Origin of the sequence: Plantactinospora solaniradicis, assembly GCF_042658085.1 — a bacterium.
GTDB lineage: Bacteria > Actinomycetota > Actinomycetes > Mycobacteriales > Micromonosporaceae > Plantactinospora > Plantactinospora solaniradicis.
In genome coordinates this window covers 272,979-329,480 of sequence record NZ_JBHSPR010000010.1, presented here as the reverse complement: position 1 = coordinate 329,480, position 56,502 = coordinate 272,979, and the positions used below count along the sequence as shown (strand labels likewise).

Genomic DNA, 56,502 nt, shown 5'->3' with positions numbered 1-56,502 from the left:
CTGGTCTTCTTCGCGCTGGTGTTCCTCTATCCGTTCGTCATCCAACTCGGCAACGCCTTCAAGACCGAGCCGGACGCGGCGGCGAACCCCCTCTCCCCGGTGCCTTCCGTGCTGGACCTCAGCAGCGTGCAGCGGATCTTCGAGGGCACCGACTTCCCGCTCTGGCTGGGCAACTCGACCCTGGTCACCGTCGTCGTCACCATCGGCCGGGTGTTCTTCGCCTCGTTGGCCGGCTACGCCCTGGCCCGGCTGCGGTTCAGCGGCCGGCGTCCGGTCTTCGCGGTGGTGGTCGTGATGATGGCGGTGCCGCCCGTGGTGCTGCTGATCCCGAAGTTCCTGGTACTCAACCAACTCGGCCTCTACAACAGCTACGCCGCGCTGATCGTGCCGCTGCTGGTCGACGCGACCGGGGTGTTCGTGATGAAGCAGTTCTTCGAGTCGATTCCGGTCAGCGTCGAGGAGTCGGCCCGGATCGACGGCGCCGGCACGTTCCGGACCTTCTGGTCGGTGGTGCTGCCGATGGCCAGGCCGGCGCTGATCACCGTCACCATCATGTCGTTCCAGGGCTCGTGGAACGAACTTCCACACAGCCTGGTCGCGGTCCAGGATCCGGGCCTGTTCACCCTGCCACGCGGGCTGGCCGACCTGGTCAGTGGCTCGCTCGGCAAGGGCAACCAGTATCCGCTGAAGCTCGGCGCCGCGCTGCTGGCCACCATCCCGGTGGCGATCATCTTCGTGGTCTTCCAGCGGTACTTCGTCCGGGGCGCGAACGAGGGCGCCGAGAAGGGCTGACGCCCGGGTCAGCGGCCGGCGGGGTCCGTGTCCGGCTGCGCCGGGAGGTCCGTGGCCGGGTCGGCCGCCGGGTCGGCCACGATCGAGACGTGCAGCCGGAGCTGGGGTACCAGCAGGTCGTCGACGTCCAGCGCCCGCGCGGCGCCGTCCGGCTCCCAGCCGGCGCCGCCGAGGAACTTCCGGGTCGCCTGGTCACCGTCGAAGGCCCAGGCGACTGCCGTGTCGAAACCGTCGGAGCGCCACAGGTCGACGCTGGCGGCGAGCAGCCGGCTGCCGTGTCCGCGTCGACCCCATCGTGGCTCGACCAGCAGGTCGGTCACCGCGACCACGGTCGGGCCGAGCGAGCTGGCCGGCTCGTCCGGGGCCAGCGCCTGTTCGTCGGGCGGTCCGGATGCGGCAAATCCCACCAGATACGATTGTTCGGCCTGCTCGACGGCGACCAGGACCCGGTGCCGTTCGGAGGGTGGCGTCTCGACCGCCGCACTCCACCGGCGACCGAGCCAGTCCTCGTCCAGGTTGTCGAGCACATGCTTGGGTAGCATCCGTCGGTACGCGACCCGCCAGGTCGCGAGTTGGATGCGCGCGATCTCGCCGGCGTCCTCGGGACGCGCCGGGCGGACGTACCCGAGACTCATGGGTGGTGAGCCTACGCAACGCGAGGAGGGCGGCAATGGCGCAGGGTGCCGTCTGGCGTACGCGGTACCAGGTGCTATTCGTGATCGCGCTCGCCGTGTTGGTGACCGGCTTCCTCTCCGTGGCGGCCGTCCGGCACGGCTTCTTCGACCTGCGGGTCTACTACGGCGCCCTGCACCACTGGGTACGCGCCGACGGTGAGATCTACGACTGGCTGAAGCCGGACAGCAAGTACGGCTTCACCTATCCGCCGTTCGCGGCGCTGGTGATGGTGCCGATGGCGTACCTCTCCTGGCCGGCCGCGATGGTGATCAGCGTGACCCTCACGGTCCTGGCCAGCGCGCTGGTGATCTGGTGGCTGGTCGATCCGGTCGCCCGCCGGGCGGGTTGGACCCGGTGGTTCGCCCTGGCCGTGGCGTTCTGCCTGGCGGCGGCGTTCGAGCCGATGCGCGAGACGGTCAACTTCGGCCAGGTGAACATGCTGATGCTTTTCCTGGTCGCGGCCGATCTGCTCTGGCTGGCCGCGCCGGTGACCCCGTGGGGGCGGCGGCTGCCGCAGCGTTACCGCCGCTTCGCGGGGGTGGGGATCGGGCTGGCCACCGCGATCAAGCTGACCCCGGGGATCTTCATCGTCTACCTGCTGGTCACCCGGCGCTGGTTGGCGGCGGTGGTGGCCAGCGGCACCGCGGCGGCGGCGACCCTGCTCGCGGCGGCGGTGGCCCCGGACGCGTCCCGGGAGTTCTGGACCACCGCACTCTGGGACACCGACCGGGTCGGATCGCTGTCGTTCATCTCGAACCAGTCCTGGCAGGGCGTGGTTGCCCGGCTCGACCCCGAGCATCCGAGCCGGCTGCTCTGGCTGGTGCTGGTGGCGGCGACGGTGGCGGTCTGGGTCTGGCGGGTCCGGTCCACGGTGGCGGTCGGGGACGAGGCGACCGGGTTCGCGCTGACCGCCGTGGTGCAGGGTCTGGTCAGCCCGGTGACCTGGGTGCACCACCTGGTCTGGCTGATCCCGGCACTCATCCTGTTGGTCGACAACGCGTACGCCGCCCCGGCCGGAAGCCGGCGCCGGCGTGGCCTGCTCGGCTTCGCGATCTTCGCCTACCTGATCCTGATCAGCCGGCTGGTCTGGATCTGGCAGAGCCGGTTCGACGGGCTCCTCGGCTTCGTCGGCAGCAACTTCTACGTCTGGATCAGCCTGGCGCTGCTACTGCTGCTGCCGGTCCGGGGCCCCAGCCAGTTGGCCGAGGCGGGCGGCGTAGCGGAGTTCGGTCAGCCCAAGCGGCGGCCGTCCCCCCGGCCGTTGCAGTTCGTAGGTCGACCGCTCACCATCGGGGACTAGTCCGGCCCGCTCGTAGAACCGGCGGGCCCGCTCGTTGTCCTCGAGTACCCAGAGCCGCAACTCGGTCCGGCCCTGCCCGCACAGTTCGGCGACGGCGGCGGCCAGCAGTCCCCGGCCGACCCCGGTGCCCCAGCGCGCCGGCTCGACGTAGAGGCCGAGGATCTCGCCGTACCGGTGGTCGAGCTGGTCGGGGTCCTGGTCCAGCCGGTACGGCCCGACGGTGGCGAAGCCGATCACCGTGGCGTCGTCCGTGCCGCCGTCCGACTCGGCGACGAGGGTCCGGAACGGGTGGTCGGGTTCGGCGGTGCCGACCTCGCGGCGGCGCTGCGCCCATGCCGTGACGTTCAACCGGGACAGCACCTCGTCCGGCATGATCCCGGCGTAGCCCGCCTGCCAGGTCCGTACGTGCACCCCGGCGACCGCCAGCGCGTCGTCGGGATCTTCCGACCGGATGCTTACCACCCAGTCGTTTTATCCGGGTTCACCCGGCAGGTCCAGTACCGCCGCCGTCGAATTGCTGTCGTAGCCGTGGGTTAGGGTCGGCGTTGATGGCCGTACTTGAATCGTTGTCCCTGGCCCAGGCCCGGCGGATCGCGCTCGCCGCCCAGGGGTTCGCCGACCCGTTGCCGGCCGGGGTGCCGACCCGTCGCCATCTCCGTCGGGTGCTCGACCGGGTCGGCCTGCTCCAGATGGACTCGGTCAACGTGCTCCAGCGGGCGCACTACCTGCCGCTCTACAGCCGGCTCGGGCCGTATCCGACCGACCTGCTCGACCGGGCGGCCTACCGGCGCCCCCGGGACCTGTTCGAATACTGGGGGCACGAGGCGTCGCTGCTCCCGGTCGACCTCCACCCGGCGCTGCGCTGGCGGATGGCGGGCGCGCACAACGACGCCTGGGGCGGGATGCGTCGGATCGCCGTCGAACAGCCCGAACTGGTCGCCCGGGTGCTCGACGAGGTACGCACGAACGGCCCGCTGACCGCCGCCGAGATCGAGCACGACGCCCCGCGCGAGAAGAACAACTGGGGCTGGAACTGGTCGGTGGTCAAGCAGGCCTGCGAGTTCCTGTTCTGGGCCGGTGAGCTGATGGCGGCCTCCCGGAACACCTCCTTCGCCCGGGTCTACGACGTACCGGAACGGGTGCTGCCGCCGGCCGTGCTCGCCACCCCGACCCCGGCCGAGCCGGACGCGTACCGCCGGCTGGTCGGGATCGCGGCCAGGGCGCTGGGGGTGGCGGCCGAGCCGGAACTGCGGGACTACTTCCGGCTGCCGGTCGCCGCGGCCCGGGTCGCGATCGCCGAACTGGTGGAGGCGGGTGAGCTGGTGCCGGTCGAGGTGCGGGGCTGGCGCCTGCCGGCATACCTGCACGCGCAGGCCCGGCTGCCCCGGTGGATCCGGGCCAGCACCCTGGTCAGCCCCTTCGATCCGCTGATCTGGGAACGGGCCCGCACGGAACGGCTCTTCGGGTTCACCTATCGGATCGAGATCTACGTGCCGGCGCCGCAGCGCCTCTACGGCTACTACGTGCTGCCGTTCCTGCTGGGGGACCGGTTCGTGGCCCGGGTCGACCTGAAGGCCGACCGCAAGGCCGGCGTACTGCTGATTCCGGCCGCCTGGTCCGAGCCCGGCAACGACCCGGTCGAGACCGCGCGGGCGCTCGCCGCCGAGCTCTACCGGCTCGCGGGCTGGCTCGGGCTGGACGCGGTGGCGGCACCCGAGGGCGGCGACCTCGCCGGACCGCTCACCGCCGCACTCGCCAGCGTGCTCGCGGTACGGTGAGACGAGCCGGCCGGCGACGCCGTGGACCGGCGGACGATGCGTGGCGGAAGACGGCGACGCTGCGGCGGACGGGTGGGGCGCGATGACGAGCGTTGGCGAGAGCCGGTCGGACGAGGTCGGCGCGGTGGCGGCCGGACCGCAGATGCCGCCGGCGGGCGAGCCGGGAAGTGCCTGGCCGGCGGGTGGATATCCCGGGCCCTGGCCGCCCGCGGACGGATCGGCGCAGGGCACCTATCTGGTGCCTCCCTACCAGTTGCCCGAGCCCGACCGGCTCACCCGGTTGGTCAACCGGATCCAGGCCCGGTCACCGCGCTGGGCAGCGCCGGTGGCGGCGCTCGCCTGCATGGCCGGCGCGGTGGGCTACACCCTCTTCACCGACCCGGCCCACAGCGCCCCCGACGCGGCACCCTCGTGCATCCTCAAGCTCACCACCGGGCTGGACTGTCCGGGCTGCGGCGGCACCCGGGCCTTCTGGTACCTGCTGCACGGCGACCTGCCGGCGGCCGCCCGGCACCATCTGATGTTCGTCTTCGCGGTCCCGTTCCTCCTCTACATCTACCTCGCCTGGACCGGCCGGCAGGTGTTCGGCTGGCGGCTGCCGCAGTTGGAGATCACCCCCAAGATGATCGGCATCTTCCTCGCCGCCTGGGCGGTCTTCACGGTGCTGCGCAACCTCCCCTGGGCACCCTTCGACTACCTGTACGTCTGATCCGCCGCACCCGCCCCGTCAGCCGATCTTGTACGCCCGGATCACCGTCTGGGTGACCGTGTTGCCGGCGGTGTCGGTGGCGCTGGCCCGCAGCGAGACGTACCCGGGCGCGGCCGGATGACGCAGCACGGCCTGGCCGGCAGTCACCTCCGCCGGTGCCCAGGTGACCCCGTCGTCGTACGACACCTCGACGCTCAGGCTCTCGTTGGCGCCGGCCCCCGACTCGGGTTGGGCGGTGACGCTGACCGGGATGGTGCCGGTCTGACCGGCCGGGGTGCTGTTGTCGCTGTCCACCCGGGGCGAGAAACGCACCGTGGAGACGGGCAGCCGGATCGGCGTTTCCCCGTCGACGTGTCCGGAACGGAAGGTCCAGGTCACGCTGACCCGGGTGGACAGGGTCGCGGGTCCACCGCGTTCCGCGTTCATCGTCAGCCGGTAGGCCCCGGCCTCCGCGGGTACCGCCAGTTCGCCGTACAGACCGTCGAGTTCGGCCACCGGGGCGCCGTCGCGCTCCAGCGTTATCCGGCCGGTGGCGATGGACGAGAAGCCGGCCCGTCCGACGCCGTCGCCGTACAGCGGCGCCTGGACGTACAGGGTGTCGTCGAGTCGGGTCACCCACTGGTGCTCGTACGGCGGGGCGGCCACCGTCGGCCCGAACACCCCGCGACTCCACTGCTCCTGGTACGACTGCCCGGCCCGGTACGTGATCGGCGGCGCCACCAGGCTGGTCAGGTACGCCTGCTCGGCGCCGGAGCCGGTCATCTCGTCCACCGCGCGGAACCACTGGGCCCGACCGTCGGAGTTGTAGTACTCGGTGCGGGTCGAGGGGAGTGCGAAGGTCATCGCGTGGGCGAACCCGCCCATCACCGACTCCGGCAACACCGCCCAGGCGAGTTTGCGACCGGTGCTGCCGGAGGACTCGTGACCGTGGTCGGCCCGCACGGTGGCGAGGTCGGCGGCGCTGACCGCTCGGGTGAACCCGTTGGGCATCCGCTGCTCGGTCATCCAGCACAGCAGGTACGCGTACGACTGGTCCGCCGGGTCGGTCGGGGCGAAGGTGGCGGTGATCCGGGAGACGAAGCCGGCGGCCGGCTGGTCCGGGCCGACCCGCCCGGTGCGCATCCGATCGAAGGTGGTGCCGAGGGTGCCGACCTCGACGGTCCGCCCGGCGGCCAGCACGCTCGTGGCCAGTTCGGAGAAGACCTGCCGGGCGCCGCTGTTCGGCACGGTGACCGAGAGCGGCTTGCCGAGCCGGGCGTCGAGGACGACGCTGCGGTCGCCGCTGACGTCCAGTTCCGGCTGGGCCAGCATGCTGGTCAGGTAGGTGGTTCCGGACGGGCTGGTGATCGCGCTCAGGGCCGAGTACCGCCCCTTCGGCACCCGGACGGTGACCGTGCCGCTGGCGTCGGCGGGTACGGAGATGGCGTTGGCGTTGTCCAGCCCGGCCAGCATGGTCAGGTAGCCGGCGGTCGGTTCGCCGCCCTGGCCGAGGTGGGACAGCTCGACGTCGTAGCTCTCCACCTCGCGGTCGACCGCCAGCGGGGTCGGTACGCCGGTACCGCTGGCGGCGGTCGCCGTGAGCTGGCCGGTGAGTTGGCCGAGCGGCCCCCCGCTGCCGGCCGTGTCGGCGGTGACGGTCACGTCGGCGGTGCCGCCGGCCGGCACGGTGACGGTGGCCGGTGTCACCTCGAACATCCCGGCGGGCACCGCGCTGCCGTCCGGCCCGGCCGCCTGTACGCCGAGCCGGAGCGTCACCGCGGCGGTCCCGTCGTTGCGGTAGCTGACGGTGCGGCTGACCGGTGTGTCGTCGTCGTGTGGCCACGCCTGCCGGCCGAAGCTGAGGCTCGGCGGGTCGGCGGTGACCCGCTGGTCGAGCGCCCGGGCGACGTCGAGCCGGCCGGCGCCCTGGGCGAAGACGCTGAGTTCGGGGTTGGGACGTGCGGCGGCCATCAGCGCGGCCTTGAGGCTGGCGGCCGGCAGGTCCGGTTGGCGTTGGGCGATGATCGCGGCGGCGCCGGCGACGTGTGGGGTGGCCATCGAGGTGCCGGACATGCTGATGCCGCTGCCGTTCGGTACCTCCGGTCCGGAGTCGACGCTGCGGGCGGCGACGATGTCGAGTCCGGGCGCGGTCAGGTCGGGCTTGATGGCGCCGTCACCGACCCGGGGACCCTGGCTGGAGAAGCCGGCGAGCTGGTCGGTCTTGCTGACCGCGCCGACCGACAGCGCGGCGTCGGCGGTGGACGGCGAGCCGACCGTCCCGACGCCGGGTACGTTGCCGGCGGCGACCACGAAGAGCGTGTCGTGTGCGTCGGTCAGCTGCCCGACGGCCTGTTCGATCGGGTCCACCACCGGGCTGTCCGGCCCGGTGAGGCTCATGTTGACCACCCGGGCACCCGATTCGGCCGCCCACTGCATGCCCGCGATGATCCACGACTCGGCGCAGCCGCCGGCCGAGCAGACCTTGCCGTCCAGCAGCCGGGCACCGGGGGCCACTCCGGTGAACCGTGCGGCGCCGGAGCCGGCCACTGTGGACGCCACATGGGTACCGTGCCCGACGATGTCCCGGTCGTCCTCGGTGCCGTCGGTGAAGTTCCGGGCCCCGGTCACCTGGCCGGCGAGGTCGGCATGGGTCTCGTCGATGCCGGTGTCGAGCACCGCGACGGTCACTCCGGTGCCGTCGAATCCGGCGGCCCAGGCGGCCGGCGCGCCCACCTGCGGGACGCTCTCGGCGAGCGTGGGCTGGCGCAGGCCGTCGAGCCAGACCGTCCGGATGCCCGCGTCCAGGGTCCGGGCCGTCGGTCGTGGTCCGGTCAGGTCGGTCCAGAATCCGGGCAGCCCGGACCGGTCCACCGTGACCGCCAGGCCGTGCACCGGAGGCAGTTCGCGGACCACCCGGGCGCCGGTCCGGGCGGCCTGTCGCTGCCCCTGGGCCCGGGCGTCGGAGCCGGCGTACGTCACCAGTAGCGGAAGGTCCGCCCGTCCGTCGTAGCCGAACTCCAGCAGTGCGGTGACGTCGAAGAGCCGTTCGTCGAGCCGCCCACTGCGCAGCAGGGTCAGGGCGTCGGTCGGGATCACGTGCAGCCGGTCGGCGATCCGTCGGGTGAGGAACTGGATCTCGGCCCGGCCGGGGCCCGGCTCGACGCTGGTCTTCTGGTCGGCGGTGACGGTGACCCGGTCGCCGGTGATCAGGGTGACGGTGCGGGCGCCGGTGGCGGCCGACGTGTTTTCCCCGGAGAAGGCGGCCGGGGCCGACCGGTCGACCGGCGCGGCGGAGGCACGTCCCGGTGGCCCCGGTACGGCGATCGCGAACAGCAGGGCGAAACTCGTTACTCCCCGCGTAAGCCTTCTAAGCGGATTCATGGTGTGCCTCCCCTTGATCCCGGTCATACCGGCATCTCTACCGTCGACCGAAACACATCAGCGGGAAGGCGGCAACATAGACGTCCATAGATTGAGATGATCCCCGGGACGCGGAACCGCCGGGCCCGGACCGCGGATGGTCAGCAGGTCGGCAGCGCCGCGCGAAAACGCTCCAGCACCGGCGACGGGTCACCGGCCCGCCACGCGACACCGGAGCTGACCCGAGGCACCGAGTGGCGGATCGGCAGGTACGCGATTCCGTCGCCGCGCAGCATCCGGGCGGACTCCTGCACCAGGGCGATGCCCAGGCCGGCGGCGACCAGGGTCAACTGGGTGCCGACCTCGCCGGCCTGGTGGACCAGCCTCGGGGTGAACCCGGCCGTCTGGCAGACCCCCATCACCATCTCGAACCAGTGCGGGCAGAGGTCGCGGGCCAGGAACGCGAAGGTCTCGTCGGCCAGGTCGGCGACGTCGATCTCGGAGCGGTCGGCCAGTCGGTGCCCGGCGGGGACCGCCGCCACGAACGCCTCGCAGGACAGCTGACGCAGTTCGATGTCGTCGCCGAGCCAGGCGCAGTCGAACTGTCCGAGGGTGACCACGAAGGCGACGTCGACGAGGTCGTCGCGCAGCGGCGTGGCGATGGAACCGATCGGCAGCTCCGACAGGCTCAGGTCGACCTCGGGTACGGCGCGCTGGAACTCGCCGAGCACGGTCAGGAACTGCTGCGACGAGGCGGTGGGCGTGTAGCCGATCCGCAGCCGGCCCAACTCGCCGCGCTGGGCGCGCTGGGCAACCGTCTGGGCCACCCGCGCCTGGCGTAGCGTCCGCCGGGCCTCGATCAGGAAGAGCCGCCCGGCCTCGCTCAGCGCGGTCCGGCGACGCTGCCGGACCAGCAGGTCGGCGCCGAGCGTCGCCTCCAGCCGCAGGATCTGCTGGGACAGCGCCGGCTGGGCGATGTGCAGCCGGCTGGCCGCCCGGCCGAAGTGCAGCTCCTCGGCGACCGCGACGAACGCCTCCAACTGGCGGAGCTCGAAGTTCATGCACCGACGTTATCAACTCATGCGAACTCAGTCTTTGACCGGCATGAAGTCCCGCTTCTAGCGTCGAGGCATGAGTGATCGGGAGTTGAGCGGCAAGGTGGCGTTGGTGACCGGTGCGACCGGCGGGATCGGGGCGGCGATCGCCCGTACGCTCGGCGCGGCCGGTGCCGCGGTGGCCGTGGTCGGCCGGCGTGCCGACCTCGGTACGGCGGTGGCGGACGAGCTCGACAACGGGCTGTTCGTGCCGGCCGACCTGACCCGGCGGGAGAGCCACGACGAGGTGCTCGGGGCCGTCCTCGACCGGTTCGGCGGGCTGGACATCCTGGTCAACAACGCCGCCGCGTACACCAGCGGGCTGACCCACGAGAGCAGCGAAGAAGAGTTCGACCGGGTCGTCGGGCTCAACTACAAGGCGACGTACTTCCTGACCCAGGCCATGCTGCCGCACCTGTTGCGCGGTGCCGGCGGCCGGATCGTCAACATCAGTTCCATCGGTACGACCCGGAGCTGGGCCGGTTCCTCGATCTACAACTCCTCGAAGGCGGCCCTGGACAACCTGACCAGAACCTGGGCGATCGAGTACGGCCCCGAGGGCCTGCGGGTCAACGGGGTCAACCCGGGAATCGTGCAGGACGGCCCGATGTCGTTCCCGGTGCAGGCTGCCGTGGACATCGACGCCCACATCCTGCCGACGATCCCGGCCCGCCGCCTGGCCACCGCCGCCGACGTCGCCGCGGCCACCCTGTTCCTCGCCGGCCCCGCCGCCGACTACCTAACGGAGTCACCATCCCCCTGGACGGCGGCCTGACCGCCTGAGGGTGTAAGGAAGGGCCCCTTCTTATCGTTTTCTGTATAAGAAGGGCCCCCTCCTAACAGGTCAGGCCGCCCGGTGTACGTCGATGTCGCCGCTCACCGTCCGGACCTCGAGGTTGAGCTGGTGGCCGTTGGCGGCGGCGCCCCCGCCGGCCATGTCCAGCCCGTTCCGGGTGCTGCCGGAGACCGTGTTCAGGTCCAGCCACACGCCGGTGCCGGGCCGTACGCCGATGCCGACGTCGCCGGAGGCCGTACCGATCCGGACCCGGCCCTGCCGGGTGACCCCGAGCAGTACGTCGCCGGAGGCGGTCTTGACCTCCACGCCGTCACCGGCGTCGGCGATCTCGACGTCTCCGGAGGCGAACCGCGCCTTGACCGGGCCACCGACCTGTCGCGCGGTGAGCCCGCCGGAGGCACCCTTGACCTCCAGTCGGCCGTCGACGCGGGTCACCCGTACGTCACCACTGGTGGTCTGCACGGTGGCGTTCCCGGTGACGTGGTCGACCTCGACATCGCCCGACGCGCTCTCGATCGCCAGGCCGGCGTGGCGACCCCGGCAACGGATGTCGGCCGAGGCCGTCCTGATCCGGGCGGTGCTGTCGAGTGGCACGCGGACGCGGACCCGTACCCCACCGGAGCGGAACCGGAACATCCCGCCGAGGGACTGGTTGGGCGTGATCACGGAGAGGGTGTCCCCGGTGAACTCGACCCGGGTCTGTGCGGCCTGTTCCCGGGACGGGCCACTGGCGTCGTACGGCTGCACGTCGACGACGGCCGAGGCGCGTTCCTCGGCGAGGATCTCCAGGTCGCCGGCGTGCAGTTCGGCGACCACGGTGACCGGTGCGGTGCAGGGGAACTCGGGCATGACTCCTCCAGTTGGGGTCTGGTTACGGGTGCGGTCGGGGTGGCCGCCCGGGTGCGGTCGGGGCGGCCAGGGGGCGGTCGGGGCGGAACCGGGTGCGGTGGGGGCGGAACCGGGTGCGGTCGGGGCGGTCGGGGCGGAACCGGGTGCGGTCAGGCCTGGGCGAAGCCGGTGATCCGGCGGGACGAGCCCCGGCCCGGTCGGGCCGGTGCGGAGGGTGCGGCGCCGGGCACGGCGGCGGCGACGGCCCGCACCAACCAGGCGTTCACCGAGATGCCCTCGGTGGCGGCGGCCTGCTCGACGGTGTCCTTCAGGGTGTCCGGCAGGCGCAGCGTGATCCGCGCGACGTCGCCGGACGGCTCGGTGGTCGCCGCCCCCGGGGCGGGCGGCACCGGTGCGGCGGGCGGCTCCGGTGGAACCTGGTGCACCACCAGGTCGGCCTCGCGGGAGCGCAGCCGCACCTCGACCGTCGCCCCGTCGAGCTTCGCGGTGATCTCGGCGGTGGCGTCGGCGAGCACTTCCAGCAGGCAGAGCCGGGCCGAGACGTCGAGCGAACCGGCGAGCAGGTCCGCCGCGCGGGCGATCTCGGGCCCACCGGGTGCGGCGGCGGCGCTGAGGTCGCGGCGTAGTGCCGCCAGATAGGGAGCCAGATCCATGACGTCATGGTGACATCACCATGACGTCATTGGCAAGTCAAAGTGACGTCAACGTTCGCGACGAGCGGGGGCACATCGACGCCGGCAGGGGGTCGTCGTTCCGCCAACCGGGGCGACTAGAGTCCGAGGAATGTCGGAGATGGTGGGCCCCCAGGTCAAGGTCATCGCTTGGACGCAGTTCGAGGCGCCGGAGGACGTACCGTGGTCGACCGACGCGGACGGCGGGCAGGCCCTGGCCGAGTTCGCCGGGCGGGCCTGTTACCAGTCGTGGCGTAAGCCCAACCCGGCAACCGCGACCAATGCCGGTTACCTCGCGCACATCCTGGAGGTCCAGCACCTGTCGGTGCTGGAGCACGGGACCGTGACCTTCTACTTCACCGGGGTGTCCCGCTCGTTCACCCACGAGCTGGTCCGACACCGGCACTTCTCCTACTCCCAGCTCTCCCAGCGGTACGTGCCGGAGCGCGACGCCGCGATGGTCGAGCCCTCGGTGATCGCCGAGGACGCCGAGCTGCACAAGCGGTTCGTCGAGGCGACCGAGGCGAGCCTGCGGGCGTACAACGACCTGCTGGAGGGGCTTGAGCGTCGGTTCGCCGACGTGGAGAACCCGACGCTGCGCCGCAAGCAGGCCCGGCAGGCCGCCCGCGCGGTGCTGCCGAACGCCACCGAGACCCGGATCGTGGTCACCGGTAACTACCGCGCCTGGCGGCACTTCGTGACGATGCGGGCCTCCGAGGGCGCCGACGTGGAGATCCGTGAGCTGGCCGTGGAATGCCTGCGTCAGCTCCAGCGCGTCGCCCCGAACGTCTTCGCTGACTTCACCATCAGCAAGCTGCCCGACGGCACCGAGATCGCCACCAGCCCGTACGCCCAGCAGTCCTGACCCTTCCCCGCGGGCCGGGCGGCGCGAGTCCGATAGGTTGTTCGCATGACCCACGACCACCCTGCCGCCACCGATCGGGCGGCACCCCGCCCGTTCGGGCGACTGCTCACCGCCATGGTGACCCCGTTCACCGCGGACGGCTCGCTCGATCTTGACGGCGCGGCCCGACTCGCGGCATACCTGGTGGACGAGCAGGGCAACGACGCACTGGTAGTGAACGGAACCACCGGCGAATCACCGACCACCAGCGACGCGGAGAAGGAGCGGCTGGTCCGCGCGGTGGTCGAGGCGGTCGGAGGCCGGGCCCAGGTGGTCGCGGGCGTCGGCACCAACGACACCCGGCACACCATCGAGCTGGCCGGCGCGGCCGAGAAGGCCGGCGCCCACGGGCTGCTGGTCGTCACCCCTTACTACAGCAAGCCGCCCCAGGCCGGCCTGTTCGGGCACTTCACCGCCGTCGCGGACGCCACCGGCCTGCCGGTGATGCTCTACGACATTCCGCACCGCAGCGGGGTGCCGATCGCCACCGAGACGCTGTGCCGGCTCGCCGAGCACGAGCGGATCGTCGCGGCCAAGGACGCCAAGGGCGACCTGGTGGCCACCTCCTGGGTGACCAGCCGTACCGACCTGGCCTTCTACTCCGGCGAGGACGCGTTGACCCTGCCCGCCCTCGCGATCGGCGGCGTCGGCCTGGTCGGCACCTCCACACACCTGACCGGGGCACTGACCAAGCAGATGATCGAGGCGTACGACCGGGGGGACCAGGCCTCGGCGCTGGCCCTGCACCGCCGGCTGCTGCCGCTGTTCACCGGGATCTTCCGTACCCAGGGCACCATCCTGGTCAAGGCGGCGCTGGCCGCACACGGTCTGCCGGCCGGTCCGGTACGCCCGCCGCTGGTGGACGCCGTCGAAGCCGAGATCGCCCAGTTGCGGGCGGACTGTGCCGAGGCCGGACTGGAGCTGTCGTCGTGACCGAGAGCAGCCTCTCGGCCAGGCCCAGCGAGCGAAGCGAGGCGGTGGCATGAGCGAGCGCAGCGAGCGAATCGGCTGGTTCAGGTGGGAAGCTCATGACGCCGTCGAGCGAAGCGAGGCGGTGGCATGAGCCAGCCGGGCGTGGACCTCGAACCGCCGCCGGAACTGCCCGAGGGCGGGCTCCGGATCATTCCGCTGGGCGGGCTGGGCGCCATCGGGCGCAACATGACCGTCTTCGAGTACGACGGCAAGCTGCTGGTGGTCGACTGCGGGGTGCTCTTCCCCGACGTCGAGCAGCCCGGCGTCGACCTGATCCTGCCGGACTTCGCACCGATCCTCGACCGGCTCGCCGACGTACAGGCGATCGTGCTCACCCACGGGCACGAGGACCACATCGGCGCGGTGCCGTACCTGCTCGCCCACAAGCCGGACATTCCGCTGGTCGGCTCGGAGTTCACCCTCGCCCTGGTCGAGGCGAAGCTGGCCGAACGGCGGATCGAGCCGTACACCCTCACCGTGCGGGAGGGCGGTCGCGAGCGGCTGGGCCCGTTCGAGTGCGAGTTCTTCGCGGTCAACCACTCGATCCCGGACGCGCTCGCGGTGGCCATCCGGACCCCGGCCGGGCTGGTGCTGCACACCGGCGACTTCAAGATGGACCAGCTTCCGCTGGACGGCCGGATCACCGACCTGGCGGGGTTCGCCCGGCTCGGGGCGGAAGGCGTCGACCTGCTGCTCTCCGACTCGACCAACGCGGAGATTCCCGGTTACGTCACCCCGGAGCGGGAGATCGGGCCGGTGCTCGACTCGATCTTCGTGAAGGCGCGCGGGCGGATCATCGTCGCCTCGTTCGCCTCGCACGTGCACCGCGTACAGCAGGTGCTGGACTCGGCGTCCGAGCACGGCCGGAAGGTGACCTTCATCGGCCGGTCGATGGTCCGGAACATGGGCATCGCCCGGGACCTCGGCCTGCTCCGGATCCAGCCGGGCCTGGTCGTCGGGCTGGACGAGGCGACCGCGCTGCCGCCGGACCAGATCGTGCTGATGTCGACCGGGTCGCAGGGCGAGCCGATGAGCGCGCTGGGCCGGATGGCGACCGGCGACCACCGGCACATCACGGTGGCTCCGGGCGACACGGTGGTGCTGGCGAGTTCGTTGGTACCCGGCAACGAGACCTCGGTCTACCGGGTGATCAACCAGCTCTCCCGGGCCGGTGCGCTCGTGATCCACAAGGACGTGGCCAAGGTGCACGTCTCCGGGCACGCCCCGGCCGGCGAACTGCTCTACCTGCTCAACGTGGTCCGGCCGAGCAACCTCCTTCCGGTGCACGGCGAGTGGCGGCACCTGCGGGCGCACGCCCGGCTGGGCATCGAGTCCGGGGTTCCCGCCGACGGGGTGGTGCTCTGCGAGGACGGCGACGTCGTCGACCTGGTCGCGGGCCGGGCCAAGGTGGTCGGGCACGTCAAGAGCCGGTACGTCTACGTCGACGGGCTGGCCGTCGGTGACGTCGGCGAATCACTGCTCACCGAACGCCGGATCCTCGGCGACGGCGGGTTCATCTCGGCGACCGTGGTGGTCGACTCGGTCACCGGCAAGGTGGTCGGCGGTCCCACCATCTCCGCCAAGGGCTTCTCCGACGACCCGGACGCGTTCAACCCGGTGATTCCGTTGATCACCGAGGCGCTCAGCCGGGCCGCCACCGAGGGCATCACCGATCCGCACCAGTTGCAGCAGATCGTCCGCCGTACGGTCGGTCGCTGGGTGAACGACGCGTACCGGCGACGCCCGATGATCGTCCCGACGGTGGTCGAGGTCTGATCGTCCATCATCCCTGGCCGGCCGAGCACTCCTCGCGGCCAGGGGTGATGCTGTCCTCCGCCTTGCCCACCGGCCTTTCGGGCTGCCCACCGGTCTTTCGCGCTGCCCAGCGGCGGCCGGCAACGGATCTTCCGGCCCGATGCGCCACAGATGGTACGTATTCGGGCCCTCCTCGGTTCAGCCGTACGGTGTGAGATTGTCCACCCCGATCGATTCATCGGTATTCGGCTATCGCCCGTACCTCACCTCGGGCTGCCGATGGTGAAGGAGTCGATCGAATGGATCGCAGTCGCGCGACGCGAAGCCGGCGTGGCACGGTAAGTCGACTAGGCACGACGAGTCGGCGGGGGATAGCGATCGGTGTGGGGGTGGCGACGGTCGCCGGCCTCGCCGTGGTCACCCTGCCGGCGCTCGCCGGAGACGATCCGCCGCGCCCGAAGGCGACCGCGCCGGCCGGTCCAGCCCGGGAACTCCTCGAGGCGTTGCAGCGGGACCTCTCGTTGACCGAGGCGCAGGCACGGGCCCGGCTGACCAAGGAGCAGTGGGCGAGCCGGACCGCGCAGCGACTGCGTACCGAACTCGGTGCGGGCTTCGGCGGCACCTGGCTCGCCGCCGACGCCAGCCAGTTGATGGTGGCGGTGACCGACTCGGCCGGTGCCGAGCGGGTCCGGGCCGCCGGTGCCGAGCCGAAGATGGTGACCCGCAGCGCCCGGCAGCTCGACGCGATCAAGGCGAACCTCGACCGTCGTGCCGCCGACGCCACCCCGGACCTCGCCGGCTGGTACGTCGACGTGGCGAACAACCGGATCGTGGTACGCGCCCAGCCCGGTGCCGAGAGCGCGGTGCGGGAGTTCGTCCGGGCCAGCGGCGCGCAGGAGAGCGCGGTCAAGGTGGTCGCCTCGGAGGAGGCTCCGGTGCCGCTGATCGACGTCCGGGGCGGCGACGCGTACCTGATCGACAACGCCGCCCGGTGCTCGATCGGCTTCTCGGTCGTCGGCGGGTTCGTCACCGCCGGCCATTGCGGACGGCCCGGCAGCACCACCGCCAGCCCGGACGGGGTCGCCCAGGGCGTCTTCCGTGCCTCGTCCTTCCCCGGCGACGACTGGGGAGTGGTGGAGACGAACGACGACTGGGTCCCGCAGCCCGTGGTCAACGACTTCGGCGGCGGCACGTTGGCCGTCGCGGGCGCGCAGGGGGCGCCGGTCGGCACCTCGGTCTGCCGGTTCGGTTCCACCACCGGCGCCCGGTGCGGCGTCGTCGAGGCCCTCAACGCCACGGTGAACTACCCCGAAGGTACGGTCACCGGCCTGACCAGGACGAACGCCTGCGCCGAGCCGGGTGACTCCGGCGGGTCCTGGATGTCCGGCGACCAGGCTCAGGGTGTCACCTCGGGCGGCTCCGGCGACTGCACCGTGGGCGGTACGACGTTCTTCCAGCCGTTGACCGAGATCCTCGAGGTCAACGAGCTCACCCTGGTCACCACCGCGACCGGTCCGGCCGAACCGGCCGATCCACCGGCGGCGACCGAGCCTCCCGCGCCGACCGAGCCGCCCGCCACGACCGAGCCTCCCGCGCCGACCGAGCCGCCCGCCGCGACCGAGCCGCCCGCCGCGACCGAGCCGCCGGCGGCCACTCCGCCGCCCACGGCGGCGCCGCCCGGCTCCGAGTGTGCCGACCACAAGGTGACCAAGGCCGCCACCCTCGGCAACGGCCGCCGGCAGGTGCAGCCCGCCGGTCGCTACTTCCGGTCCGGTAAGGGCCGCCACACCGGCTGTCTGGACGGACCCGCCGGGGCCAACTTCGACCTGGTTCTGCAGAAGTGGAGCCGGGGCGGCTGGCGGACCGTCGCGGTGGCCGACGGGCCGGGCGCCGACGAGCGGCTCTCCTACAACGGCACCGCCGGCTTCTACCGCTACCGGGTCGAGTCCCGGCGCGGCTCCGGCAGCTACGCCCTGGGCTTCTCGCTGAGCTGAGCTTGAGTCGAACCTGAGCCGAGCTTGAGTCGAACCTGAGCCGAGTTTGAGTTGAGCCTGAGCTGGGTCGGGCGGTCGGTGGACTAGGTATCCGTACCCGGTCCGCCGGCCGTCCGCCTCGGTAGCCTTGCCGGCGGGAGGGCAGGCGATGGGCTACCGGATGTTGGTCACGTTGGTCCTCACGCTGCACTTCGGTTTCCTGGCCTACCTGGTGGTCGGCGGCTTCCTGGCCTGGCGCTGGCCGCGTACCGTCTGGCTGCACCTGGCGGCGGCGGCCTGGGGCGTGACGGTGGTCGCGGCCCGGCTGGTCTGCCCGCTCACCTACGCCGAGCACTGGGCCCGGCGGCAGGCCGGGGAGACCGGCGTCCGGCAGGGCTTCATCGACCGCTACATCGAGGGCGTGGTCTATCCCGAGCGGTACGCGGTGCTGGCCCAGGCCCTCGTCGCGGTGCTGGTGCTGGTCTCCTGGGTCGGCCTGTTCCCCCGGCTCAGGGCAGCGCGGCCACCGCAGCGGCGAAGGCGGCTCCGGTGGCGAGGGTCGCGTTGATCAGAATGCGGAGCTGACCAGCGGCGACGCCGTGCTCCAGGTCGGTGGTGACGTCACCGGCGAGGACCAGCTCACCGTCCCCGAGGTCCTGCACGTAGGCCTTGGGCAACAGCCGGTCGTGGTTCCAGGCGTTGCAGAACTCGTACGCCTCGGCGAGCCGGTCCGCCGACAGCCGGCGCTCGGCGATCACCCGGGCGTGCAGGATCTCCCGCCGTTCACCGAACCGGTGGAACTGGATCAGCGCATCGCCCCACCGGCCGTTGACCGTACCGTCCGGTTCGACCACGTAGTGGTCCGCGCGCTCCCGCAGGACCTCGACGATCGCCGCCACGGTGAGCGGGCCGACCAGTTCGTGGCGGCCGGCCGGTGGAATCGGTTCCGTCGCCGGCTCCTCGTCGGCCGGTCCGTCCGGCGGCAGCGCCACCACGCCCGGAACCGGCCGCTCGGCGAGCCAGCCCGCCATCCGGCCGGACTGGTGGCTGGTGCCGTTCCGGGCGTCGAACCGGCCGGCGAAGTCCTGTGCGGCGGCCAGCAGTTCGGCACCGAGCGCGGCGACGGTCAACTCCGCGGCGAGCCGGTCGGCGTACGCCGGGCGGGGTATCGAGTGACGCTCGAAGCCGGCCGTGGCGGCCAGCCGGCAGAGCAGGGCACCGGCGGCGGCGAACTCCATCGCCGAGCACTCGTCGTACGGGCGGTCCAACCACTCCAGATGCCGGCCGAGGATGTCCAGGCCGCGTTCGTAGTGCCCGGTCAGCGCACAGAACCGAAGGTGGTCGGCGAGGAACGGGAACGCGTCACGTTCGTGGCGGTGCCGTCGGTAGGCCCGGACGTGGGCCTGGGCGGCGTCGTCGTACCGGCCCAGCCGCAGGTACGCCAACTGCACCGAGGCGAGCGTCCGTTCCGGCTGTTCGGGGCAGCCCAGCACGCCGGTCAGCACCGGCTGGGCGACCTCGATCGCCTCGGTCCACCGCCCCCACGCGGTCAGCAGTTTCGCCTGGTTGGCCGGATCGCAGCCGACGCAGTCGCTGTTCTCGTCGCGGGGCGCGGCCCGCCACCGGGTGAACCAGTCCAGAGCCGCCGACTCGTCGCCGACGTGGTCCGCGATCCGGCACCGCAGGCTGTACGCCGCGTGCGGGCTGTGCCCGCCGGACCGGAGCCGCCGTTCCAGATCCGCGAGGGTCTCCTCGGTGCGGGCCAGGCCCACCCGCGAGGTGTCGCGGAGGGTGGCCACCGCCCACTTGTGGTACCAGCGCAGCAGTTCCGTCTCGGTCGGATCGAACAGCGCCGGGTCCCGGTCGAAGGCGGCGAGACACCACTCGAACGGCGCGAGCATCCGCCACCGTTCGGTGTGGTAGGTGTGCGCCTGGATCAGCGTGAGCCGGGCCGTGATGCCGAGCCGTACGTCCTCGGCCGCGTCCGCGTGGGCGACGATCCGATCCAGCTCTGCGATCTTGGGGTCGCCGTCCGGCATGTCCCGGGCGTCCTCCAGCGCGGAGAGCAGTTCGTCCGGGGTCACGCGGCTTCCCACCTGCGCTGGATCATGGACGTGGTCTCCTCGGGGCGGGCCGAACTGACGGGCGGTCGAGATGGCGGGCGGCCGGTCCGGTGAGTTTACTCAGGGTCGGTGAGTTTACTCAGGGTCGTAGCTCCGCCACGGCTTCCGACATCTGACAGCCGGTCGAGATGCCGCAGCCGACCAACTGGTCGAGCTGGGCGACGGTGACGCCACGTTCGAGATCGGTGACGACCTCGCCACACACCCGGGCGCTTCCATCGTCGTTGACGTGCACGAACGCCTTCGGCCAGAACCGCTCCAGGTTCCAGGAGTTGCAGAACGCGTAGAGGCTGGGCACGTCGTCGATCGAGAACCGGCTGGCCGCGATCGTCCGGATCTGCAACAACTCGCCGGCCGTACCGAGCCGGAAGAAGTAGATGACGTTGTCGTCCCACCGGCCGACCAGGTCACCGTCCGAATCGGTGTAGTAGGTGTAGCCCCGGCCGTCCAGCACGGTGGCGAGAAGCTCGTTGGTCAGCGGCTGTAGGTGTTGCGGCCGGCCACCACCGGGCAGCTCCGACGCGTCCTGAAAGTCCGGCGCGGGCATGCGGGTCCTCCCTGGACGGCTTCGGCTTCGTCCGTGATCGTATGCGGCACGGTTTGGCCCCGGTAGTCCGGTTGTCCGAGGTGGTGGTCGGGGTTGTCCGAGGTGGTAGCCGGCAGACACGGCGCGCAAAAGCGGGGATTCCTCAGCGCACGCCGCTAACGTGTGAACTTATGGCGGGCCGTGCCTCCTCTCAGCCGAACCGGCGCCGGAACGGGTCGACCACCCGATCCGGCGCCACTCGTGCTGGCGCCACTCGTGCCGGCACCACCCGCGCCGGCACCGCCCGGGCGCGGCAGTCCGCGCGGGCCCGAGCCGCGGCCGCGCGCCGTCCGGCCCGGACCAGTCCGGCGGTGTACGTCGGCCGCGCACTCGGCGCGGCGTGGATGGGGCTGGCCCACAGCGTCGGCTGGGCCATGCGGGCCGCGGGCCGGCAGGCGGCAACCGCACGCGACCTCGATCCGGAACACCGACGGGACGGTGCCGGCCTGCTGCTGCTCGGCCTGGCGATCCTGAGCGGCGTGGCGGTCTGGTTCTCCTCTGCCGGACCGCTCGGCGGCCGGCTCGCCGACACCATCCGGCTGTTCTTCGGCGCGATCTCCATCGTCCTGCCGGTCCTGCTGCTGATCGGGGCGGTCCGGCTGATGCGGGAGCCGGGCGAGTCGGCACACCGGGGACGAGGGCTGGTCGGCTGGACGGCCCTCATCGTCTCCACGGCCGCGCTGCTGCACATCGGCCAGCACCCGGCGACCAACACCGAGCGGGACTTCGCCGGTGGCCTGATCGGGGCCGGCATCGGGCAGCCGCTCGAACAGGCGGTCAGCGCCTGGGTGGCGGTACCGCTGCTGGTCCTGCTGCTGCTGTTCGGGCTGCTGGTGGTCACCGCGACCCCGCTCAACAAGGTCCCGGAGCGGCTCGGCCTGCTGGCCGGTGCGATGCTGGGTCGGCCCGAGACCGACGAGCCCGAGGCGGAGGAGTCGACGCCGAGCGCCGAGGGACGCCGTCCGGCCCGACGCCGGTCCGCCCGTTCCGAACTGGCGGACGACGCCGACCTCGACTTCGACGACGGCCCGCCGCCCGAGACCGTGCCGCTGCCGCGCAAGCCGCCGGCAAAGGTGCCCGCCGCCCGCAAGACCCCCGAGCCGCCGGAGCACTCGGCGCCACCGACCCGGGCCGAGCAGTTGGCGATCACCGGACTGGCCGGGGACTACACGCTGCCGCCGGCCAACCTGCTGCGCCCGGGCGGCGCGCCGAAGACCCGCAGCCGGGCCAACGACGAGGTCATCGCCGCGCTGACCGGGGTCTTCGACCAGTTCGACGTGGACGCCGCGGTGACCGGCTTCACCCGGGGCCCGACAGTGACCAGGTACGAGGTCGAGCTGGGACACGGCGTCAAGGTGGAGCGGATCACCCAGCTCTCCCGCAACATCGCGTACGCGGTCAAGTCGCCGGACGTCCGGATCCTCAGCCCCATCCCGGGCAAGAGCGCGGTCGGGGTGGAGATCCCGAACAGTGACCGCGAGGACGTGGCGCTCGGCGACGTGCTCCGGTCCCGGGCGGCGGCGGCCGATCACCACCCGATGCTGGTGGCGCTCGGCAAGGACATCGAGGGCGGCTTCGTGGTGGCCAACCTCGCGAAGATGCCGCACATCCTCATCGCGGGCGCCACCGGTGCCGGCAAGAGCTCATGTCTAAATACACTACTTGTGTCCATTTTGACCCGGGCGACTCCGGACGAGGTGCGGCTGCTGCTGATCGACCCCAAGCGCGTCGAGATGACCAACTACGAGGGGATCCCGCACCTGGTGACGCCGATCGTCACCAACCCGAAGAAGGCGGCGGACTCGCTGGACTGGGTGGTCCGCGAGATGGACATGCGCTACGACGACCTCGCCGCCGCCGGGGTACGGCACATCGACGACTACAACCGCAAGGTCCGGGCCGGACAGGTCAAGCCGCCACCGGGCAGCGAGCGGGAGATCCGGCCGTACCCGTACCTGCTGGTGATCGTCGACGAGCTGGCCGACCTGATGATGGTCGCCCCGCGCGACGTGGAGGATTCGGTGGTCCGGATCACCCAGCTCGCCCGCGCCGCCGGCATCCACCTGGTGCTGGCCACCCAGCGCCCCTCGGTCGACGTGGTGACCGGTCTGATCAAGGCGAACGTGCCGTCCCGGCTGGCCTTCGCGACGTCGTCGCTGGCCGACTCCCGGGTCATCCTCGACCAGCCGGGTGCGGAGAAGCTGATCGGCCGGGGCGACGGGCTCTTCCTGCCGATGGGTGCCTCGAAACCGGTACGCATCCAGGGCGCCTGGGTCACCGAGGCCGAGATCAACGACATCGTCAAGTTCTGCAAGAACCAGCGGGAGCCGGAGTTCCGCAACGACGTACTCGCCCCGGCGCAGGACACCAAGAAGAAGGTCGACGAGGACATCGGCGACGACCTCGACGTCCTCGTCCAGGCGATCGAGCTGGTGGTCACCTCCCAGTTCGGCTCGACCTCGATGCTCCAGCGCAAGCTGCGGGTCGGCTTCGCCAAGGCGGGCCGGCTGATGGACCTGATGGAGACCCGGGGCATCGTCGGCCCCTCCGAGGGCTCCAAGGCCCGCGACGTCCTGGTCAAGCCGGACGAACTCGAAGAGGCCCTAGCGGCCCTCCGCCCCGACAACTGAACTGTAAGGAAGGGCCCCTTCTTATCGTTTTCTGTAGAAGAAGGGCCCCTTCTTAACAGTCCGGCCCTTGGCAGCGGCGGGCTGGGCGGCTTCCCGCCATAGGGTGGGTGGGTGGCGGGTGTGGATGATCTGGAACCGGGCCTCGATGCGGTTGCCGCACTGGTCGACCCGGTCCGTCGGGCGGCGTACCGGGCGGTGGTCGTCGCGGCGGAGCCGCTCGGGCGGGACGAGGTGGCCGCGGCGCTCGGCGTCGGCCGTACCCTGGCCGCCTTTCATCTCGACAAGCTGGTCGACGCCGGGCTGCTGACCGTTTCCTCGGCGCGCCGGTCCGGGCGGTCCGGTCCCGGCGCCGGCCGACCGGCCAAGCTCTACCGGCGGGCGCCGGGCGAGCACACCGTGAGCGTGCCGCCGAGGTCGTACCGGCTCGGTGCGGAGGTGCTGGCCGAGACCGTCGAACGCCTCGGCGGTGAGGACGCCCTCTTCGAGGTCGCGCAGGAGCGGGGGCGGTGCGCGGGCCGGGTCGCCGGGCCCGGCGCCGACGTTCGCGAGTTGTTGCGTTCCCAGGGGTACGCGCCGGTGCCGGACGGTGCCGACATCCGGCTCGGCAACTGCCCTTTCCACCTGCTCGCCGACGAGTTTCCGCCGACGGTCTGCGGAATGAACCTGGCGCTGCTGACCGGTTTGCTGGTCGGGGCGGACCGCCCGGATTGGCGGGCCCGGCTCGATCCGCGGCCCGGACTCTGCTGCGTAGTGCTGGAACCTTCTAAAAACAATCACAATTGACAAAGAGTTTCCTCGATGGTGTGCTGCGAGGCATGACCTTCCACCTTGCCCAGCTCAACGTGGCCCGGTTGCGCGCGCCGCTGGACGACCCCCGGCTGGCCGACTTCGTAGCGGACCTGCCGACCCTGAACGGCCTCGCCGACAACTCGCCCGGCTTCGTCTGGCGGCTGCGGGACGAGGAGGCCAACGCGCCCGACGCCACCGCGCTGCGCCCCTTCGGTCCGGACCTGCTGATCAACCTCACGGTCTGGGAATCCGTGTCGGCGCTGCGCGACTACGCCTACCACAGTCCGCACCTGGAGGCGCTGCGCCGCCGGCGGGAGTGGTTCCATCCCGCCGGTTCCGACCCGCACCTGGTGCTCTGGTGGCTGCCCACCGGTGAACTGCCCACCCTGGACCAGGCCCGGGACCGCCTCGACCGGCTCGCCCGCACCGGCCCGACCCCGGACGCCTTCACCCTCCGACACCCCTTCCCCGCGCCGGCAGAGGTGTTAGGAGGGGGCCCTTCTACAACGGAAAGCGATAATAAGGGGCCCTTCCTTGACCTCAACCGAGGTTGAGCAAGCACGCTCAACAAATGACCGTGCTCATCACCGATGCCGAGGTGGCGGCCCGGCTGGACGCCGGGACGGCCGTGGCGACGATCCGGGAGGCGCTGGTCGCCGCGTACGAGGGGCGGCTCGTCGCGCCGCCCCGGGTCTCCGCGCCGTTGGGTGGGGGCCGGCTGATGGTGGCGGCGGGGGAGTCGACGGGGGAGTGGTACGGCTTCAGTTCGTACGACACCTTCGGGCATTCGGAGGCCGAGCAGGTGGTCGCCCTGCACGACGCCGGTACGGGTCGGGTCCGGGCGATCGCGGTCGGCGAGGAGATCGGGTCCCGCCGTAGCGGGGCGCTCGGCGGGGTGGCCGTGGACGCGCTCGCCCGGCCGGAGGCGAGCACGGTCGGGGTGATCGGTGCCGGAGGCCAGGCGTGGACCCAGGTCTGGGCGATCGCGGCGGTACGCCGGCTCCGTGAGGTCACCGTGTACAGCCGTACCCCGGCTGGGCGGGAGAAGTTCGCCGCACGGGTCCGGGCCGAACTGGGCATCGCGGCACGGGCCGTACCGAGCGGGTCCGAGGCGGTTCGCGGGCGCGACGTGGTGGTGCTCGCCACCACCAGCCCCACTCCGGTGATCTCGGCCGCCGACCTCCGCCCCGGCACCCACCTGAGCACGGTGGGGTACAAGCAGGTCGGCCGGGCGGAGTTCGGCACGGATCTGCTGGACCGGGCGGATCTGCTGGTCACCGACTCGATGGCCCAGGCCGGGGCGTACGACCCGCCGATGCTCGCCGCCGTGCCGCCGTACGCCGGCCGGTTGCGCCCGCTGGGCGCGGTGCTCGCCGGGGCGGTCCCGGGCCGGACCACGGCGGACCAGGTGACCATGTTCTGCTCGGTCGGTCTGGCCGGTAGTGAGGTCTTCCTGCTCGATCGGTTGACCCGGGAGAGCGCCCGGGCGACGGGCCCCGGTGCCCCGCGTCGGGAAGTGGATCAGGCTGCCCGGTCCGAGTGAGCCATCCGACGCGGACAGCCTGCCGTGGAGGCCGTGTCCGGCCCTCCCGGTACCCTCGGATGGTGTCTGCCGCTGCCTCCTCCGCAATTCCCGGCCGTCGGGTCGCACTGCTGACCCTCGGTTGTGCCCGTAACGAGGTCGACTCGGAGGAACTGGCGGCCCGGCTGCACGCCGACGGCTGGCAGGTGAGCACCGACGGCGAGGGCGCCGACGTGGTCCTGGTCAACACGTGTGGCTTCGTCGAGAAGGCCAAGCAGGACTCGATCCAGACCCTGATGGCCGCCGCCGACACCGGCGCCAAGGTGGTGGCGGCCGGCTGCATGGCCGAGCGGTACGGGCGGGAGCTGGCCGACAGCCTGCCCGAGGCCGAGGCGGTGCTCAGCTTCGACGACTACCCGGACATCTCGGCCCGGCTCGACGCGGTCCTCGCCGGTGACAAGATCACCGCGCACACCCCCCGGGACCGGCGTGAGCTGCTGCCGTTGACCCCGGTGGCCCGGCAGCGCAGCACGGTCGTGGTGCCCGGCCACGCCAGCGCCGGGGCCCGACCGGCCGGCGGCACCCTGGTCGCCGACGAACACACCCCCGCGCATCTGCGTCAGGTCATGCGTCACCGCCTCGACTCCGGCCCGGTCGCCTCGCTGAAGCTGGCCAGCGGTTGCGACCGGCGGTGCGCGTTCTGCGCCATCCCGGCGTTCCGTGGCGCATTCGTCTCGCGCACCCCCGACGAACTGCTGGCCGAGGCCGAGTGGCTGGCCCGCTCCGGCGTCCGGGAACTGGTGCTGGTCAGCGAGAACTCCACGTCGTACGGCAAGGACCTGGGGGACCCCCGGCTGCTGGAGAAGCTGCTGCCGCAGCTCGCCGCGATCGACGGAATCGTCCGGGTCCGGGCCAGCTATCTGCAACCGGCGGAGACCCGGCCGGGGCTGGTGGAGGCGATCGCCACCACCCCGGGGGTGGCCGCGTACTTCGACCTCTCGTTCCAGCACTCGAGCGAGCCGGTGCTGCGGCGGATGCGGCGATTCGGATCGAACGCCCGGTTCCTCGAACTTCTCGCGATGGTCCGGGAGTTCGCGCCCGAGGCCGGGGCGCGGAGCAACGTCATCGTCGGCTTTCCCGGTGAGACCCGTGGCGACGTCGACGAACTGGTCCGCTTCCTCTCCGCCGCCCGGCTCGACGCGATCGGCGTCTTCGACTACAGCGACGAGGACGGTACGGAGGCCGCCACCCTGCCGGGCAAGGTGTCGGCGGCGACCGTGAAGCGCCGGTACGACCGGTTGTCCGCGTTGGCCGACGAACTCTGCTCGCAACGTGCGGAGGAGCGGCTCGGCTCGACCGTCGAGGTGCTGGTCGACTCCGTGCAGGACGGCGTGCTGGAGGGGCGGGCGGCGCATCAGGCGCCCGAGGTGGACGGCTCCACCACCCTGGTCGCGCCGACCGGCGGCGGGGTCGACCTCGCCGTACTTCGTCCGGGTGACCTGGTCCGGGCGAGGGTGACCGGTACCGAGGGCGTGGACCTGGTTGCCGTACCGGAAGAGATGATCTCCGCGGCGTCGCCGCGTGGGGTGGGGTGACGCCGGTGGGCGCGGCAGCCTGTCCGGGATGTGCCGCCCGCATCGTGGCGCCGGGTGCGGCGGGATGACGTCGTGACCGAGGCGGCGGATTCCGGTCCGGGCAAGGCGACAGTTCCGGTGCCGGGCGCCCCGGTAGGTCCGGTTCCGGGCCCGGCGGGAGGCCCGGGGCGTGCCGCCGGCACGCTCGACGCCACGCCTGGCCGGGTCGGTCCGGTACCGATCGTCAACGCGGCCAACGCGCTGACCGCGCTCCGGCTGGCGCTGGTGCCGGTGTTCATCGGTCTGGTGATCGCCTCCGACATGGTCCACTCGGGTTGGCGGGTGGCCGCCTGTCTGACCTTCGCGTTCGCGTCGATGACGGATCTGGTGGACGGGTGGATCGCCCGCCGCTACGCCCTGGTGACCTCCTTCGGCAAAGTGGCCGACCCGATCGCCGACAAGGCGCTGACCGGCACCGCATTGGTCTTACTGTCCTGGTATGACCGTATTCCCTGGTGGGTCACCGTGCTGATCCTGGCCCGCGAGTTCGGGGTCACGCTGATCCGTTTCTGGGTGATCCGCTACGGCGTCATCGCGGCCAGTCGGGGCGGAAAGGCCAAGACCGCCGTCCAGATCCTGGCGATCGTCTGGTACCTCTGGCCGGTCCCCGCCGATCTGGTCGGGGTCGGTCCGTGGATCCTGGCCGTCGCCGTCGTGGTGACCGTGCTGACCGGGCTCGACTACGTGGTGCGGGCGCTGCGACTGCGGCGTCCGGTCCGGGTGGCGGTGGTCGGAGCACACGAGGCCCGGCCGGAGCGTTCGGGAGGATCGGATGGATGATCCGGTGCGTGAGGTCGACAACGCGGCCGCGGCGGTGGTGCACGCGCTCGCCGACCGGGGCGAGAGCCTGGCGGTGGTCGAATCACTCACCGGCGGGCTGCTGGCCGCGGCGATCGTCGACATCGCGGGGGTGAGCAGCGTGTTCCGGGGCGGTCTGGTGGCGTACGCGACCGAGCTGAAGTCGTCGCTGGTCGGTGTGCCGGCGGACCTGCTGGCCGCGCGTGGGGCCGTCGACCCGGACGTCGCGGTGGCGCTGGCCGAGGGGGGCCGGGTGCGCTGCGCGGCGGACTGGTGCCTCTCCACCACCGGAGTGGCTGGGCCGGAGCCACAGGACGGCAAACCGGTGGGACTGGTCTTCGTCGCGGCGGCGGGACCGTCCGGCACCGTGGTACGGCGGCTCGAACTCGCCGGCAACAGGCTGCGGATCCGGATCGGGGCGGTGACCGGTGCGCTGCGGTTGCTGGCCGACCGGCTGCACGCCGAGGTCGACGGGCGGCCGGCGAGCCGGGCGGGCTGACCCGGTCGGCCGGATGACTGGCGGGCCGGACTGGCGGGCCGGACTGGCGGGCCGGACTGGCGGGCCGGACTGGCGGGCCGGACTGGCGGGCCGGACTGGCGGGCCGGGCCGGCGGGCCGGGCCGGAGTGGCGGGCCGGGATGTCGGAAGCGGCCGTACCGGGTACGGTTGCGGGAAGGCTCGGGCAGTCGACGTCGTGGGTCACCGCCGCTCTGCGGCGTGATCGACGCGCGACGCCGGTCCGACGTCCGGGAAGTCTTGGTCCCGCGACAACGGGAGGTGCGATGGTCCTGCTACGCCGGGTGATCGGTGACGCGCTACGGGCGCGTCGGCAGGGGCAGCACCGGACCCTGCGCGAGGTGTCCTCCGCCGCCAATGTCAGCCTCGGCTACCTCTCCGAGATCGAACGCGGGCAGAAGGAAGCGTCGAGCGAGCTGCTGGCGGCGATCTGTGACGCCCTCGGGGCCCGGCTCTCGGAACTGCTCCGCGACGTGAGTGACACCGTCGAGGTGGCCGAGCAACTGCCCGGGGTGCTGGTACCGGTGCAGGAGCGCCCGGCGGCCGAGCGGATGGCCCCGGCCGAGCGGATGGTGCCGAGGCGTCCGGAGTCGGGATCGTCGGCCGACGAGCCGGCGCGGATCGACTCGACGTACCCGGAGACGGTCCGGCAGCAGCCCGTGGAGGCCGAGCCGGCCCGGAGCCAGCCGGTCCGAGGCGAGCCCGCCACCCAGTCTGCGCAGGTCGAGGCGCACCTGCCCCGAGCGGGCATGGCCGAGCCGGCCGTACGCAACCTGGCCGACGCCGGGGTACGCCAGCTCGCGGCCGACACGGTGCGGCAGATCACGACCGACGGCACCGTATCGGTGACGGTCCGGCAGGAATCGCCGCTGAAGGCGACCCTGCGGACCACCCGCCGGATCCGGCCGTCCGCCAACCCCGAGCGCGACGTCGTCTGCGTCGGCTGACGGTCGGGCAGCCTCCTGCGCGGCCGTTCGGCTGCTTCCACCGCCCCGTCCGGGGCTGTCCCGCCAGGGATTCCGGTGCGGACGGGGTCGGGAAGGTGTGGCTCGGTAGGGGCGTACCGCGTTACGGTGGGCCCTTAGCGGCATATCCGGTGGATATCCCCCTGAGGTTGTATGCCGGGGTGGCGCGAGACTGGGACGATGGAGATCGTGTCGCGCGGGCGCCTCGGCGGGTCGGCCGACACGGCTTCCGGAGCGATCACACTGAGGGGATACCGGGAAATGGCGAACCCGTTCGTCAAGGGCTGGCGTTACATGATGGCCTTGTTCGGCGCCAAGATCGATGAGTACGCCGATCCCAAGGTGCAGATCCAGCAGGCCATCGAGGATGCGCAGCGTCAGCATCAGGCGCTGGTGCAGCAGGCGGCAGCGGTGATCGGCAACCAGCGTCAGCTCGAGATGCGGCTGTCCCGTCAGATGTCCGAGGTCGAGCGCCTGCAGGGGATGGCCCGGCAGGCCCTGGTGCTCGCCGATCGGGCCCGGGCTGCCGGCGACGAGACCGAGGCGACCAAGTACGAGCAGAGCGCGCAGACCGTCGCCACCCAGCTCGTCGCCGCCGAGCAGTCGACCGAGGACCTCAAGACCCTGCACGACCAGGCCATCGGCGCTGCCGCGCAGGCCCGGCGGGCGGTCGAGAACAACTCCATGATCCTCCAGCAGAAGCTGGCCGAGCGGGCCAAGCTGCTCAGCCAGCTTGAGCAGGCCAAGATGCAGGAGAGCGTGGCCCGGTCGCTGGAGTCGATGTCCGCACTCGCCGCGCCGGGCAACACGCCCTCGCTCGACGAGGTGCGGGACCGGATCGAGCGGCGCTACGCGAACGCGATGGGGCGGGCCGAACTGGCCGGCAACTCGGTCGAGGGACGGATGCTGGAGATCCAGAAGTCGACCCTCGACCTGGCCGGCGCGTCCCGGCTGGAGCAGATCCGCTCCAGCATGGCCGGCGAGAAGCTGGCCGGCGCGGGCGGTCCGGCCGTCGAGTCGGCGGCTCCGACGGGGGACCCCGCCGGGGTGGCCCGGCTCGACGAGATCCGCGCCAGCCTCGCCAGGGACAAGCAGGCCGGCGGGAACAGCGCCGCCGGCTGAGCCGGCGGTCCATAGCGAGGAGGCGGCGACGTGGCCGATCAGAGAGCCCGTCACCTGCGCCGGCTGCGTAGCCTGCGCCGGTCGGTTCGTCGCTGGAGTGTGCTGGCCGGCGGCCTGGGCGGGGCGGCCGCCATCCTCACCCCGTACCAGGGACTGGGACTGCCGGACGCGGCCTGGACGGCGGCGGCCGGCGGATCGGTCATGCTGGCGATCTGGCGCTGGTCGGACTTCCGGGCCCTGGCCGCGGAGCCGGTACCGCCACCACCCGAGCCGGTCACGGCCGACCAGGCCCGCGCCCGGCTGGTCGCCGTCGTCGAGCGGATGCCCGCCGGCCGCCAGGCGCTGGCCGAGGTACGCCGGCAGCGCGCCCGGATCGCCCTGCGCGGCTCGTCCGCGGCGGAACCCTGGGCCCGGCTGGATCGGGCTGCGGCGACCATGGCCGGGCTCGCCGGACGGCTGACCGGCCCGGCCGGTACGGCGGCGCTGGAGGCGGCGGTGGCGGAACGGTCGTTGCGCGATCTGGCCGACCGGGTGGCCAGCGTGGACCGGGCGCGGCGGCTTGCCCCCGTCGACGCCCGGGTCGAACTGGACATGGCCCACCGCACCCTGCTGACCGAACTCGACGGGGGCGTGTCGGCGTACGAGCGCATGGTCGCGGCGGCGGCCGGTTACGTCGCCGAGGACGGCTGGGAGGGCGACGGCCACGGTGCGGTGTCCCGGCTCACCGAAGCGACCGATCTGCTGCGCGGTGTGGCGGCCGGGCTCGCGGAGCTGCGGGCGACCCGGGGGATGCCCCGGCCCGGCTCCTGACCGCCCGCGTGGTATCCGCGCCCGCACCCGGTCATAGCGGTGGCGTGCCCGGTCACAGCGGTGGGGTGCGGATCGAGACGGAGCGGCTGACCACCGACGAGCCGGCCGCGTTGCCGGCCTGGATCCGGTAGTGGTAGACGGTGTCGCCGGTCAGGTCGGTGTCGTGGAACGACCGGGTACCGCCGGGGAGGGTGAACGTCGCCAGTTCGGTGCTGAAGCCGGGGCTGGTGGCGCGGTACAGGGTGAAACTGGTGACCAGGCTGGTGACCGCGACGGTCCAGGTGACCGTTACCGCGGCGGTGCCGGATCCGGCCGTGGTGCCGCTGGCGTCGGCCAGCCGGAGGTCGGTCGGCGTCGCCGGTACGGCCGGAGTGACCACTGTGGAGACGTTGGACCACGGTGACGAGGCACCCAGATAGCCGGTCCGGACCCGGTAGTAGTAGGTGGTGTCGGCCCCGACGGGACTGTCCGGACAGGCGCTGGTGACTCCGATGGTGGTGGTGACCAGCCCACTGGTGAAGGTGGGATTGGTGGCCCGCTGGAGATCCACGGTGGTGGCGAAGGACCGGTTCACCCAGCCCCGGTTGACCCGCAGCGGTGGGCCGCTGGCGACGGTCGCCACCAGCCCGGTGGGCGGCAGCAACTGGACCAGCGTGCTGGTGGTGTTCGAGTACGCGGAGTGGGCGACGCTGTTCTCCGCGCGGACCCGGTAGTAGTAGGTAACCCCCGGGGTGACCGTCGAGTCGACGTACCGGTTGTCGGTGGCGGGCACCTCGAAGGTGGTCAGGTCCCGGGTGAAGGCGGCGTCGGTGGCCCGCTGGATCAGGCTGTTGGTGGCGGCCGGGGGAGTGGACGGGCCGGGGCGCGGCCGGGAGTTGTTCGTCCAGGCGATCACGATCGCCGGCAGTACGGTGGCCGAGCCGGGCGCCGGCCGCGCCGCGAGTCCGGTCGGGGCGGCCGGCGAGAACCGGAGCACCATCGGGCGGGTCATCTGGTGGTCCGCGTGTCCGAGCAGCTGGCAGTGCCAGACGTACTCCCAACCGAAGTCGTGCAGCCGGTTGGTCACCATCGCCGGTTCGCCGGTCCTCGGGTTGACCTGGGTGTACCCGCGCACCGAGCCGACCGGTTGGCTGGGATCGTGCAGCCGGACGCTGTCCGGGACCTTGAACGGCAGCGGCTCGGGCAGGGTCGGCCGGATCGCCACGATCGTGGCCTCGAACGGGTTCATCCGGACGGTGTCCTTCCAACCCACCTCGTTCGGCTCGGGCGGCTTGATCGCCCCGTCCCGGCCGACCCGGTTGACGAGCTGGACGTTGACGTGGTGGAAGTGGACGGCGTGGGTGTCCATCCCGTTGTGGGTGATCTTCCAGAGCTGGGTGCCGTCGCCGGGGGAGCCGACCGGGGCGGCGGAATCCGACGGGTGCAGGATCTCGGTCGGCGGGTCGACCCGGGTCAGTGGGATCGTCGTCTGGATCAGCGTGCTGGTCTTGGGCAGCTCCGTACCGAGCAGGAAGTTCATCCGCCCGTACTCGGGGTCGAATTCCGCGACGATCGCCTTGGGATGCAGGTCGAGGGTCACCGGGGCGCTGCCGCCGTACGGGGTGAAGGTGATCGAGGTGTCGTCGATCGGCACGTACGTGTTCTTCGGCGTGCTGGTGCCGAACGCGGCGTCGTACGCCTTCTGCGGCACGATCGGCGGCGGCTGGCTCTGCCCGTACGCCAGGGGAAGCCGCTCCCGAAGTCGGTCGACGTCGAACGGCGGGGCCGGCGTGCCGACCACCTGGATCTGCATCAGGGTCCGGGTGTTCGGGCCGTAACCGGGCAGCGTGCTCGGTGCCCCGCCGGCCGAGGTCTGGTCCGGGTCGCCCGTGTAGTGGTCGTTGCGCGGGTCGAAGCCCGGCATCGGCGCGGGACAGTCGTTGTAGAGGATCAGGTTCGCCCCCGGCGGTACGGAGGAGAAGTCGACGATCACGTCGGCCCGTTCCCCCGGGCCGAGCAGCAGGGCGTGCTCGGTGACGTTGAGTACCGTGACGTCCCGGCGGTTGTACTGGTAGTTGATCGGCTGGCTGGGCAGCACGGCCACCGCCGGCAGCAGACCGGCCTCCGAGCCGATCTGGATCCAGTCCGGTCCGGCCGCGGCCGGGTCGGGCACCCCGCCGCACCGGCCGTCGGTCGGCCAACTCGGCGGGTAGTCGGGGTTCGGCCGGGCCGCCACCATCGGCACCTCACCGGCGTCGCCGTCGGCCAGCGTGCCGTCCGGATGCCACATCGGGGCGCTGGACGCCGCGTAGTAGAGCTGGAGGTTGAGGCTGCGGTCGTTGCAGGCGTTGAGGACCCGGAACCGGTACGCGGCGGGCCGCAGCCTCAGGTACGGGTACGCGGCGCCGTTGACCAGCGGGGAGTCTCCGAACGCGTCGGGCACCGCCGACGGGGTGGGGGTGCCGGGCTGGATCGGCGGCTCCCACGGCCGTGCCTCCGGGTCGTGGTACGGGTTCGGCGCCGGTCCGTGGGTGATCCCGGTGAACGGTGGCCAGAACCAGGGCCCGTAGTCCCATCGGCCCATCGGGTTCGTGCCGGACTCGTTGTAGGGGTTCTGGCTGGGCATGTAGACGTGCGGGAACCAGAGGCTGCCCTTGCCGCCCCAGTTGGCGACGTCCCAGGTCGGGTCCTGGGCGGCGAGTTGGGCGTCGTCCGGTACGAAGGTCCTGTCCTGGATGACCAGGGGAAGTTCGTCGGCCGGGAGCACCGACTCGTCGAGGAGTTGCCGCTGCACCGGGTCGTCGAGCCGGTAGAGGCCGACCTGCCCGGAGTAGACGGTCAGCCGGGCGATCCCCTCGGTCTGGTCGTGGTACCAGAGCAGCCGGCCGCTCTGCTGGTTCGGGTAGAACGCGGTCACCGCACCGGCACCGGGATCGGGCATGTCGGGCACGGTGGCGTAGCTGGCGCCGTGCGAGTGGGCGCTCGTCTCGCCGGCCGGCGTGGTCCACTGCGTCGGGCCGCCGTCGCTGATCCACGGGGTACGACCGCCGTGCAGGTGGACCGCGGACCGGTTCTGTGGATAGGGCTCCGGCTCGCCCGGCGCCCCGCTGGCCGTACCCGGCACCGGGTGGCCGCCCGGCGATCCGCTGCCGGCGCCCACCGTCACCGGAAGACCGCTGCCGGCGCCCCGGATGGTCGGGTCCACCGGCAGGAAGAGGTTGCCCTCGGCCCCGACCGGCAGTTGGTTGACGTACTTGACCCGGACCGGCCGGTCCCGCTGCGCCAGGATCAACGGCCCGAGGTGGTACGCCCGGCCCGGCGGCGCCACCGTGTTGTGCCCGTTGGCGTCGGTACCGTTGTTGAGCTGCCGGTATCCGCGTAGCCGGGTCGGCGGCAGGTCCTGGTGCAGGCGTTGCGGGTACTCCTGCACGCCGATCTCGTAGTAGTCACAGCCGGGGTACGTCGTCGTGTCCGGCACGGCCACCGGGATCAGGTTGCCCAGCTCGTTCGGCGCACCACCGGCCCGGGGCAGCGCGGTGACGAACTTTCGGATCCCGGTGCCGGTCACCACCTGCCCGTCGGAGTCCGGCACCGGCAGCGGGCTGTACGCGAAGTTCGGTACGAAGCCGAAGTAGTCAGGTGGGGCGGACGGGTCAAGGGCCGCCACCGAGCGGGGATCGGTGCCGACCCGGGCCGCCGGCACCGTGCTCTTCGTGGTCCGGCCGGCGGCGTTCTGGCTCCTGGCCTGCTCCGCGCGGGCCGCCCGGTGTGCCGCGAACCTCTTGAACATGGCCACGCCCCTCCCCGGAGTACAGCTCGACGTCACCGCAGGTCGTCAGCGGTCGAGGTGGTCGACTCGCGGCCTGGGGCCGGTCCGTCGGCTGGTCCGCCGACAGCCCGGGAACCTGCTGACGATCCGTAAGCAGTCAACCGCGCAGTGCCAGGATTGGATACGGGCAGTGGCGTACAGAAGCGCTTCGACTCCGGGATTGGCACGCACGCTCGGTCCGGTCGGTGATGCCGGGATCGGCGACCGTCGGTGCCGCTACCGGCCCGGCTTGCGAGTCATCCGGTAGTGCAGGACGAGGAACGGAAAGCCGAAGAGCCAGAAGCGGTGCTCCGCGCGCAGTTCGTCGTCCTCGACGTGGACATCGAGCTGCTCGGTGAAACCGTCCATCGCCAGGGCGGTCAGGTCTCCGGAGTCCGGGTCGACGAAGGTCAGGTAGTGACCGGGCTGGTCGAGATCACTTCGGCTGGTCAGGAGCAGCCCGCCGTCGGGGCGGGCCTGCGGGAGCAGGGTGGCCGTGAAGCTGGCCTGGGGGAGCGGGAAGCCGACGCTGACGTAGCCGCGCCCGGCCCGCCGATAGGTGGTGTAGATGCCGACGTAGATCGGTTCGTCGGTGTCGGCGAAGGACCGGATCCAGCCACGGATGCCCACCACCTGCGTTCCGGACGGGCTGATGGTGTCGATCCGGCTCCGGATGCCCCGCAGCGTCTCACGCTGGTTCATCGGCACGTTGGCCTGTCCGAGCGGGCGTGCCACCAGCCAACGGTAGAGCAGGTAGCCGGGGCGTACCCACAGCCGCCACCGGGGCACGATGTCGAGCGCGAACCGGGTGGTGTGTTCGTAGAACTCCCGTACCCGTGGGTCGACGGTACCGGGGTCGAACTGGGGGCCGGCCAGTTCGTCGAGCGAGGAGACGATCCCGACGTCCGGCGCGTCCGCGACGTAGCCGCCGCCGAGCGACGTGGCCAGCGTCCGGACGTAGTCGGTTCCCACGTACCTGGTTTGGGCCGCCAGTGGGACGACGAAGGGCAGTTCCTCCGCCGGGACCCGCTCGGCCAGCAGGCTGACCTGGGCATCGCGGAAGAGCAGGGCCGACAGGATCCGGTACGCCAGCACCACGCCGGCCGCCACCACCGCACCCGGTACGGGGTGTCCGGTGGCGATCGCAGCCCCGCCCACGGCGGCCCCCACGGCCGGTCCCAGCAGCACCTTCTGCGGACGCACCCCCAGGATCCCGACCAGCAGCCCGACCGCCAGGCCCAGCGGGAGCGGACCGACGCCGGGAAGTCGTTCGGCCACCCAGCCGAGCGGGGCGGCCAGCGCGACGCTCATCGCTATCCGGGCCCACAGGGCGGGAATCTGGCCGGGACGTTGCCGTGCCCGGGCCACCGCCTCCGACCCGCCGAGTCCGCCCCCGCCGATCACCGCCCCGAGGGCGGTGGCCAGCCCGCCCCAGTGACCGGCGAGCGCGGCGCCGGCCAGGGCGCCGACCACGCAGGCGAAACCGACGGACCCCGGTCGTCGACCGTCCGTCGGGACCGACCGATCCGACGTCACCGCAGAAATCTACCTGCCGGCCCTGCTGACGCCAGCGGACCGCTCCAGCTCAGTCGCGGCCCGGCTGGCAGGCCGGGCACCAGTACGTCACCCGTTCGCCCTGGTCGCGCTTGAGGATCGTCGCGCCACACCGACGGCACGGCTCGGACCGGCGGCCGTAGACGTAGCTGGTCCGGCCCCGGTGCAGGGAACCCGTGGTGCTCTGCGTCCAACGGCCCCGGTTCGCCATCAGCAGCCGGTGGGCCAGTGCCACCATGCCGGGCAGGTCCGGCACGTCCCGAACCGGAGTCCACGGCGAAACCCCGCGCAGGAACAGCAGTTCGGACTTGTACAGGTTGCCGATGCCGGCGAGGTTGGTCTGGTCGAGCAGGGCCTCCGCGATGCTCCGGTTCGGCTCGGCGGCGAGCCGCCGGACCGCCTCGGCGGGATCCCAGTCCGGCCCGAGCAGGTCCGGCCCGAGGTGTCCGACCAGCGCCGCCTCCTCGGCCGTGGGAACCAGGGCGAGATCGTGCAGGTGGTAGCCGACCGCCACGGCGTCCGAGGTGCGCAGCACGGCCCGGATCGTGTGCGCCGGCCGCGCCGCCCAGCGCTCTCCCGGGGCGTACGCCCGCCAGGCGCCGTCCATCCGCAGGTGCGAGTGCAGGGTCAGCGGTTGCCCGTCGGCCGGGGCGCGGAACCGCAGCAGCAGGTGCTTGCCCCGGGCGGTGGACTCCAGCACGACCGCCCCGGTCAGGTCGACGGTGGCGAGTTGCGGCACCCTGAAATCGTTAGCGGTCAGCTGACCACCGGCCAGCGCGCGGTGTAACGCACGGGCCGTGTTCCACACGGTGTCGCCTTCGGGCACCAGTTCATCCTGCCCCAGCGGTCCGAGTCTGCTGCCCGTTCCGCGATCAGGGCAACTCGTCGGGACGGGGCTGGCGGACCGCATCCTGGTAGCGCGGGTGGCTCGCGCCGTAGATGGCGTAGTTGAGCCGAGCGTGTGACAGGCTGAGGTCGCCGTTGGGACCGCCCTGTACGACGCCGGCATTCTGGTCGGTGGAACCGTCGTCGGTCCAGAAACAGACCGGACAGGTGCCGCCCCCGGTCCGGTGCGCGCAGCACGGACAGGCGGCGAAATCGATCGAGTGTTTCCCCACGGCCGATAGCATTTCACAGCGGTACGGCGCGGGCACAGTAGACAATTCTCCTGCATTAGGCGGGCCTGCTGGTCATTCCAGTCGCAGCAGGTCGCCCGCTGCCACCCCCAGTACGTCGGCCGCGCGACCCCCGTTCACCGCCAGCGCCAGTCGACCGGCGGAGTCGGAGTACGCGACGAGCTCGCCGGGCGGCGCGTCGCCGAAGGTGGCGCCCCGGACCGCCCGGAGGCCGCCGATCCGGACCACCGGCCCGAGCCGGTCCAGAGTGGATCCGGGCGCGGCGAGCTGGACGTTGCCGAAGTGGTCGACGGTCAGCACCCCGGCCTCCAGCCAGCCGTCGCCCTCGGCGACCACCGGGTCCGGGAGCCGGACCAGGCCGGTCGGTTCGATCGGCGGGCCGGCCTCGACCAGCGCCGCGCCGAGCGCGAACCGGGCGGCGGCGGGGGCGAAGACGTCCCGGCCGTGGAAGGTCCGGGACACCTCGGGGAACCACTCCGGATTCGTCAGCTCCACCGCCTCGGTCACCCCGCCGAGGGTCGTGGCGGCCCAGGGCAGCAGGCCGTTGTCCGGGCCGACGAGCAACCCGCCGGGGGTGCGTACGGCGATGCCGCGTCGGGCCGTACCTACGCCGGGGTCGACCACCGCGACGTGTACGGCCGGCGGCAGATGTCCGACGGTCTGGGCGAGTACGGCGGCACCCTGGGCCACGTCGCCGGCCGGGACCAGGTGGGTCACGTCGATCACCCGTACCGCCGGGGCGATCCGGGCGACCGCCCCGTGGCAGGCCGCCACGAATCCGTCGGAGAGTCCGTAGTCGGTGGTCAGGCTGAGCCATGGATAGCCGGGCACAGCCGGAAGACTAGTCCGTCGGCTCCGGGCCCAGCCGCAGTTCGAGCACCAGTTCGTCGTGCAGCGGGATTCCGTCCTCACCCACCGTCGGAATGCTCGGCTTCAGCCGCCGGGCCCGGTCCACCGCGCCCGGGTCGACGGCGACGATCCGCAGGCCACGCCGCTGGTAGAAGCGCAGCGCTCGCAGGTTGTCGTTGCTGGTGATCAACCAGAGCCGGTCGGCACGCCGGGCTCGTGCCGCCTCGATCGCGGCGGACAGCAGGGTGGTGCCGACGCCGCCGCCGGAGGAGTCGGCCACGATGCTCACCACCTCCAGCCCGCCGTCGTCGAGCCGCCAGGCCAGCGCGCCGAGCAGCGTCCCCGCGCCGTCGACGGCGACCAGGGTGGGCAGTTCGCGCAGGTCGTACCGGACGTCGTGGGCGATCACGTACGGGCCGCCCCACTCCCGGTCGTGCAGGGCGTCGACCGCGATCCGGTCCGCCGGTTCCGCCGCCCGTACCAGCATCTCCGACACCTGTCCGCTCCCTCCGGCCCGCCTGGCAAGGTAACGGTATGCGCTTGTGTATCTTCACCGAACCCCAGCAGGGGGCGGCGTACGACGATCTGCTCCGGATCGCTCGGCACACCGAGGACTGCGGCTTCGACGGCTTCTTCCGGTCCGACCACTACCTGACCATGGACGGCAGCGGGCTGCCCGGCCCGACCGACGCCTGGCTGACCCTGGCCGCCCTGGCGGTGCAGACGTCCCGGGTCCGGCTCGGCACGCTGGTCACCTCGGCGACGTTCCGGCTGCCGGGGCCGCTGGCGATCAGCGTCGCCCAGGTGGACGCGATGAGCGGCGGCCGGGTCGAGCTGGGGCTCGGCACCGGCTGGTTCGACGCCGAACACCAGGCGTACGGGATCCCGTTCCCGTCACCGCGCGAGCGGTTCGACCGACTCACCGAGCAACTGGAGGTGATCACCGGGCTGTGGTCCACGCCGGTCGGCGAGACGTTCGACTACCGGGGAACGTACTACCAGCTCACGGACTCGCCCGCGCTGCCGAAGCCGGTGCAGTCGCCGACGCCACCGGTGATCGTCGGCGGCAAGGGGCTGCGTCGTACCCCGATGTTGGCCGCCCGGTTCGCCGACGAGTTCAACGTGCCGTTCAGCTCGGCGGACGACGTGGCCCGGAGCTACGCGGCGGTGGCCGGGGCCTGCGAGCGGACCGGCCGCGCGGCGGCCGGCCGTGCGCCGCTGGTGCTCTCCGCCGCGCTCACGGTGCTCTGCGGTCGCTCCGACGCCGAGGTACGGCGCCGGGGCGAGGCGGTCGACCGCGACCCGGCGGGGATGCGGGGTGCCTACGGCGTCGCCGGCACGCCGGACCAGGTCGTCGAGCAGCTACAGGAGTACGCCAAGCACGGCGTGGAACGGTTCTTCCTCCAGGTGCTCGACCTGGCCGATCTGGACCACCTGGACCTGATCGCCAGCGAGGTCGCCCCGCACCTGTAGCGCGCCCACTCCGTCGACGTCGGGCGTCAGCCCGGCGTCGACGGCCTCGCCCGGCCGGGCCGGATGCCGGCGCCCCGCGAGTCGTGATCGGGCGCCGTAATTAGGCGTCGTGGTCAGGCGTCGTCGTCCGCCCGGCCCAGCCGCCAGTAGCCCATGAAGGCCACCGATTCGCGGTCGAGGCCCCGCTCCGAGACCAGGTGCCGGCGCAGCGCCCGGATCACTCCGGACTCGCCGGCCAGCCACGCGTAGTGCCCGCCGCCGGACAGGCCCACCGGCACCTCCCACAGCTCCTCGTCCGGGTCGGCGCCGTCCTCGGGCGCGCTGGCCGGGACCGGCGGTGCGACGGGGATCAGCCGCTCGGCCGCCGCCCGGACGGCCGGGACCAGCAGGCTGCCGTGCGGCGCACCGGACCGGGGCAACCAGGTCACGGTCACCATCGGCGGAGCCGGCAGGTCGAGGACGTCGCCCGGGTGCGGCACCTCCAGGACGACCTCGCCCCGGCTCTGCGCCGGCAGCCGCTCGACGATCGCGGCGATCGCGGGAACGGCGGTCTCGTCCCCGGCGAGCAGCAGGGTGCGGGTCGCCAGGGCGGGCTGGAACTCCCGTCCACCGTGGTCGCCGCGGTAGCCGTCGTCCGGACCCATGATGACCACCCGGTCTCCCGGCTGCGCGGCCGTGGCCCAGCGGGCCGCCGGCCCGTGCGCGCCGTACGCCCCGCCGTGGCCGTGGCCGTGCAGCACGATGTCGACGTCGACCTCGCGGGCGTGTCGCCGGACCGCCCGCACCGTGTAGGTGCGGAACGGGTTGCGCAACTCCGTGGGCAGCGCCCGCCAGCGTGCGTACCAGTCCGTGCCGTCGGGCAGGTACCGGAAGCCGTGTACGGGAACCGGGAAGACGAGCTTGATCCGCTGGTCGTAGCCGGGGTCGGCGAACGTGTCGAGGTCCGCTCCGGTGAAGGTCACCCGGAGGAAGGACGGGCTCATTCGGCGTAGCCGGGCGACCTCGGCCGGGAAGAGCCGCCACGGGGCGACCAGCGGCGTGGCGGTGGAAACCTCGGTCATCGGCCTGCCTCTCGGTACGCGACGTCGCCGGCTCTGCGCGGACAGCGTGCCGTTAGGTTAGCCTACCCTGCACGACGTCAGTCAAGCCTCCGACGGCGACCGGTTGCTCAGGACGCGACCCGGTCGGCGCGGACCGGGGATCCGGCGGCGGTGACCCGCTGGTCCCAGTCGATGCGGTAGTCGAACTGCCAGGCCATCTTCTCCGGCTTCACGAACCTCATCGCCACCGGCATCAGCAGGTCCCGGAGCACCCGACCCAGCGGACCGGCCGCCTTGTCGCGATTGGTACGGGCACCCATCGCAATGATCTTCTCCACCCGGGACCGGCGCAGCCGCTCGTACGCCGCGAACGCCTCGGCGTGCGGCAGGTCACGCAGGCAGCGGGCGAGCTGCACGGCGCTCTCGATCGCCAGCGAGGCGCCCTGCCCGGAGCTGCTGGACGGGGCGTGCGCGGCGTCGCCGACCAGCACCGACCGGCCCCGGCTCCAGGTCGGCACCGTGGGCAGGTCCTCCATCGGACCGACGATGAGCAGGTCGGCCGGTTCGGTCCGGCGAAGCAGCTCCAGGGCCGGCGTCCGATCGGCGGCGAACGCCTCGCGGAGCACGGCCAGCCACTGCTCGGTGCTGGTCTGCCGGGCCTCGGCGGTGGTCATCGGCGCCCGGTGCGGCAGGTTCACGAACCAGCCGCCACTGCCGTCGTCGAGGATCTGGTAGCCGAAGAAGGCCTGCCGGCCGAAGACCATGTGCATCCTGCCGCCGGTGGAGGTCAGCCCGGTCCGGTCCAGGCGGGCACCGAAACTGACCAGGCCGGTGTAGCGGGGACGTGGTGCGTCCGGGGCGATCAGCGCCCGGGTGGTGGACCGCAGGCCGTCGGCGCCGACCAGGACGTCGGCACCGGCCGACGTACCGTCCGCGAAGTGGGCGGTCACCGCCTCGGCGGTCTCGGTGACGTCGACCAGCCGCCGGCCGTGCGCGATCTGGATCCCTCGGCGGGTCGCCTCGGCGTAGAGCGCCCGGTAGAGGTCGGGGCGCCAGACGAACTGCATGCTCGGCAGGTCGGACGGGCTGCCGAACTCGCCGAGCCGCTTGCCGGTCCAGCTCTGTAGGACCATCGCCGTCATCGGCTCGCCGATCTCGCGTACGACCCGGTCGGCATCGAGTACGCCGAGCGCGTTCAGGCCGTTGGGCGCAATGCTCAGGCCGCCACCGACCGTGTCGGCGGTGTCGTGGTGGGCCTCGTACACGGTCGCGGAGATGCCGGCCTTCTGTAGTGCCATCGCCGCGACCGGGCCGGCGATGCCGCCGCCGATCACCAGTGCGGTCCGGGTGTGTGTCACAGTTCCTCCCAGGTCAGGGGGCTGGTTCGCCGTGGAACTCGGCCCACAGTCGACCCCAGTCGGTTTCTGGATCGGTGATCTGACCGAGAAGGCGCTCGACGAACGACGACTCGGCCTCCAGCAGCGCGAGCCGGTACTCCTCCTCGATCAGGAACAGCCCCGGTACGCCGCCCGCCAGCGCGCCGTCCACCAGGGCGCGGACCTCGGCGCGCTGCTCGCCGAGCCGGTCGAGCCTCCGGCGCAGCAGGACGATCGCCTCGCTCGGCGGCAGCGCCGCGATCAACGAGAGCGCGGCGACGAAGTGCGGGTACTCGTGTTGCGGCTCCTCGACGAGTTCGCGCAGCCAGTCGCGCAGTTCGGCCCGGCCGGCGTCGGTCAGCGCGTACACGGTGCGTTCCGGACGCTGCCCCTCGCGGCTGGTCTCCTGTCCGACGATGAAGCCGGCCCTGGCGAGTTGCTGGACCACCATGTAGAGCGAGCCGTGGTTGAACCTGATGCTGCGCGCGTCGCCGTTGTCGCGCAGCGTCCGACCCAGCTCGTAGGGATGCATGGGGCGCTGGATCAGGTAGGAGAGCACGGCCAGCGCGAGCAGGTTGCCGACCTTCCGCTTCTTCGTCATCTACTTCTCCGCCTCGCGCGCCGTCCCGGGCGCGCGTCGATGTGCTGGGCGGTCAGGCGGTGCGGGTCGGGTCGGCCACGGTGGGGAACCCGCCCTGCCGGTGCGCCCGCCGCAGGTCGGACCAATACTCCCTGGTGAACATCGCGGACAGGACGGCGATCCCGCCCCGGTGTACGCGGATCTCGGCACGCCGGAGTTGACCGGTGACCACGACACGCCGGCCGTCGGCCGCGTTCGGGCCCACCGCGTCCTTGACCCTGCTCCGGCCGATCCGGCTCAGGTCCCAGTCGTCGAGCACGGCGTTCTCGGCGACGAGCAGCTTCAGCACCGCGCGGTCGAGGTCGGCGGTGATCCGGATCTCGCCGGCCGGAATGTGCGGCGAGCGCAGGTCGAGCACGGCGACACCGTGATGGGCGCGTACCTCGAACTCCCGGTCGGTGGTCCAGTTGCCGAGCCGCTTCGTCACCGCGTGGTGGGCCGCAATCCGTACCGGGGTGGTGGTTGCCCCTGGGGTGGTCGTCGTCATCACGGTTCTCCCATCTGCCCCGGCGAACGTCTGCGCCATGGTCAGCTTCAACTATCCAGCTCTGAATAGTCGATGTCAACTATTGGCCGGCTGGACTGCGGTACGGTCCCGGCGGACGGATCGATCGGCCGAGGGGTAGGCGAGGCGAATGAGTGCTGAGCAGGTAGCGGACCTGGCGGAGATTCGCGCCCGGATCGACCTCCTCGACCGGGAGGTCGTACGGCTGCTGGGCGAGCGGGAGACCCTGGTACGCCAGGCGGGGCGGCTCAAGTCCGACGACGCGGCGGTCCGGGCCCCCGACCGGGTGGCGCAGGTCATCGCCCGGGTTCGCGCCGTCGCCGAGGAGGTGGGCGCCAGCCCGGAGGTCGTCGAACGCACCTACCGGGCGATGATCGGCGCCTTCATCGACCTGGAACTCGCCGTGCACCGTGCCGCCGACCCGTCCGCGCCACCATCACCGTGACGGTCATCTGAACCGGGTGGCGGGTTCGAGTCCTGCCGGGCGCACGGACACGCGGGTGAACGTTCTACCCTGCATACCCGTTGAGCTGCGTAAACTCCGGCCGTCGCGGTCGCCTCCGAGCGCCTTCCGCTCCGGAAGGCAACGCCTGTGACCTGCCGTTTCGGGGTTCGTATCCGGTTGGTTCCTCTCCGCCGTTGTCGGCGATCCCCCCGGTTGGGCTCGACCGGTCGCCGGTTGTCAGTGCGCCTTGGCGAACATCCGGTCGGCCATCCGGAGGGAGTTCTCGATGGTGTCGAAGCCGCGGGGCAGCATGACGTGCTCGTAGGCGGCGACCGCCTCGGCGAGTGACTTTTCGCCGCGTGCGGCGGACAGTAGCTCGCCGGCTAGCGTCGCGGCGTCCTGTAGCGCGGTGTTGGCGCCGACGCCGCCGGTCGGCGGCATGGTGTGGATGGCGTCGCCGAGCAGCGTGACCGGGCCCGACTCCCAGACGTCGATGCGCTCGCTGGCCCGGATCGCGATCGGGAAGAAGGTGTCGGTGTCGGCGTGCGCGAAAAGCGTCCGGATCGCCGGATGCCAGTCGCTCGTGGCCTCGACGGCGATCTGCCACAGGGCCTCCGACGAAAGCTTGAACAGCGTTTCATCAGGCGTCCCGAGACGCTCCGAGGTCGCGACGAGGGTGGTCATCAGGTAATCCGTTGCGCCCTCGGGACGGGAGCGGAACCGCACTGTCGCGAACCCGGCACCGTACCCATTCTCGTCGGCGACCCAGCAGAAACCGCGGTTGAAGTCTTCCGGGATGAGGGTGTCGGTGGCCTCGTCGATCGTCATCCGGCCGTAGATGCACCGGAGGCCCAGGTCTCGTGTGGCGGCGTGCGGGAGCAGTTGCCTGCGTATTGCCGAACCGACGCCGTCCGCGCCGATCAGAAGGTCGCCCTCGTCGCTGCCACCTTCGACAAAGTCCACCCGGACCCGGCCCGGACCGGTGAGCTGGTAGCCGGCCACTGTCCGTCCGAAGCAGACAGCGTCGGCCAGACCGGTGAGCAGCCCCTGCCGAAACGCGTCCCGGTCCACGTGGGTGATCTCGTCGCTGGTGATTCCCGGAAACGTCTGGGCCATCACTTGCTCCAACTGGTGGGTGTATGCAGCCACCAGGTCACCGTTGACTCCACTGGTGCGGCGGACACGGTCGAGCGCCTGCACCGGCAGGCAGGTCCGCAACGCGGCGTTGCCGTTCGGGTCGATGTGGATGCGGTAGCCCTGGTTACGGGTCTTCGGCGTGGGGTCCCGTTCGTACACGGCGACATCCAGGCCGCCGAGACGCAGCGCCTGCGCCAGCGCCAGCCCGCCAATGCCGGCGCCTGCGATGAGGATCCGTGCTCCACCTGACATCTCGTTGTCCTTCCTCGTACGCGGTCCTGTCGACCTCAACAGCATCAAGCGCACGTATGGATCTGTCAAGCAGATGTATGATTAGCCTTGTCAGGCGTACGTATAATCACTACGTGTCGTCGTCGAGATCGCGCAGGTCACCCCGGCCGCAAGAGCGCCAGCGTGACGCGGAACGCACCCGTCAACGGATCCTTGACGCGGCGACGGCCGAGTTTGGCACGCACGGTTACGCCGGTGCCCGGATCCGGGCGATCGCAGCCAGAGCGGGCGTCAACCAACAGCTGATCTCCTACTACTTCGACGGCAAAGCGGGCCTGTACCAGGCCATGTCACAGCAGTGGCAGCAGCGGCAACGCGAGCTTGCACCACCGGGCACACCTCTACCGGAGCAGCTGCGCCGCTACGCCTTGGAGGTGTTGCGCAGCCCGGAAAGCGTCCGCGTGTTCGCCTGGAGCGGCCTGCAGTACACCGGCCCGGACGACGACCCCGACCGCGCCTCCCGGACCCAAATGCTCGCCGAGAGCGTCGACGCGCTTCGAGCGCTACAACAGTCCGGTCGACTTCCGGCCGAGGTGGATCCGGCGTGCCTCGTGGTCATGCTGATGGCCGCCGCCATGGCAACCACGACGCTGCCGCACATCATCGAAGGCATCTGCGGCGCCGACCCCAAATCCTCCGAGTTCGTCGAACACTTCGCCGACCAAGTGGCCGTCCTCGCCCGGCTCATCGGACTCGAACCCGCCTGACCGAGCCGCGCCAACATCACGCCAGACGGACCGACAGCCATCTCTCCGCACCTTCGCGTGGACAGCCGACACTGCCACGCTCATGACCCGCAATCACAACCTGAGGGTTCGTACGCTGACAGGTCGGGTGCACCAGGCGTCTGCACGGCGACGCCTACTTTGAACCGTGGCCGCCGGAGTTCCGCAAGCTGGGCGTCGCCTCCTGTTGGGCGCACGCCGCCACCTCGCAGCATTCACGCGGCTTCCACCTCTGGCCGTTTCCGACCGCCAGCCGGTCGATCCAGGCTGACGAGGTAGTGCGGCGGTGCTCAGTGCTCCTTGAGGCAAGCCCGGACGTGGTCCACAAGCTCCGCATCTCAGGGCTCTCGGAGTGCCACGTCGTGATCGTCCTAACGATCGACTGGTTCGGCGAGTTCGGCGCCATCGAGGACGGTGCCCTGCCGGCGCTGCCACCCGATCTGCCTCAGGGTTTGGACGGTCTGTGGATCGTGACCCACAAGAACCTGCCCGTCCGAGCCGTGTACTGGCGGGGCGACGAGGTGTGGCGCGATGTCGTAGTGGACCAGCATGAGGGCGAGAAACTCGCCGCGATGCCGTAGAAGCGGCGGGCTGCGATCATCGCTTCCGCTGCGTCATCCGGTCGAGCAACCGCCGCGCCTCCCAGTCCGGGTTCGCAAGACCCTGGATCAGGTGCGCCAAAGACATCATGTGCGCCTCCCAGTACGGGTCCGCAGCGTCCCGGATCAGGGTGCGGAACTCAGTCCACGGCGCCGAGGTAGGTACGAACGGCAGCTGTCAGAGTGGTGAGAGTCGTGTGGGTAAGTTGACCGGCCGGCCCGGCGACCGATTCCGGGTCCAGGGACCGCGCCCGGGACAGGTCGATCACGGCGGCGGTCGGCCAGTCCTGCCGACTGAGGGGCACGAGGAATGCCGGCACAAGGTCCGGTGCGGCTCGCTCCCGCAGCGGAGCAACAAGGCTGTGACCAGGGTTATACCGGTCCGCAGTAACGACAACAACCCGCAGCCGGTGGCTGCCGACGAGGTACTGCAGGATGCTTCCCCGCCTCACTCGGTCGCCCACGTCTTGTCATCGTGAGCCGCGAACGCGGCCAGGGCACTCTGTTCGTCTGGATCTGCGTCCGCATCCCACTGCCGGTAAGCCTCCAGGGCGGCCGCCTCGAGATATTCCACCAGAGCGGCATTGACCGTCGAGGACAGCGTGGCGCCGGGGGTGCGGTCAACATGTGCGGTCAACATCCGGTCGACCTCAGGGCGCATCGACAGCGTACGTTTGATCGCTAATGTCATACCACCGGACCCTACCACCAACAGGTGGTATCGATCGGATCAGCCGCGTAGCCGGAGCCCGCGTGGGGTGGTCCGGAAGCCGGCGGCGGTGAGCGCGTCGCGCAGCGGCGACGCGTGCACGGAAGCGCCGTCGGCACGTTCCACCGCGAGCGCACCGAGCGCCCCCGACCCGACCGCCGCGCCGAGGGCCTGGGCGGCGGCGGCCAGCGCCCCAGTATCGTCTACAAAGGACAACAGGGTACGGCCACCGCGCTCGACGTAGAGCACCAGTTCGCCACCGACCAGCACCACCAGCGCGCCGGCCTTGCGCCCCGCCCGGTGCCCGGTCGCGACGCCGGCCGTTCCGCCGCCCGCCGCCGCGCCGCTCGCACCCGGCGCCGCATCGACGGTGCCGTCGCCAGAGTCGATCACCCGGGCCGGCCAGGGCAGCGCGGCGCCGTACGGGTTGGCCGGATCGGTGGCGGCCAGCACCCGGGCCGCACCCGCCCGGCGGCGCAACTCGTCCGGCTCGGCGAGCGCCCGCAACCGGTCCACCGCGCCGGGCACCGCGAACTGGGCCGCGCCGAGTCCTTCGACGAAGTAGCCCCGCCGGGCCGCGCCCCGCTCCTCCAGGGCGGACAACACCGGGTAGACGGCGGCGAACCCGCCGGACACCCCCTCGGCGACGACCGCGCCCCGGGTCACCACCCCGTGCCGCTCCAGCAGCACGTCGGCGAGGGCGGCGGCCCGGCGGGTCGGGTCGGTGTCCCGCTCGGGCAGCCGGGACCAGCGCCCGGCGACCGACGGCGGCCCGGTCCGGGCCGACAACGTCGGGCGGCCCGGCCGGCGGTACCGGGTGCGGGGTGCCCCCGGGCGCGGACGGTGTGCCCCGCCGCCGCCCAGCACGGCCCGCAGCGGCGCCAGGGTGTCGTTGGTCAGCCAGCCGGCCCAGGCCAACTCCCAGACGGCGGCGACCAACGCCTCGTCGTCGGTCGCGGTCAGGCCGGGCATCGAGGAGATCCGGTCGGACAACGAGCGGAAGAAGAGCGCCTGTCCGTCGCCGAGCGTCTCCAGGATCGCCTCGTGCAGCGGGGTCAGCGCCAGCGCGTCGTCGGGCGGCGGCAACAGCAGGGCCGCCGAGTCGGCGTAGGCGAGCGTCACCCAGCCATCGCCCCGGCCGATCGCTCCGGAGCCGGCCCACAGCACCTCGCCGCTGGCGCATAGCTCGTCGAGGTAGGCGGGGGAGTAGTCGGTCACCCGGGCCGGCAGGACCAGGCTCTCCAGCGCGGACGCCGGCATCGCGGCGCCCTGCAACTGCTCCACCACGGCGGCGACCGCCTCGACCCCCCGGGCCGCCGCGCCGACCTGCTGCCAGCGCGGAAGGAAGGTGGCCAGCGCCTGGGCCGGCACTGGCTCGATCTCCCGGCGCAGCGCGGCCAGGGACCGGCGGCGCAGCAGCCGCAGCACCTCGGCGTCGCACCATTCGGCGCCGGTGCCGGTCGGGGAGAACTCCCCGGAGACCACCCGCCCGTCGGCGCCGAGCCGGCGCAGCGTCTGTTCGACCACGAAGACGCCGAGCCCGAACCGGGCCGCGCAGGTGGTCGCCGCGAAGGGTCCGTGGGTCCGGGCGTACCGGGCGACGAGATCACCGAGCGGGTCGGCCACCGGTTCGAGGTACGCCTGCGCGACCCCGACCGGCAGGGCCACGCCGAGCGCGTCGGCGTACCGGCCGGCGTCCTCGATCCCGATCCAGCGCTCCTCGCCCGCGATCCGTACCCGCAGGACCCGTCGGGCATCCGCGAGCGCGGTCAGCCAGTCCGGCCGGACCCCGCGCTCGGTCAGCTCGGCGTCGGAGAGGTCACCCAGCAGCCGGAGCAGTTCGACGACGTCCTCGGCGTCGCGCGGCCGGCGCTGCTCGGTCAGCCACCGCAACTGGCGCTCGCTCTCGGTCACCACCGCCGGATCGAGCAGCTCCCGCAGGTCCACCCGGCCGAGGAGTTCGCCGAGCAGGGCCGAGTCCAGGGCCAGCGCGGCGGCCCGGCGCTCGGCGAGTGGGGCGTCGCCCTCGTAGAGAAACGCGCCGACGTAACCGAAGAGCAGCGAGCGGGCGAACGGCGACGGCTTCGGCGTCTCCACCTCCACCAGCCGGACCTTGCGGGCGGCGATGTCCCGCATCAGCGTCACCAGGCCGGGCAGGTCGAAGACGTCCTGGAGGCACTCCCGGGCCGCCTCAAGGGTGATCGGGAAGTCGGCGTACTCCCGGGCGACGTCGAGCAGTTGGGCGGCCCGCTGACGCTGCTGCCAGAGTGGCTGGCGGCGGCGCGGGTCGCGGCGGGGCAGCAGCAGCGCCCGGGCGGCGCACTCCCGGAACCGGGAGGCGAACAGGGCAGACCCGCCGACCGACTCCTCGACGATCCCGGCGATCTCGTCGGGGTCGAACGCCACCAGCTCGGCGCCGGGCGGATCCTCGGCGGTGTCCGGCAACCGGACCACGATGCCGTCGTCGGAGGGCATCACCTGGGCGTCCACCCCGTACCGCTCGGCGAGGCGGCGCCCGACGGCCAGCGCCCACGGCCCGTTCACCCGGGCCCCGAGCACGCAGTGCACGGCCAGTCGCCAGTCGCCCAGCTCGTCGCGGAACCGCTCGACCAGCACCGTCCGGTCGTCCGGCACCGACCTGGTCGCCCCCTGCTGCTCGCGCAGGTACGCCATCAGGTTGCCGGCGGCCCAGTCGTCCAGCCCGCCCGATGCCAGGGCCGCCCGCCCCGCCTCGTCGTCGGACCGGACCAGCGCACGTAGTCGGGTGCCGATGGCCCGGCCCAGCTCGACCGGCCGACCGAGCTGGTCGCCCTTCCAGAACGGCATCCGGGCCGCCTGGCCGGGGGCGGGGGAGACCAGCACCCGGTCGGGGGTGATGTCCTCGATCCGCCAGGACGACGAACCGAGCAGGAACACGTCGCCGACCCGGGACTCGTAGACCATCTCCTCGTCCAGTTCGCCGACCCGGGCGGCCCGCTCGGCACCGGCCAGGAAGACCCCGAACAGGCCGCGGTCCGGAATCGTGCCGCCGCTGGTGACCGCCAGCCGTTGCGCCCCGGGTCGGCCGGTGAGCAGGTCGGCGGCCCGGTCCCAGACCAGCCGTGGACGCAGCTCGGCGAAGGCGGTGGACGGATACCGGCCGGAGAGCATGTCGAGGACGGCGTGCAGGGCCGAGTCGGGCAGCTCGGCGAAGGGCGCGGCCCGGCGTACCAACGCGGTCAGGTCGCCGACCCGCCACGGGTCGAGCGAGACCATCGCGACGACCTGCTGGGCCAGCACGTCGAGCGGGTTGCGTGGATAGTGCAGCTCCTCGATCGTGCCGGTCGCCATCCGCTCCGCGACCACGGCACAGGAGACCAGGTCGCCCCGGTGCTTCGGGAACACCACTCCCCGGGAGACCGCGCCGACCTGGTGCCCGGCCCGGCCCACCCGTTGCAGCCCGGCGGCGACGCTCGGCGGTGCCTCGATCTGCACGACCAGGTCGACGGCGCCCATGTCGATGCCCAGTTCCAGGCTGGAGGTGGCGACCACCGCCGGCAACTGGCCGGACTTGAGCGCCTCCTCGATGTGCCGACGCTCCTCCCGGGACACGCTGCCGTGATGGGCGCGGGCGATCACCGGGGCGGCGCCGACGGCGGCACCGGACTGCGCCATGATCTCGGCCGGCAGTCGGGCCGGGCGGCCGGGCGCCGCCGGTCCAGCACCCGCACCGCCGAGCGCCGCCGGTCCAACATCCGCACCGCCGGGCGCCGCTGGCCCGGCGCCGTCCGGGGCGAGTTCGGCCTCGTCGGCGGCGAGTTCGTTGAGCCGGGCGCAGAGGCGTTCGGCGCTGCGCCGCGAGTTGGTGAAGACGATGGTCGAGCGGTGGGAGCGGACGAGGCCGTACACCCGTTCCTCGACCGCCGGCCAGATGGACGCCCGGCGCGGTGCACCCAGCTCGTCGTCGCCCGGTGGCTCCTGCTCGTCGAGCCGGGTCATGTCCTCGACCGGCACCTGCACGCTGACCTCGATGGTCTTCGCCGTCTTCGGCGCGACCACGGCCACCGGCCGGGCGCCGCCGAGGAACCGGGCGGTGGCCTCGATCGGGCGTACGGTCGCGGAGAGCCCGATCCGCTGGGCCGGGGTGGGCAGCAACTCGTCCAGCCGCTCCAGGGAGAGCGCCAGGTGGGCGCCGCGCTTGGTGCCGGCCACCGCGTGCACCTCGTCGACGATCACCGTCTCGACCCCGCGCAGCGACTCCCGGGCGGCGGAGGTGAGCAGCAGGAACAGCGACTCGGGCGTGGTGATCAGAATGTCCGGCGGAGTACGCGCGAAGGCCCGTCGCTCGTCGGCGGGAGTGTCACCGGTACGCATGCCGACGGTGATCTCCGGCGGCGGAAGACCCAACCGGGACGCCGCCTGCCGGATCCCGGTCAACGGGGCGCGCAGGTTCCGTTCGACGTCGACGGCGAGGGCCTTCAGCGGGCTGACGTAGAGCACCCGGCAGCGCTGCCGGGGATCCGGCGGCACCGGCTCGCGGGCCAGCCGGTCCAGCGACCAGAGGAACGCCGCGAGCGTCTTGCCGGACCCGGTCGGCGCCACCACCAGGGCGTTGCGGCCGGCGCCGACCGCCCGCCACGCCCCGACCTGGGCGTCGGTGGGCGCGGCGAACGCGGCGGCGAACCACTCCCGGGTCGCCGTCCCGAACGAGGTCAGCACGTCGGTCACCCGCCAATCCTGCCTGGTCGGTCCGACAACAAGCCCGGAACGGGCGGCCCTGGTCCGCTGATCGTTGGTATCGCCTGAGATGAGGGCTAAGTCTCACTTAACTGCTTGCGAATGATGTGCGACATACAGTAACTTCGCGGAAACCTCAGCTCGGCGCAAGGGGGCCCGGATGACCAGCGTTCCGCGCGACGCCCCGGTCGGTACGGACGTGCTGACCCGACGGGTCGAGACCTACCTGACGCTGGCCCGGACCGGTCTGCGCGGCGCCGACCTCGACCTCGCCGAGCGGCTCGCCGACTGCCTCCGGACGCTCGTCGCCGCGACCGCCACGGCCAGCGCGGCGGACCGGGCCCGGGTCCGGGCCGCGGTGCACGCCCTCGTGCTACGCCGTGAGGCCCACGGCCGGGTGCTGCCCCGGCGTTCCCTCGCCGCCGCCCAACAGGTGATCAACCAGGTCGTCCAGCAGCTCGGCCGCCCCGAGCTGGCGGTGCCGTCCACTCCGGACGGCCCGGACCACATCGACTCCGGCGACCTCGCGCCCCGACGGTCGGCGCACTCCGTCGACTCCCCCTGCACCGTCGGCTGACCCTCCGAGCGGCACGACCCGACGCACCTGTCCCGGGTGAGCCGTGGCCCCCGGCCGGGGTGGATTCCGCCAAATCGCCTCGTTGACCGCCAACTCTGTCGTCTGATCCTTCTACAGGCGCAGACCTCGGGTGGAACCGCGCCGCCACCCGCCTGGAGTACGCATGCTGATGCTGCTGGCCCTGCATCTCGTGGCCGCGGCGACGGCGCCCGCACTCGTGCGACGGTGGGGCCGCCGGGCCTGCTACCCGCTGGCGCTCGCTCCGGCCGCCGCGCTCGGCTGGGCGGTCGCGTACGCCGGGACGGTCCGGGACGGCGGTGCGGTGGTCGAGACGTACCCCTGGGTTCCGGGGTTGGGACTCGACCTGGCGCTGCGGGTCGACACGCTCTCCTGGCTGCTGGTGGTGCTGATCGGCGGCATCGGCGCCCTGGTGCTGGTCTACTGCGTACGGTACTTCGACGCCGACGAGCCCGGCCTCGGCCAGTTCGCCGCGGTCTTCGTCGGGTTCGGCGGCGCGATGCTGGGGGTGGTGGTCGCCGACAACCTGCTGCTGCTCTACGTCTTCTGGGAGCTGACCAGCGTCTTCTCGTACCTGCTGATCGGGCACAACCCGGAGAAGCTGGCCAGCCGGCGGGCCGCGGCGCAGGCGCTCCTGGTGACCACGCTGGGCGGACTGGTGATGCTGATCGGGTTCATCATGCTCGGCCAGCACGCCGGCACGTACCACTTTTCGGAGATCGTGGCCAGGCCGCCGCCGTCCGGAACTTACCTCGGCGTCGCGCTGGTGCTGATCCTGCTCGGCGCGCTCGCCAAGTCGGCGATCTTCCCGCTCAGCTTCTGGCTGCCGGCCGCGATGGCGGCACCGACACCGGTCAGCGCCTACCTGCACGCCGCCGCCATGGTCAAGGCCGGCATCTACCTCGTCGCCCTGCTCGCACCCGCGTACGCCGCCGCCGGCCCCTGGCGTCCGGTCGTGTACGTCGCCGGGACCGTCACCATGCTGGCCGGCGGCTGGACCGCACTGCGCCAGGTCGACCTGAAGTTACTGCTGGCCTACGGCACCGTCAGCCAACTCGGGATGCTGATCCTGGTCGTCGGGGCCGGCACCCCGGACGCCGCGCTCGCCGGCACGGCGCTGCTGCTCGCTCACGCCCTGTTCAAGGCGGCCCTGTTCCTCGTGGTCGGGATCATCGACCGCCGGGCCGGCACCCGGGACCTGACCGTGCTCTCCGGGCTGTGGCGGCGGATGCCACTGGTCTGCGCGGTCGGCGTACTCGCCGCCGCCGCCATGGCCGGCGTGCCGCCGCTGCTCGGATTCGTCGCCAAGGAGGCGGTCTTCGAGGCGTTCACCGGTGATCCACCGCTGCTCGTCGCCGTGCTGCTCGGGGCCACGATGACGGTCGGCTACAGTGCCCGGTTCGTCTGGGGAGCCTTCGCCGACCGGCCCGGCGTCGCGCCCACCCCGACCCGTCCGGTCGAGCCCACCCTGCTCGTTCCGGCCGCCGTGCTCGCCGGAGCCGGGCTGGTCGGCGGGGTACTGGCCGGCGCGGTCGGCGGGCTGCTCGCCCCGTACGCCCGGTTGTTCGGGCCGACCGGTCACCACCTGGCGCTCTGGCCCGGGCCGGGGCTCGCCGTCGGCCTCTCGGCGCTGGCCCTGGCCGGCGGTGGGGTGATCTTCGCGCTGCGCGAGCGGATCGGCCCGGTGGTCGCCCGGCTACGGGCCCCGGTCGACGGCGACGCCGCGTACGGGTACACGACCCGCGGGCTCGACCGGCTCGCCGTCGAGCTGACCGGCGCGACCCAGCGCGGCTCCCTGCCGCAGTACCTCGGCATCATCCTGCTGGCCCTGGTCGTCGTGCCCGGCGGGGCGCTGCTGTCCGGGCGTCCGTGGCCGGGGCGGTGGGTGCTCTGGGACAGCCCGTTGCAGGCGGTCGTGGCGATGGTGCTCGCGGTGGCCGCGGTACTCACCGTGCTGGCCCGGCGCCGGCTCACCGCCGTGATCCTGGTCGGGGTCACCGGCTACGGCACGGCGATGCTGTTCGTGCTGCACGGAGCGCCGGACCTGGCGCTGACCCAGTTCCTGGTGGAGACCGTCACAATCGTGATCTTCGTGCTGGTGCTGCGCCGCCTGCCGCCCCGGTTCTCGGTCCGGCCACTGCCCGGCAGCCGGTGGGCCAGGGTGGCCCTCGGAGTGGCGGTCGGGGTGGTCGTCTCCGGAATGGCCCTGGCCGCGGTCGGTGGCCGGCGGGCCGTACCGATCTCCGAGGACTTCCCGGAGCCGGCGCGCTCGTTGGGGCACGGCCGGAACGTGGTCAACGTGATCCTGGTCGACATCCGGGCCTGGGACACCATGGGCGAGATCGCCGTGCTGGTGGTGGCCGCCACCGGCGTGGCCAGCCTGATCTTCCAGCATCGGCGGGGCGTCGAACAGCCCCGGCGCCGGGACCTGCCGGCGAGGTCGCCCGACTCCGAACGGGTCTGGCTACGGGCCAGCCCCACGCTGCGCACCCGGAGCCGCTCGATCGTCCTGGAGGTGGTCGTCCGGCTGATCTTCCACACCGTCGTGGTGTTCTCCATCTTCCTGCTGTTCTCCGGGCACAACGCGCCCGGCGGTGGTTTCACCGGCGGCCTGGTGGCCGGTCTCGCGCTCGCGGTCCGCTACGTCGCCGGTGGCCGGCACGAACTCGACCAGGCCGCCCCGGTCGACGCCGGGGTCGTGCTCGGCACCGGCCTGCTCGTCGCGGTGGGCACCGGGTTGGCGGCCATCGCGACGGGTAGCCCGGTCCTGCGCAGTACGGTCGTGGACCCGCACCTGCCGCTGATCGGCGACGTGCACCTGGTCACCTCGATCTTCTTCGACATCGGTGTCTACCTGGTCGTGATCGGCCTGGCGCTGGACATCCTGCGCAGCCTCGGCGCCGAGGTGGACCGGCAGATCGAGGCGGAGGACGAGCCCGGCACCGGGCTGCGGACCGACGGAGACAGCGCGCCGGACCGGGCGGGGGAACCGGATCGGCGATCCGGAGCCGGCCGGGAGCCGGGCGGGGCGGACCTCGGATCCGCCGCGGAGCGGCGGCGGAGATGAGGCCCGACCTGGTCCTGGTCGTCGTCGTCGGGGTGCTCTTCGCCACCGGGGTCACCCTGCTGCTGGAGCGGAGCCTCAGCCGGGTGCTGATCGGCATCATCGTGCTCGGCAACGGCGTCAACCTGCTCCTGCTGCTGGGCGGCCGGTCCGGAGGCGCGCCGATCCTCGGCGTCACCCCGGAGGGTGAGATGAGCGATCCGCTCCCCCAGGCGATGGTGCTCACCGCCATCGTCATCACCCTCGGCCTGACCGCGTTCCTGCTCGCGATGGCGTACCGGAGCTGGCAGTTGACCGGACACGACGAGGTGCGGGCCGACCCGGAGGACCGCCGGATCGTGCGCCGCGCCGCGCGGGGCGAGAGTTCCCTCCCGGACGACGACCTCGGTGCCGGCGTACGGCCCTGGGCCGAGCCGGCCGGCGGGATCGAGGGCGTGGATCCGGAGCAGGTCGATCCGGAACCGGGGCCCCGACGGCTGGACCGCGAGGCGGACGAGCGATGAACTTCCTGGTACCGCTGCCGGTGGTCGTCCCACTGCTCGGCGCGGCGCTCACCCTGGTCCTGATCCGCCGGCCGAGGTTACAGCGGGCGATCAGCGTCACGGTTCTCGTGGTCACCCTCACCGTCGCGACCCTGCTGCTCTGGCACGCGTACCGGAACGGGCCGCTGGTCGTCTACGTCGGAGAATGGCCCGCTCCGCTCGGCATCGTCCTGGTGGCCGACCAGGTGGCCGCACTGATGCTGGTGGCCTCGGCGGC

Annotated in this window: 48 protein-coding genes and 2 pseudogenes (2 of these 50 running past the window's edge); 28 read left to right on the top strand and 22 right to left on the bottom strand. The window is 72.2% G+C overall.

The annotated features are described in order from the left end of the window. On the top strand, window positions 1-792 hold the 3' portion of the coding sequence (locus ACFP2T_RS14005; protein ID WP_377421490.1) for a carbohydrate ABC transporter permease. 123 nt of this gene lie to the left of the window's left edge; 792 of the gene's 915 nt are visible here — the last part of the coding sequence; its start codon lies off the left edge, out of view; it ends in the stop codon at window positions 790-792. 8 nt (window positions 793-800) lie between these two features. Here the strand turns inward: ACFP2T_RS14005 and ACFP2T_RS14000 are convergent, their stop codons facing one another. After that, window positions 801-1,427 (bottom strand): GNAT family N-acetyltransferase, encoded by a 627-nt coding sequence (locus ACFP2T_RS14000; RefSeq protein WP_377421488.1) that lies wholly within the window; start codon window positions 1,425-1,427, stop codon window positions 801-803. A 35-nt stretch (window positions 1,428-1,462) separates the two neighbouring features. On the opposite strand from ACFP2T_RS14000, the gene ACFP2T_RS13995 reads away from it, so the two are divergent. Beyond that, window positions 1,463-2,767, top strand: a complete 1,305-nt coding sequence (locus ACFP2T_RS13995) for a glycosyltransferase 87 family protein (protein ID WP_377421486.1) — start codon at window positions 1,463-1,465, stop codon at window positions 2,765-2,767. Between the two features lie 9 nt (window positions 2,768-2,776). Here the strand turns inward: ACFP2T_RS13995 and ACFP2T_RS13990 are convergent. Further along, window positions 2,777-3,178 (bottom strand): annotated as a pseudogene (locus tag ACFP2T_RS13990) (GNAT family N-acetyltransferase); the annotation flags it as partial. Window positions 3,179-3,315: 137 nt separating this feature from the next. On the opposite strand from ACFP2T_RS13990, the gene ACFP2T_RS13985 reads away from it, so the two are divergent. Together ACFP2T_RS13985 and ACFP2T_RS13980 are read left to right on the top strand one after the other, a co-directional pair. After that, window positions 3,316-4,545, top strand: coding sequence for a winged helix-turn-helix domain-containing protein (locus ACFP2T_RS13985; protein ID WP_377421484.1), 1,230 nt, complete (start codon window positions 3,316-3,318; stop codon window positions 4,543-4,545). An 82-nt stretch (window positions 4,546-4,627) separates the two neighbouring features. Beyond that, entirely contained in the window at window positions 4,628-5,254 is a 627-nt protein-coding gene (locus ACFP2T_RS13980) for a DUF2752 domain-containing protein (RefSeq protein WP_377421482.1), read from the top strand. A gap of 18 nt (window positions 5,255-5,272) precedes the next feature. Here the strand turns inward: ACFP2T_RS13980 and ACFP2T_RS13975 are convergent, their stop codons facing one another. Both ACFP2T_RS13975 and ACFP2T_RS13970 read right to left on the bottom strand, forming a co-directional pair. Further along, the gene (locus ACFP2T_RS13975; RefSeq protein WP_377421480.1) at window positions 5,273-8,614 is read right to left on the bottom strand and encodes a S8 family serine peptidase; all 3,342 of its coding nucleotides are present in this window, start codon (window positions 8,612-8,614) and stop codon (window positions 5,273-5,275) included. Between the two features lie 140 nt (window positions 8,615-8,754). Beyond that, on the bottom strand, window positions 8,755-9,654 hold the full coding sequence (locus ACFP2T_RS13970) for a LysR family transcriptional regulator (protein ID WP_377421478.1): 900 nt from the start codon (window positions 9,652-9,654) through the stop codon (window positions 8,755-8,757). Window positions 9,655-9,724: 70 nt separating this feature from the next. On the opposite strand from ACFP2T_RS13970, the gene ACFP2T_RS13965 reads away from it, so the two are divergent. After that, window positions 9,725-10,462, top strand: a complete 738-nt coding sequence (locus tag ACFP2T_RS13965) for an SDR family NAD(P)-dependent oxidoreductase (protein WP_377421476.1) — start codon at window positions 9,725-9,727, stop codon at window positions 10,460-10,462. A 69-nt stretch (window positions 10,463-10,531) separates the two neighbouring features. Here the strand turns inward: ACFP2T_RS13965 and ACFP2T_RS13960 are convergent, their stop codons facing one another. Both ACFP2T_RS13960 and ACFP2T_RS13955 read right to left on the bottom strand, forming a co-directional pair. Further along, complete coding sequence (locus ACFP2T_RS13960; RefSeq protein ID WP_377421474.1) at window positions 10,532-11,332, bottom strand: DUF4097 family beta strand repeat-containing protein; 801 nt, start codon at window positions 11,330-11,332, stop codon at window positions 10,532-10,534. 149 nt (window positions 11,333-11,481) lie between these two features. Then, on the bottom strand, window positions 11,482-11,985 hold the full coding sequence (locus ACFP2T_RS13955; protein WP_377421472.1) for a hypothetical protein: 504 nt from the start codon (window positions 11,983-11,985) through the stop codon (window positions 11,482-11,484). A 139-nt stretch (window positions 11,986-12,124) separates the two neighbouring features. Here ACFP2T_RS13955 and thyX point away from each other — a divergent pair, with 139 nt between their 5' ends. The 5 genes from thyX (at window position 12,125) to ACFP2T_RS13930 (ending at window position 18,175) form a co-directional block, all read left to right on the top strand. Continuing rightward, window positions 12,125-12,868, top strand: coding sequence for an FAD-dependent thymidylate synthase (thyX, locus tag ACFP2T_RS13950; protein ID WP_377422806.1), 744 nt, complete (start codon window positions 12,125-12,127; stop codon window positions 12,866-12,868). Window positions 12,869-12,913: 45 nt separating this feature from the next. Beyond that, complete coding sequence (dapA, locus tag ACFP2T_RS13945; RefSeq protein WP_377421470.1) at window positions 12,914-13,840, top strand: 4-hydroxy-tetrahydrodipicolinate synthase; 927 nt, start codon at window positions 12,914-12,916, stop codon at window positions 13,838-13,840. Window positions 13,841-13,966: 126 nt separating this feature from the next. Beyond that, the gene (locus tag ACFP2T_RS13940) at window positions 13,967-15,655 is read left to right on the top strand and encodes a ribonuclease J (RefSeq protein ID WP_377421469.1); all 1,689 of its coding nucleotides are present in this window, start codon (window positions 13,967-13,969) and stop codon (window positions 15,653-15,655) included. A gap of 368 nt (window positions 15,656-16,023) precedes the next feature. Beyond that, window positions 16,024-17,628 (top strand): S1 family peptidase, encoded by a 1,605-nt coding sequence (locus ACFP2T_RS13935; RefSeq protein ID WP_377421467.1) that lies wholly within the window; start codon window positions 16,024-16,026, stop codon window positions 17,626-17,628. 148 nt (window positions 17,629-17,776) lie between these two features. After that, entirely contained in the window at window positions 17,777-18,175 is a 399-nt protein-coding gene (locus ACFP2T_RS13930; protein WP_377421465.1) for a DUF2784 domain-containing protein, read from the top strand. On the opposite strand, the gene ACFP2T_RS13925 is transcribed toward ACFP2T_RS13930, so the two are convergent. Together ACFP2T_RS13925 and ACFP2T_RS13920 are read right to left on the bottom strand one after the other, a co-directional pair. Beyond that, window positions 18,117-19,703: a type III secretion system chaperone family protein gene (locus tag ACFP2T_RS13925; protein WP_377421463.1), complete on the bottom strand. Its 1,587-nt coding sequence runs from the start codon at window positions 19,701-19,703 to the stop codon at window positions 18,117-18,119. The two genes, ACFP2T_RS13930 and ACFP2T_RS13925, sit on opposite strands and share 59 nt — an antisense overlap. Before the next feature lie 106 nt (window positions 19,704-19,809). Next, window positions 19,810-20,277 (bottom strand): YbjN domain-containing protein, encoded by a 468-nt coding sequence (locus ACFP2T_RS13920; RefSeq protein WP_377421461.1) that lies wholly within the window; start codon window positions 20,275-20,277, stop codon window positions 19,810-19,812. Between the two features lie 170 nt (window positions 20,278-20,447). On the opposite strand from ACFP2T_RS13920, the gene ACFP2T_RS13915 reads away from it, so the two are divergent. From ACFP2T_RS13915 to pspM, 10 genes and pseudogenes are all read left to right on the top strand, one after another. Then, a complete protein-coding gene (locus tag ACFP2T_RS13915) occupies window positions 20,448-22,946 on the top strand; it encodes an FtsK/SpoIIIE family DNA translocase (RefSeq protein ID WP_377421459.1) in 2,499 nt (832 codons plus the stop codon). 111 nt (window positions 22,947-23,057) lie between these two features. Next, a complete protein-coding gene (locus ACFP2T_RS13910; protein WP_377421457.1) occupies window positions 23,058-23,729 on the top strand; it encodes a helix-turn-helix transcriptional regulator in 672 nt (223 codons plus the stop codon). Window positions 23,730-23,761: 32 nt separating this feature from the next. Beyond that, window positions 23,762-24,289, top strand: a complete 528-nt coding sequence (locus ACFP2T_RS13905) for a DUF3291 domain-containing protein (RefSeq protein WP_377421455.1) — start codon at window positions 23,762-23,764, stop codon at window positions 24,287-24,289. A 17-nt stretch (window positions 24,290-24,306) separates the two neighbouring features. Then, complete coding sequence (locus ACFP2T_RS13900) at window positions 24,307-25,278, top strand: ornithine cyclodeaminase family protein (protein ID WP_377421453.1); 972 nt, start codon at window positions 24,307-24,309, stop codon at window positions 25,276-25,278. A 59-nt stretch (window positions 25,279-25,337) separates the two neighbouring features. After that, entirely contained in the window at window positions 25,338-26,852 is a 1,515-nt protein-coding gene (gene rimO / locus ACFP2T_RS13895) for a 30S ribosomal protein S12 methylthiotransferase RimO (RefSeq protein WP_377421451.1), read from the top strand. Between the two features lie 219 nt (window positions 26,853-27,071). Beyond that, window positions 27,072-27,671, top strand: coding sequence for a CDP-diacylglycerol--glycerol-3-phosphate 3-phosphatidyltransferase (gene pgsA, locus ACFP2T_RS13890; RefSeq protein ID WP_377422804.1), 600 nt, complete (start codon window positions 27,072-27,074; stop codon window positions 27,669-27,671). Next, window positions 27,664-28,188: a CinA family protein gene (locus ACFP2T_RS13885; RefSeq protein WP_377421449.1), complete on the top strand. Its 525-nt coding sequence runs from the start codon at window positions 27,664-27,666 to the stop codon at window positions 28,186-28,188. The genes pgsA and ACFP2T_RS13885 overlap by 8 nt, the downstream gene beginning before the upstream one ends. Window positions 28,189-28,471: 283 nt before the next feature. Then, window positions 28,472-28,748: pseudogene (locus tag ACFP2T_RS48115) on the top strand (helix-turn-helix domain-containing protein); the annotation flags it as partial. A gap of 683 nt (window positions 28,749-29,431) precedes the next feature. Further along, a complete protein-coding gene (locus ACFP2T_RS13875; protein ID WP_377421445.1) occupies window positions 29,432-30,292 on the top strand; it encodes a PspA/IM30 family protein in 861 nt (286 codons plus the stop codon). A gap of 30 nt (window positions 30,293-30,322) precedes the next feature. After that, a complete protein-coding gene (pspM, locus tag ACFP2T_RS13870) occupies window positions 30,323-31,102 on the top strand; it encodes a phage shock envelope stress response protein PspM (RefSeq protein WP_377421443.1) in 780 nt (259 codons plus the stop codon). A gap of 52 nt (window positions 31,103-31,154) precedes the next feature. On the opposite strand, the gene ACFP2T_RS13865 is transcribed toward pspM, so the two are convergent. From ACFP2T_RS13865 to ACFP2T_RS13840, 6 genes are all read right to left on the bottom strand, one after another. Continuing rightward, on the bottom strand, window positions 31,155-34,871 hold the full coding sequence (locus ACFP2T_RS13865) for a multicopper oxidase domain-containing protein (RefSeq protein WP_377421441.1): 3,717 nt from the start codon (window positions 34,869-34,871) through the stop codon (window positions 31,155-31,157). 255 nt (window positions 34,872-35,126) lie between these two features. Beyond that, complete coding sequence (locus ACFP2T_RS13860) at window positions 35,127-36,425, bottom strand: hypothetical protein (RefSeq protein ID WP_377421439.1); 1,299 nt, start codon at window positions 36,423-36,425, stop codon at window positions 35,127-35,129. Between the two features lie 49 nt (window positions 36,426-36,474). Beyond that, complete coding sequence (locus tag ACFP2T_RS13855; RefSeq protein ID WP_377421437.1) at window positions 36,475-37,269, bottom strand: DNA-formamidopyrimidine glycosylase family protein; 795 nt, start codon at window positions 37,267-37,269, stop codon at window positions 36,475-36,477. Window positions 37,270-37,315: 46 nt separating this feature from the next. Then, window positions 37,316-37,561 carry a CPCC family cysteine-rich protein gene (locus ACFP2T_RS13850; protein ID WP_323373526.1) on the bottom strand — a complete coding sequence of 82 codons (246 nt, stop codon included), beginning with the start codon at window positions 37,559-37,561 and terminating at the stop codon, window positions 37,316-37,318. A gap of 72 nt (window positions 37,562-37,633) precedes the next feature. Next, a complete protein-coding gene (locus tag ACFP2T_RS13845; protein WP_377421434.1) occupies window positions 37,634-38,410 on the bottom strand; it encodes an SAM hydrolase/SAM-dependent halogenase family protein in 777 nt (258 codons plus the stop codon). Between the two features lie 10 nt (window positions 38,411-38,420). Then, a complete protein-coding gene (locus tag ACFP2T_RS13840) occupies window positions 38,421-38,915 on the bottom strand; it encodes a GNAT family N-acetyltransferase (protein WP_377422801.1) in 495 nt (164 codons plus the stop codon). A gap of 47 nt (window positions 38,916-38,962) precedes the next feature. Here ACFP2T_RS13840 and ACFP2T_RS13835 point away from each other — a divergent pair, with 47 nt between their 5' ends. Continuing rightward, window positions 38,963-39,901: an LLM class F420-dependent oxidoreductase gene (locus tag ACFP2T_RS13835; RefSeq protein WP_377421432.1), complete on the top strand. Its 939-nt coding sequence runs from the start codon at window positions 38,963-38,965 to the stop codon at window positions 39,899-39,901. 113 nt (window positions 39,902-40,014) lie between these two features. On the opposite strand, the gene ACFP2T_RS13830 is transcribed toward ACFP2T_RS13835, so the two are convergent. The 4 genes from ACFP2T_RS13830 to ACFP2T_RS13815 form a co-directional block, all read right to left on the bottom strand. Beyond that, window positions 40,015-40,962: a siderophore-interacting protein gene (locus ACFP2T_RS13830; protein WP_377421430.1), complete on the bottom strand. Its 948-nt coding sequence runs from the start codon at window positions 40,960-40,962 to the stop codon at window positions 40,015-40,017. A gap of 107 nt (window positions 40,963-41,069) precedes the next feature. Continuing rightward, window positions 41,070-42,299 carry an FAD-dependent oxidoreductase gene (locus tag ACFP2T_RS13825; RefSeq protein WP_377421428.1) on the bottom strand — a complete coding sequence of 410 codons (1,230 nt, stop codon included), beginning with the start codon at window positions 42,297-42,299 and terminating at the stop codon, window positions 41,070-41,072. 13 nt (window positions 42,300-42,312) lie between these two features. After that, complete coding sequence (locus tag ACFP2T_RS13820) at window positions 42,313-42,918, bottom strand: PadR family transcriptional regulator (protein ID WP_377421426.1); 606 nt, start codon at window positions 42,916-42,918, stop codon at window positions 42,313-42,315. Window positions 42,919-42,970: 52 nt separating this feature from the next. Next, window positions 42,971-43,444, bottom strand: a complete 474-nt coding sequence (locus ACFP2T_RS13815; protein ID WP_377421424.1) for a hypothetical protein — start codon at window positions 43,442-43,444, stop codon at window positions 42,971-42,973. 148 nt (window positions 43,445-43,592) lie between these two features. Between ACFP2T_RS13815 and ACFP2T_RS13810 the strand changes: the two genes are divergently transcribed. After that, window positions 43,593-43,907: a chorismate mutase gene (locus ACFP2T_RS13810; protein ID WP_377421423.1), complete on the top strand. Its 315-nt coding sequence runs from the start codon at window positions 43,593-43,595 to the stop codon at window positions 43,905-43,907. A gap of 237 nt (window positions 43,908-44,144) precedes the next feature. Here ACFP2T_RS13810 and ACFP2T_RS13805 read toward each other — a convergent pair whose 3' ends face one another. Continuing rightward, window positions 44,145-45,296 (bottom strand): FAD-dependent oxidoreductase, encoded by a 1,152-nt coding sequence (locus ACFP2T_RS13805; protein ID WP_377421421.1) that lies wholly within the window; start codon window positions 45,294-45,296, stop codon window positions 44,145-44,147. 113 nt (window positions 45,297-45,409) lie between these two features. Here ACFP2T_RS13805 and ACFP2T_RS13800 point away from each other — a divergent pair, with 113 nt between their 5' ends. Then, window positions 45,410-46,042 carry a TetR/AcrR family transcriptional regulator gene (locus ACFP2T_RS13800; protein WP_377421419.1) on the top strand — a complete coding sequence of 211 codons (633 nt, stop codon included), beginning with the start codon at window positions 45,410-45,412 and terminating at the stop codon, window positions 46,040-46,042. A gap of 380 nt (window positions 46,043-46,422) precedes the next feature. Continuing rightward, on the top strand, window positions 46,423-46,641 hold the full coding sequence (locus ACFP2T_RS13795; RefSeq protein ID WP_377421417.1) for a hypothetical protein: 219 nt from the start codon (window positions 46,423-46,425) through the stop codon (window positions 46,639-46,641). Window positions 46,642-46,799: 158 nt separating this feature from the next. On the opposite strand, the gene ACFP2T_RS13790 is transcribed toward ACFP2T_RS13795, so the two are convergent. Genes ACFP2T_RS13790 through ACFP2T_RS13780 form a run of 3 tightly spaced genes read right to left on the bottom strand, consistent with a single transcriptional unit; the run spans window position 46,800 to window position 52,075 of the window. Beyond that, entirely contained in the window at window positions 46,800-47,111 is a 312-nt protein-coding gene (locus tag ACFP2T_RS13790; protein WP_377422799.1) for a type II toxin-antitoxin system PemK/MazF family toxin, read from the bottom strand. After that, window positions 47,108-47,350 carry a hypothetical protein gene (locus ACFP2T_RS13785; RefSeq protein ID WP_377421415.1) on the bottom strand — a complete coding sequence of 81 codons (243 nt, stop codon included), beginning with the start codon at window positions 47,348-47,350 and terminating at the stop codon, window positions 47,108-47,110. Before ACFP2T_RS13785 ends, ACFP2T_RS13790 begins: the two co-directional genes overlap by 4 nt. Window positions 47,351-47,389: 39 nt before the next feature. Then, complete coding sequence (locus ACFP2T_RS13780) at window positions 47,390-52,075, bottom strand: ATP-dependent helicase (protein WP_377421413.1); 4,686 nt, start codon at window positions 52,073-52,075, stop codon at window positions 47,390-47,392. Between the two features lie 169 nt (window positions 52,076-52,244). Between ACFP2T_RS13780 and ACFP2T_RS13775 the strand changes: the two genes are divergently transcribed. The 4 genes from ACFP2T_RS13775 to ACFP2T_RS13760 form a co-directional block, all read left to right on the top strand. Further along, window positions 52,245-52,661 (top strand): hypothetical protein, encoded by a 417-nt coding sequence (locus ACFP2T_RS13775; RefSeq protein ID WP_377421411.1) that lies wholly within the window; start codon window positions 52,245-52,247, stop codon window positions 52,659-52,661. Between the two features lie 163 nt (window positions 52,662-52,824). Continuing rightward, window positions 52,825-55,746, top strand: a complete 2,922-nt coding sequence (locus ACFP2T_RS13770) for a Na+/H+ antiporter subunit A (RefSeq protein WP_377421409.1) — start codon at window positions 52,825-52,827, stop codon at window positions 55,744-55,746. Further along, window positions 55,743-56,246 carry a Na(+)/H(+) antiporter subunit C gene (locus tag ACFP2T_RS13765; RefSeq protein WP_377421407.1) on the top strand — a complete coding sequence of 168 codons (504 nt, stop codon included), beginning with the start codon at window positions 55,743-55,745 and terminating at the stop codon, window positions 56,244-56,246. Before ACFP2T_RS13770 ends, ACFP2T_RS13765 begins: the two co-directional genes overlap by 4 nt. Then, window positions 56,243-56,502: the start of a Na+/H+ antiporter subunit D gene (locus ACFP2T_RS13760; protein WP_377421405.1), read on the top strand. 1,327 nt of this gene lie beyond the right edge of the window; only the first 260 of its 1,587 coding nucleotides appear in the window; it begins with the start codon at window positions 56,243-56,245; its stop codon lies beyond the right edge, outside the window. Before ACFP2T_RS13765 ends, ACFP2T_RS13760 begins: the two co-directional genes overlap by 4 nt.

Excerpts from the sequence above, each read along its gene's own strand:
- ACFP2T_RS13980 (WP_377421482.1), top strand. The coding sequence starts at position 4,628 with ATGACGAGCGTTGGCGAGAGCCGGTCGGACGAGGTCGGCGCGGTGGCG.
- ACFP2T_RS13985 (WP_377421484.1), top strand. The coding sequence starts at position 3,316 with ATGGCCGTACTTGAATCGTTGTCCCTGGCCCAGGCCCGGCGGATCGCG.
- ACFP2T_RS13840 (WP_377422801.1), bottom strand. The coding sequence starts at position 38,915 with ATGCTGGTACGGGCGGCGGAACCGGCGGACCGGATCGCGGTCGACGCC.
- ACFP2T_RS13920 (WP_377421461.1), bottom strand. The coding sequence starts at position 20,277 with ATGCCCGCGCCGGACTTTCAGGACGCGTCGGAGCTGCCCGGTGGTGGC.
- ACFP2T_RS13905 (WP_377421455.1), top strand. The coding sequence starts at position 23,762 with ATGACCTTCCACCTTGCCCAGCTCAACGTGGCCCGGTTGCGCGCGCCG.
- ACFP2T_RS13815 (WP_377421424.1), bottom strand. The coding sequence starts at position 43,444 with ATGACGACGACCACCCCAGGGGCAACCACCACCCCGGTACGGATTGCG.
- ACFP2T_RS13865 (WP_377421441.1), bottom strand. The coding sequence starts at position 34,871 with ATGTTCAAGAGGTTCGCGGCACACCGGGCGGCCCGCGCGGAGCAGGCC.
- ACFP2T_RS13965 (WP_377421476.1), top strand. The coding sequence starts at position 9,725 with ATGAGTGATCGGGAGTTGAGCGGCAAGGTGGCGTTGGTGACCGGTGCG.
- ACFP2T_RS13885 (WP_377421449.1), top strand. The coding sequence starts at position 27,664 with ATGGATGATCCGGTGCGTGAGGTCGACAACGCGGCCGCGGCGGTGGTG.
- thyX (WP_377422806.1), top strand. The coding sequence starts at position 12,125 with ATGGTGGGCCCCCAGGTCAAGGTCATCGCTTGGACGCAGTTCGAGGCG.
- ACFP2T_RS13970 (WP_377421478.1), bottom strand. The coding sequence starts at position 9,654 with ATGAACTTCGAGCTCCGCCAGTTGGAGGCGTTCGTCGCGGTCGCCGAG.
- ACFP2T_RS13820 (WP_377421426.1), bottom strand. The coding sequence starts at position 42,918 with ATGACGAAGAAGCGGAAGGTCGGCAACCTGCTCGCGCTGGCCGTGCTC.
- ACFP2T_RS13765 (WP_377421407.1), top strand. The coding sequence starts at position 55,743 with ATGAGGCCCGACCTGGTCCTGGTCGTCGTCGTCGGGGTGCTCTTCGCC.
- ACFP2T_RS13875 (WP_377421445.1), top strand. The coding sequence starts at position 29,432 with ATGGCGAACCCGTTCGTCAAGGGCTGGCGTTACATGATGGCCTTGTTC.
- ACFP2T_RS13805 (WP_377421421.1), bottom strand. The coding sequence starts at position 45,296 with ATGTCAGGTGGAGCACGGATCCTCATCGCAGGCGCCGGCATTGGCGGG.
- ACFP2T_RS13975 (WP_377421480.1), bottom strand. The coding sequence starts at position 8,614 with ATGAATCCGCTTAGAAGGCTTACGCGGGGAGTAACGAGTTTCGCCCTG.
- ACFP2T_RS13830 (WP_377421430.1), bottom strand. The coding sequence starts at position 40,962 with ATGACCGAGGTTTCCACCGCCACGCCGCTGGTCGCCCCGTGGCGGCTC.
- ACFP2T_RS13915 (WP_377421459.1), top strand. The coding sequence starts at position 20,448 with ATGGCGGGCCGTGCCTCCTCTCAGCCGAACCGGCGCCGGAACGGGTCG.
- ACFP2T_RS13810 (WP_377421423.1), top strand. The coding sequence starts at position 43,593 with ATGAGTGCTGAGCAGGTAGCGGACCTGGCGGAGATTCGCGCCCGGATC.
- ACFP2T_RS13960 (WP_377421474.1), bottom strand. The coding sequence starts at position 11,332 with ATGCCCGAGTTCCCCTGCACCGCACCGGTCACCGTGGTCGCCGAACTG.
- ACFP2T_RS13785 (WP_377421415.1), bottom strand. The coding sequence starts at position 47,350 with ATGACATTAGCGATCAAACGTACGCTGTCGATGCGCCCTGAGGTCGAC.
- ACFP2T_RS13955 (WP_377421472.1), bottom strand. The coding sequence starts at position 11,985 with ATGGATCTGGCTCCCTATCTGGCGGCACTACGCCGCGACCTCAGCGCC.
- ACFP2T_RS13940 (WP_377421469.1), top strand. The coding sequence starts at position 13,967 with ATGAGCCAGCCGGGCGTGGACCTCGAACCGCCGCCGGAACTGCCCGAG.
- ACFP2T_RS13995 (WP_377421486.1), top strand. The coding sequence starts at position 1,463 with ATGGCGCAGGGTGCCGTCTGGCGTACGCGGTACCAGGTGCTATTCGTG.
- ACFP2T_RS14000 (WP_377421488.1), bottom strand. The coding sequence starts at position 1,427 with ATGAGTCTCGGGTACGTCCGCCCGGCGCGTCCCGAGGACGCCGGCGAG.
- ACFP2T_RS13775 (WP_377421411.1), top strand. The coding sequence starts at position 52,245 with ATGACCAGCGTTCCGCGCGACGCCCCGGTCGGTACGGACGTGCTGACC.
- dapA (WP_377421470.1), top strand. The coding sequence starts at position 12,914 with ATGACCCACGACCACCCTGCCGCCACCGATCGGGCGGCACCCCGCCCG.
- ACFP2T_RS13770 (WP_377421409.1), top strand. The coding sequence starts at position 52,825 with ATGCTGATGCTGCTGGCCCTGCATCTCGTGGCCGCGGCGACGGCGCCC.
- ACFP2T_RS13900 (WP_377421453.1), top strand. The coding sequence starts at position 24,307 with ATGACCGTGCTCATCACCGATGCCGAGGTGGCGGCCCGGCTGGACGCC.
- ACFP2T_RS13930 (WP_377421465.1), top strand. The coding sequence starts at position 17,777 with ATGGGCTACCGGATGTTGGTCACGTTGGTCCTCACGCTGCACTTCGGT.
- ACFP2T_RS13835 (WP_377421432.1), top strand. The coding sequence starts at position 38,963 with ATGCGCTTGTGTATCTTCACCGAACCCCAGCAGGGGGCGGCGTACGAC.
- rimO (WP_377421451.1), top strand. The coding sequence starts at position 25,338 with ATGGTGTCTGCCGCTGCCTCCTCCGCAATTCCCGGCCGTCGGGTCGCA.